59 protein-coding genes and 4 pseudogenes (1 of these 63 running past the window's edge) are annotated in these 53438 nt (G+C 41.2%); 39 read left to right on the top strand and 24 right to left on the bottom strand.

Going from position 1 to position 53438, the window contains the following annotated elements; all coding sequences use genetic code 11:
* Positions 1–627: 627 nt before the first annotated feature.
* From rpmH to noc, 8 genes are all read left to right on the top strand, one after another.
* Positions 628–762, top strand: coding sequence for a 50S ribosomal protein L34 (rpmH, locus tag NYE22_RS23100; RefSeq protein ID WP_003178075.1), 135 nt, complete (start codon positions 628–630; stop codon positions 760–762).
* A 151-nt stretch (positions 763–913) separates the two neighbouring features.
* A complete protein-coding gene (gene rnpA, locus NYE22_RS23095; RefSeq protein ID WP_003242628.1) occupies positions 914–1264 on the top strand; it encodes a ribonuclease P protein component in 351 nt (116 codons plus the stop codon).
* Positions 1265–1408: 144 nt separating this feature from the next.
* Complete coding sequence (gene spoIIIJ / locus NYE22_RS23090; protein ID WP_010886648.1) at positions 1409–2194, top strand: YidC family membrane integrase SpoIIIJ; 786 nt, start codon at positions 1409–1411, stop codon at positions 2192–2194.
* Positions 2191–2817 carry an RNA-binding cell elongation regulator Jag/EloR gene (gene jag, locus NYE22_RS23085; RefSeq protein ID WP_003243764.1) on the top strand — a complete coding sequence of 209 codons (627 nt, stop codon included), beginning with the start codon at positions 2191–2193 and terminating at the stop codon, positions 2815–2817. Before spoIIIJ ends, jag begins: the two co-directional genes overlap by 4 nt.
* Positions 2818–3126: 309 nt before the next feature.
* The gene (mnmE, locus tag NYE22_RS23080; protein ID WP_342412219.1) at positions 3127–4506 is read left to right on the top strand and encodes a tRNA uridine-5-carboxymethylaminomethyl(34) synthesis GTPase MnmE; all 1380 of its coding nucleotides are present in this window, start codon (positions 3127–3129) and stop codon (positions 4504–4506) included.
* Positions 4507–4526: 20 nt separating this feature from the next.
* Positions 4527–6413, top strand: coding sequence for a tRNA uridine-5-carboxymethylaminomethyl(34) synthesis enzyme MnmG (gene mnmG, locus NYE22_RS23075; protein WP_003226825.1), 1887 nt, complete (start codon positions 4527–4529; stop codon positions 6411–6413).
* A gap of 13 nt (positions 6414–6426) precedes the next feature.
* Positions 6427–7146 (top strand): 16S rRNA (guanine(527)-N(7))-methyltransferase RsmG, encoded by a 720-nt coding sequence (gene rsmG / locus NYE22_RS23070; protein ID WP_015250777.1) that lies wholly within the window; start codon positions 6427–6429, stop codon positions 7144–7146.
* 121 nt (positions 7147–7267) lie between these two features.
* Positions 7268–8119 (top strand): nucleoid occlusion protein, encoded by an 852-nt coding sequence (gene noc, locus NYE22_RS23065; protein WP_015250778.1) that lies wholly within the window; start codon positions 7268–7270, stop codon positions 8117–8119.
* Positions 8120–8169: 50 nt separating this feature from the next.
* On the opposite strand, the gene NYE22_RS23060 is transcribed toward noc, so the two are convergent.
* The gene (locus tag NYE22_RS23060) at positions 8170–8610 is read right to left on the bottom strand and encodes a PH domain-containing protein (protein WP_003244005.1); all 441 of its coding nucleotides are present in this window, start codon (positions 8608–8610) and stop codon (positions 8170–8172) included.
* A 247-nt stretch (positions 8611–8857) separates the two neighbouring features.
* Between NYE22_RS23060 and soj the strand changes: the two genes are divergently transcribed.
* A complete protein-coding gene (soj, locus tag NYE22_RS23055) occupies positions 8858–9619 on the top strand; it encodes a sporulation initiation inhibitor protein Soj (protein ID WP_003219244.1) in 762 nt (253 codons plus the stop codon).
* Positions 9612–10460: a stage 0 sporulation protein Spo0J gene (spo0J, locus tag NYE22_RS23050; protein WP_003226832.1), complete on the top strand. Its 849-nt coding sequence runs from the start codon at positions 9612–9614 to the stop codon at positions 10458–10460. Before soj ends, spo0J begins: the two co-directional genes overlap by 8 nt.
* Before the next feature lie 38 nt (positions 10461–10498).
* Here spo0J and yyaC read toward each other — a convergent pair whose 3' ends face one another.
* A complete protein-coding gene (gene yyaC, locus NYE22_RS23045; protein WP_342412218.1) occupies positions 10499–11116 on the bottom strand; it encodes a spore protease YyaC in 618 nt (205 codons plus the stop codon).
* Positions 11117–11577: 461 nt separating this feature from the next.
* Between yyaC and NYE22_RS23040 the strand changes: the two genes are divergently transcribed.
* The 11 genes from NYE22_RS23040 to NYE22_RS22990 all read left to right on the top strand — a co-directional run bounded on the left by NYE22_RS23040 (position 11578) and on the right by NYE22_RS22990 (position 20241).
* Positions 11578–12594, top strand: a complete 1017-nt coding sequence (locus tag NYE22_RS23040) for a hypothetical protein (RefSeq protein ID WP_282627218.1) — start codon at positions 11578–11580, stop codon at positions 12592–12594.
* 93 nt (positions 12595–12687) lie between these two features.
* The gene (locus NYE22_RS23035) at positions 12688–12894 is read left to right on the top strand and encodes a DUF951 family protein (RefSeq protein ID WP_003226838.1); all 207 of its coding nucleotides are present in this window, start codon (positions 12688–12690) and stop codon (positions 12892–12894) included.
* Between the two features lie 50 nt (positions 12895–12944).
* Positions 12945–14948, top strand: a complete 2004-nt coding sequence (locus NYE22_RS23030) for a molybdopterin-dependent oxidoreductase (protein ID WP_072173959.1) — start codon at positions 12945–12947, stop codon at positions 14946–14948.
* Between the two features lie 126 nt (positions 14949–15074).
* Positions 15075–16175, top strand: coding sequence for a redox-regulated ATPase YchF (gene ychF / locus NYE22_RS23025; protein ID WP_342412217.1), 1101 nt, complete (start codon positions 15075–15077; stop codon positions 16173–16175).
* A gap of 110 nt (positions 16176–16285) precedes the next feature.
* A complete protein-coding gene (gene rpsF, locus NYE22_RS23020; protein ID WP_003244064.1) occupies positions 16286–16573 on the top strand; it encodes a 30S ribosomal protein S6 in 288 nt (95 codons plus the stop codon).
* A 40-nt stretch (positions 16574–16613) separates the two neighbouring features.
* On the top strand, positions 16614–17132 hold the full coding sequence (ssbA, locus tag NYE22_RS23015) for a single-stranded DNA-binding protein SsbA (protein WP_003219228.1): 519 nt from the start codon (positions 16614–16616) through the stop codon (positions 17130–17132).
* A gap of 43 nt (positions 17133–17175) precedes the next feature.
* Positions 17176–17415 (top strand): 30S ribosomal protein S18, encoded by a 240-nt coding sequence (gene rpsR / locus NYE22_RS23010; protein WP_003219224.1) that lies wholly within the window; start codon positions 17176–17178, stop codon positions 17413–17415.
* Between the two features lie 64 nt (positions 17416–17479).
* Positions 17480–18238, top strand: coding sequence for an exodeoxyribonuclease III (xth, locus tag NYE22_RS23005; protein ID WP_003243194.1), 759 nt, complete (start codon positions 17480–17482; stop codon positions 18236–18238).
* A gap of 59 nt (positions 18239–18297) precedes the next feature.
* The gene (gene ccpB / locus NYE22_RS23000) at positions 18298–19233 is read left to right on the top strand and encodes a transcriptional regulator CcpB (RefSeq protein WP_141949355.1); all 936 of its coding nucleotides are present in this window, start codon (positions 18298–18300) and stop codon (positions 19231–19233) included.
* A 55-nt stretch (positions 19234–19288) separates the two neighbouring features.
* Positions 19289–19669, top strand: coding sequence for a VOC family protein (locus tag NYE22_RS22995; protein ID WP_003244460.1), 381 nt, complete (start codon positions 19289–19291; stop codon positions 19667–19669).
* Between the two features lie 17 nt (positions 19670–19686).
* Positions 19687–20241: a sugar O-acetyltransferase gene (locus NYE22_RS22990; protein ID WP_015250785.1), complete on the top strand. Its 555-nt coding sequence runs from the start codon at positions 19687–19689 to the stop codon at positions 20239–20241.
* Positions 20242–20274: 33 nt separating this feature from the next.
* On the opposite strand, the gene NYE22_RS22985 is transcribed toward NYE22_RS22990, so the two are convergent.
* Positions 20275–21630 (bottom strand): MFS transporter, encoded by a 1356-nt coding sequence (locus NYE22_RS22985; protein ID WP_038828056.1) that lies wholly within the window; start codon positions 21628–21630, stop codon positions 20275–20277.
* 226 nt (positions 21631–21856) lie between these two features.
* Here NYE22_RS22985 and NYE22_RS22980 point away from each other — a divergent pair, with 226 nt between their 5' ends.
* Positions 21857–22756 (top strand): type II CAAX endopeptidase family protein, encoded by a 900-nt coding sequence (locus NYE22_RS22980; RefSeq protein ID WP_021481102.1) that lies wholly within the window; start codon positions 21857–21859, stop codon positions 22754–22756.
* Here the strand turns inward: NYE22_RS22980 and NYE22_RS22975 are convergent.
* A complete protein-coding gene (locus NYE22_RS22975; protein ID WP_342412216.1) occupies positions 22753–24822 on the bottom strand; it encodes a thioredoxin domain-containing protein in 2070 nt (689 codons plus the stop codon). The genes NYE22_RS22980 and NYE22_RS22975 overlap by 4 nt on opposite strands.
* Positions 24823–25053: 231 nt before the next feature.
* Complete coding sequence (locus NYE22_RS22970) at positions 25054–25227, bottom strand: hypothetical protein (protein WP_162837276.1); 174 nt, start codon at positions 25225–25227, stop codon at positions 25054–25056.
* An 83-nt stretch (positions 25228–25310) separates the two neighbouring features.
* On the opposite strand from NYE22_RS22970, the gene NYE22_RS22965 reads away from it, so the two are divergent.
* Entirely contained in the window at positions 25311–25934 is a 624-nt protein-coding gene (locus NYE22_RS22965) for a hypothetical protein (RefSeq protein ID WP_032724965.1), read from the top strand.
* A gap of 205 nt (positions 25935–26139) precedes the next feature.
* Here the strand turns inward: NYE22_RS22965 and NYE22_RS22960 are convergent, their stop codons facing one another.
* The gene (locus tag NYE22_RS22960; RefSeq protein ID WP_302897145.1) at positions 26140–27639 is read right to left on the bottom strand and encodes a recombinase family protein; all 1500 of its coding nucleotides are present in this window, start codon (positions 27637–27639) and stop codon (positions 26140–26142) included.
* Positions 27640–27728: 89 nt separating this feature from the next.
* Here NYE22_RS22960 and NYE22_RS22955 point away from each other — a divergent pair, with 89 nt between their 5' ends.
* Positions 27729–29672 (top strand): NACHT domain-containing protein, encoded by a 1944-nt coding sequence (locus NYE22_RS22955; RefSeq protein WP_302897147.1) that lies wholly within the window; start codon positions 27729–27731, stop codon positions 29670–29672.
* 279 nt (positions 29673–29951) lie between these two features.
* On the opposite strand, the pseudogene NYE22_RS22950 reads toward NYE22_RS22955, so the two are convergent.
* The 4 genes and pseudogenes from NYE22_RS22950 to NYE22_RS22935 form a co-directional block, all read right to left on the bottom strand.
* Positions 29952–30122: pseudogene (locus tag NYE22_RS22950) on the bottom strand (DUF255 domain-containing protein); the annotation flags it as partial.
* A gap of 71 nt (positions 30123–30193) precedes the next feature.
* A complete protein-coding gene (locus NYE22_RS22945; RefSeq protein ID WP_302897148.1) occupies positions 30194–31111 on the bottom strand; it encodes an EamA family transporter in 918 nt (305 codons plus the stop codon).
* Entirely contained in the window at positions 31108–31524 is a 417-nt protein-coding gene (locus tag NYE22_RS22940; RefSeq protein WP_010886646.1) for a MerR family transcriptional regulator, read from the bottom strand. The genes NYE22_RS22945 and NYE22_RS22940 overlap by 4 nt, the downstream gene beginning before the upstream one ends.
* Before the next feature lie 150 nt (positions 31525–31674).
* Positions 31675–31751 (bottom strand): annotated as a pseudogene (locus NYE22_RS22935) (thioredoxin domain-containing protein); the annotation flags it as partial.
* Between the two features lie 112 nt (positions 31752–31863).
* Between NYE22_RS22935 and NYE22_RS22930 the strand changes: the two are divergent.
* Positions 31864–32064, top strand: coding sequence for a hypothetical protein (locus NYE22_RS22930; RefSeq protein ID WP_021481098.1), 201 nt, complete (start codon positions 31864–31866; stop codon positions 32062–32064).
* A gap of 122 nt (positions 32065–32186) precedes the next feature.
* Here NYE22_RS22930 and NYE22_RS22925 read toward each other — a convergent pair.
* The 3 genes and pseudogenes from NYE22_RS22925 to NYE22_RS22915 all read right to left on the bottom strand — a co-directional run.
* Positions 32187–32358 (bottom strand): annotated as a pseudogene (locus NYE22_RS22925) (DUF255 domain-containing protein); the annotation flags it as partial.
* 241 nt (positions 32359–32599) lie between these two features.
* Positions 32600–33166, bottom strand: a complete 567-nt coding sequence (locus NYE22_RS22920; protein WP_021481097.1) for a dihydrofolate reductase family protein — start codon at positions 33164–33166, stop codon at positions 32600–32602.
* A gap of 159 nt (positions 33167–33325) precedes the next feature.
* Positions 33326–33682 carry an MmcQ/YjbR family DNA-binding protein gene (locus NYE22_RS22915; protein ID WP_302897149.1) on the bottom strand — a complete coding sequence of 119 codons (357 nt, stop codon included), beginning with the start codon at positions 33680–33682 and terminating at the stop codon, positions 33326–33328.
* Between the two features lie 404 nt (positions 33683–34086).
* On the opposite strand from NYE22_RS22915, the gene satA reads away from it, so the two are divergent.
* A complete protein-coding gene (gene satA / locus NYE22_RS22910; RefSeq protein ID WP_077670822.1) occupies positions 34087–34608 on the top strand; it encodes a streptothricin N-acetyltransferase SatA in 522 nt (173 codons plus the stop codon).
* 67 nt (positions 34609–34675) lie between these two features.
* Here satA and NYE22_RS22905 read toward each other — a convergent pair whose 3' ends face one another.
* Positions 34676–35278 (bottom strand): YitT family protein, encoded by a 603-nt coding sequence (locus NYE22_RS22905; protein WP_072173947.1) that lies wholly within the window; start codon positions 35276–35278, stop codon positions 34676–34678.
* Positions 35275–35721, bottom strand: a complete 447-nt coding sequence (locus NYE22_RS22900) for a GNAT family N-acetyltransferase (RefSeq protein WP_342412215.1) — start codon at positions 35719–35721, stop codon at positions 35275–35277. The genes NYE22_RS22905 and NYE22_RS22900 overlap by 4 nt, the downstream gene beginning before the upstream one ends.
* Before the next feature lie 119 nt (positions 35722–35840).
* Here NYE22_RS22900 and NYE22_RS22895 point away from each other — a divergent pair, with 119 nt between their 5' ends.
* From NYE22_RS22895 to NYE22_RS22885, 3 genes and pseudogenes are all read left to right on the top strand, one after another.
* Positions 35841–36293, top strand: coding sequence for a MarR family transcriptional regulator (locus NYE22_RS22895; protein ID WP_003226875.1), 453 nt, complete (start codon positions 35841–35843; stop codon positions 36291–36293).
* A 169-nt stretch (positions 36294–36462) separates the two neighbouring features.
* On the top strand, positions 36463–37125 hold the full coding sequence (locus tag NYE22_RS22890) for an MBL fold metallo-hydrolase (protein WP_032724976.1): 663 nt from the start codon (positions 36463–36465) through the stop codon (positions 37123–37125).
* A 16-nt stretch (positions 37126–37141) separates the two neighbouring features.
* A pseudogene (locus tag NYE22_RS22885) lies at positions 37142–37275 on the top strand (LysR family transcriptional regulator); the annotation flags it as partial.
* A 24-nt stretch (positions 37276–37299) separates the two neighbouring features.
* On the opposite strand, the gene NYE22_RS22880 reads toward NYE22_RS22885, so the two are convergent.
* From NYE22_RS22880 to NYE22_RS22870, 3 genes are all read right to left on the bottom strand, one after another.
* Entirely contained in the window at positions 37300–37779 is a 480-nt protein-coding gene (locus NYE22_RS22880) for a DUF2798 domain-containing protein (RefSeq protein ID WP_032724977.1), read from the bottom strand.
* Positions 37780–37861: 82 nt separating this feature from the next.
* Positions 37862–38305 (bottom strand): GNAT family N-acetyltransferase, encoded by a 444-nt coding sequence (locus tag NYE22_RS22875; protein ID WP_217019871.1) that lies wholly within the window; start codon positions 38303–38305, stop codon positions 37862–37864.
* Positions 38306–38318: 13 nt separating this feature from the next.
* Positions 38319–39197, bottom strand: a complete 879-nt coding sequence (locus tag NYE22_RS22870; RefSeq protein ID WP_249852436.1) for a LysR family transcriptional regulator — start codon at positions 39195–39197, stop codon at positions 38319–38321.
* A gap of 187 nt (positions 39198–39384) precedes the next feature.
* On the opposite strand from NYE22_RS22870, the gene NYE22_RS22865 reads away from it, so the two are divergent.
* Positions 39385–40599, top strand: a complete 1215-nt coding sequence (locus NYE22_RS22865) for an MFS transporter (RefSeq protein ID WP_249852435.1) — start codon at positions 39385–39387, stop codon at positions 40597–40599.
* Between the two features lie 32 nt (positions 40600–40631).
* Here NYE22_RS22865 and NYE22_RS22860 read toward each other — a convergent pair whose 3' ends face one another.
* The gene (locus NYE22_RS22860) at positions 40632–41471 is read right to left on the bottom strand and encodes a pentapeptide repeat-containing protein (RefSeq protein WP_342412214.1); all 840 of its coding nucleotides are present in this window, start codon (positions 41469–41471) and stop codon (positions 40632–40634) included.
* 146 nt (positions 41472–41617) lie between these two features.
* Here NYE22_RS22860 and NYE22_RS22855 point away from each other — a divergent pair, with 146 nt between their 5' ends.
* Together NYE22_RS22855 and NYE22_RS22850 are read left to right on the top strand one after the other, a co-directional pair.
* Positions 41618–42007 (top strand): nuclear transport factor 2 family protein, encoded by a 390-nt coding sequence (locus NYE22_RS22855; RefSeq protein ID WP_161621088.1) that lies wholly within the window; start codon positions 41618–41620, stop codon positions 42005–42007.
* A gap of 67 nt (positions 42008–42074) precedes the next feature.
* The gene (locus tag NYE22_RS22850) at positions 42075–42863 is read left to right on the top strand and encodes a hypothetical protein (protein WP_101502638.1); all 789 of its coding nucleotides are present in this window, start codon (positions 42075–42077) and stop codon (positions 42861–42863) included.
* A gap of 37 nt (positions 42864–42900) precedes the next feature.
* Here NYE22_RS22850 and NYE22_RS22845 read toward each other — a convergent pair whose 3' ends face one another.
* Both NYE22_RS22845 and NYE22_RS22840 read right to left on the bottom strand, forming a co-directional pair.
* The gene (locus NYE22_RS22845) at positions 42901–43638 is read right to left on the bottom strand and encodes a MerR family transcriptional regulator (protein WP_101502637.1); all 738 of its coding nucleotides are present in this window, start codon (positions 43636–43638) and stop codon (positions 42901–42903) included.
* Between the two features lie 160 nt (positions 43639–43798).
* Positions 43799–45109, bottom strand: coding sequence for an MFS transporter (locus NYE22_RS22840; RefSeq protein ID WP_161986519.1), 1311 nt, complete (start codon positions 45107–45109; stop codon positions 43799–43801).
* 100 nt (positions 45110–45209) lie between these two features.
* Between NYE22_RS22840 and NYE22_RS22835 the strand changes: the two genes are divergently transcribed.
* The gene (locus NYE22_RS22835; RefSeq protein ID WP_003226899.1) at positions 45210–45530 is read left to right on the top strand and encodes a hypothetical protein; all 321 of its coding nucleotides are present in this window, start codon (positions 45210–45212) and stop codon (positions 45528–45530) included.
* Between the two features lie 11 nt (positions 45531–45541).
* A complete protein-coding gene (locus tag NYE22_RS22830; RefSeq protein WP_003226901.1) occupies positions 45542–45988 on the top strand; it encodes a DUF6376 family protein in 447 nt (148 codons plus the stop codon).
* Between the two features lie 32 nt (positions 45989–46020).
* On the opposite strand, the gene NYE22_RS22825 is transcribed toward NYE22_RS22830, so the two are convergent.
* The gene (locus NYE22_RS22825) at positions 46021–46950 is read right to left on the bottom strand and encodes a manganese-dependent inorganic pyrophosphatase (protein ID WP_342412213.1); all 930 of its coding nucleotides are present in this window, start codon (positions 46948–46950) and stop codon (positions 46021–46023) included.
* Positions 46951–47154: 204 nt separating this feature from the next.
* On the opposite strand from NYE22_RS22825, the gene hypR reads away from it, so the two are divergent.
* Positions 47155–47532 (top strand): transcriptional regulator HypR, encoded by a 378-nt coding sequence (hypR, locus tag NYE22_RS22820; protein ID WP_003242487.1) that lies wholly within the window; start codon positions 47155–47157, stop codon positions 47530–47532.
* 29 nt (positions 47533–47561) lie between these two features.
* On the opposite strand, the gene cotF is transcribed toward hypR, so the two are convergent.
* A complete protein-coding gene (gene cotF / locus NYE22_RS22815) occupies positions 47562–48044 on the bottom strand; it encodes a spore coat protein CotF (RefSeq protein ID WP_003243364.1) in 483 nt (160 codons plus the stop codon).
* Positions 48045–48189: 145 nt separating this feature from the next.
* Between cotF and NYE22_RS22810 the strand changes: the two genes are divergently transcribed.
* The 4 genes from NYE22_RS22810 (at position 48190) to rplI (ending at position 51957) form a co-directional block, all read left to right on the top strand.
* Positions 48190–48339 (top strand): hypothetical protein, encoded by a 150-nt coding sequence (locus NYE22_RS22810; protein WP_003226909.1) that lies wholly within the window; start codon positions 48190–48192, stop codon positions 48337–48339.
* Positions 48340–48565: 226 nt separating this feature from the next.
* Positions 48566–49495 (top strand): YybS family protein, encoded by a 930-nt coding sequence (locus NYE22_RS22805; RefSeq protein ID WP_003243969.1) that lies wholly within the window; start codon positions 48566–48568, stop codon positions 49493–49495.
* Between the two features lie 36 nt (positions 49496–49531).
* A complete protein-coding gene (gene gdpP / locus NYE22_RS22800; RefSeq protein ID WP_003242517.1) occupies positions 49532–51511 on the top strand; it encodes a cyclic-di-AMP phosphodiesterase GdpP in 1980 nt (659 codons plus the stop codon).
* Complete coding sequence (gene rplI, locus NYE22_RS22795; protein WP_003226915.1) at positions 51508–51957, top strand: 50S ribosomal protein L9; 450 nt, start codon at positions 51508–51510, stop codon at positions 51955–51957. Before gdpP ends, rplI begins: the two co-directional genes overlap by 4 nt.
* A 36-nt stretch (positions 51958–51993) precedes the next feature.
* Here rplI and NYE22_RS22790 read toward each other — a convergent pair whose 3' ends face one another.
* On the bottom strand, positions 51994–53438 hold the 3' portion of the coding sequence (locus NYE22_RS22790) for a glycosyltransferase family 39 protein (RefSeq protein WP_342412212.1). It continues 607 nt past the right edge of the window; 1445 of the gene's 2052 nt are visible here — the last part of the coding sequence; its start codon lies off the right edge, out of view — the gene reads right to left on this strand; its stop codon occupies positions 51994–51996.

Below are 53438 nucleotides of genomic sequence, written 5' to 3'. Positions count from 1 at the left end.
CTTCCGGCACGTCCCTCCTTTTCTTAGAAAATGGCGTCTTTCTCTGTTATAGAACACAAAAAAAAGAGCAAATGGCGCTTACCATTCGTACACATTAAATGTTGAAAACATATAATATAGTAGATAAATAGCTTTTCGACAAATTTCACAACTTGTGGACAACCTTCTACACAAGCTGTGTGAAATCAATCCACAACTTATCCACACTTTGTGGATAAAGAGGAAAGGTAGGATTAGTAATCAAGAGTTAAAACACAAATATAATACCAAAATAAACGAGAGCTTGCAATGGTTGTCACAATCTTATCCACAAAGCGGACAACCTGTTGAAAAAACCTTGTCCACAGGGGTTGGTAATGTGAAAATGTTGTCGATAACCTCTGTGGATACTAAAAAAAGCCGAAAAAGATATCCACATGCGTGATTTTAGGGGCAAATTGTTTGAATTTGTCTTTTTTCCGTAAAATTAAGGAATCTAAAAAATAAGGTTTCGAAAGTTGAAAAGGTATGGTATCCTATTATGGTTGCAAGAAATAAAAGCACTAGTGAAGTTGACAATGAATAGGTAACGCAAATATAATAAGTAAGACTGTCTTTAACAGCTATTCCTCGAGGGAGGTGTCATAAATGAAAAGAACATTCCAACCGAATAACCGTAAACGCAGCAAAGTTCATGGCTTCAGAAGCCGTATGAGTTCAAAAAACGGTCGTCTAGTTTTAGCACGCCGTCGCCGCAAAGGCAGAAAAGTATTATCAGCTTAGGCCACTGAATAATGTCAGTGGTCTTTTTTCACGTTATGGGAAAAGATAGATGTGATGCGTAATGAACCGGGGCATGCTTCCTGGTTCAGATGCATCTCATGTTCATAATAAATTTTAAAAGTTTCTGCCAGCCAGTATCGGAGTGAGTCATTTGAAGAAGCGAAATCGTTTAAAGAAAAATGAAGATTTTCAAAAAGTGTTTAAACATGGGACATCAGTTGCAAACCGCCAGTTTGTCTTATATACGCTTGATCAGCCTGAAAATGATGAACTGCGTGTCGGGCTTTCCGTCAGCAAAAAAATTGGCAATGCCGTGATGCGAAATCGGATCAAACGTTTGATTCGGCAGGCCTTTCTTGAAGAGAAAGAGAGACTGAAGGAAAAGGATTACATCATTATTGCCAGAAAACCGGCGAGCCAGCTGACATATGAGGAAACGAAAAAAAGTCTGCAGCATCTATTCAGAAAGTCTTCATTATATAAGAAATCTTCGTCAAAGTAGGCATCACCACTGATTTCTTACAACTTTTAAAAGCGCTTCCTTTCTGGTTGATCAGAAAAAGACACCATTTAAAACTGAAAGATGCTAAAATACATACAAGTATGCTTTGCAATAAAAGAGTGTAAAGATTAATTATAGGAGGAAATGTTGTTGAAAAGGAGAATAGGGTTGCTATTAAGTATGGTTGGCGTATTCATGCTTTTGGCTGGATGCTCGAGTGTGAAAGAGCCGATCACTGCAGATAGTCCGCATTTCTGGGACAAGTACGTAGTATATCCATTGTCTGAGCTCATTACGTATGTAGCGAAATTGACGGGAGATAACTACGGGCTTTCAATAATTCTAGTTACCATTTTAATTCGTTTATTAATTTTACCGCTGATGATTAAGCAGCTGAGAAGTTCGAAAGCGATGCAGGCTTTACAGCCGGAAATGCAAAAGCTTAAAGAAAAATACAGCTCAAAGGATCAAAAAACGCAGCAAAAGCTTCAGCAGGAAACAATGGCTTTATTCCAAAAGCATGGTGTCAATCCATTGGCGGGATGTTTCCCGATTTTGATCCAGATGCCGATTTTAATTGGATTCTATCATGCGATCATGAGAACCCAGGCGATTTCAGAGCACAGCTTCTTATGGTTTGACTTAGGAGAAAAAGATCCTTACTATATCCTTCCTATCGTTGCCGGTGTCGCTACATTTGTTCAGCAAAAACTGATGATGGCTGGCAATGCGCAGCAAAATCCGCAAATGGCGATGATGCTTTGGATTATGCCAATTATGATTATCGTATTTGCGATCAACTTCCCGGCGGCTCTTTCTCTTTATTGGGTAGTTGGTAACTTGTTTATGATTGCGCAAACTTTCCTCATTAAAGGACCTGATATAAAAAAAAATCCTGAGCCGCAAAAAGCCGGAGGAAAGAAAAAGTGAGGAATGTGACTGCTGCAGGGCGAAATGTCGATGAAGCAGTACAGTCCGGATTGCAAGAGTTGGGATTAACGAAGGATAAGGTAGAAATTACTGTTATTGAAGAGGGAAACAAAGGGTTTCTCGGTATTTTCGGTAAAAAGCCTGCGATCGTAAAGCTGGTTGAAAAGATTGATCCGATTCAGCAAGCGAAGTTATATCTTCAAACGATTGCCGAAGCCATTGCCGGGAAGTCTGATGTGACTGTTCAAGAAAGTAAAAAGACAGTGAGATATCATATAACAGGTGAAAAGGCAGCATTGTTGATTGGGAAAAGAGGACAAACCTTAAACGCCCTTGAAACTTTGACACAGCTTGCCCTTAACCGTTATCCAGGCCAATATAAAAATGTGACGGTGGATGCAGAAAACTATCGTTTGAAAAGAAAAGAAACACTGAGCCAGCTGGCCATCAAGCTTGCTGACCAGGTTTTGAAAACGAAAAAATCCATCCAGCTTGAGCCTATGCCGTCCAGCGAAAGAAAAATTATTCACGATACTCTTTCTGGATATGCAAACCATCAGATCAAAACATATTCAATGGGTGAAGGCGAAAATCGTCATCTCGTTATTTCCCATAAAAGATAGCATAAAACCGAAGTCCGATAAAAATTGGATTTCGGTTTTTTTGTATCTGAAAAATCTACTTTTCCTAGTAATATCAAGGTTTTGCCGTTTAAGTTTTTTCTTTTTAGGTGTATCCTGTTGATAAAAAGGAAGTTCAGGAAATAAAATTAATTGTTATTCACATGTGGATAAGTTAAAGTAATAAGGGACGAATTTCTATTTCTGTGGATAACAAATCTTCCACTTCGAACCAAACTATGTTATCTTTTAGTTTTGGCATAATAAAATTTTTTTATATAGATGAAGTATAAGTAAAGAGAGGTGAACAACATGGATACAATTGCGGCAATTTCCACACCGATGGGAGAAGGCGCGATTGCGATTGTACGGTTGAGCGGACCAGAAGCCATTCAAATCGCAGATAGAATTTATAAGGGACCAAAGGGGAAAACACTCAGCTCGGTCGAATCACATACGATTCATTATGGTCATATCGTAGACAGAACTTCGGATCGTGTCGTTGAGGAAGTAATGGTATCAGTGTTAAAAGCGCCGAGAACTTTTACACGGGAAGATGTTATCGAGATAAACTGTCACGGGGGAATTGTGACTGTGAACCAAGTGCTTCAGCTCGCATTGAGAGAGGGAGCGAGACTATCAGAGCCTGGTGAATTTACGAAACGTGCGTTTTTAAACGGCCGAATCGATCTTTCACAGGCGGAAGCGGTTATGGACTTAATCAGAGCGAAAACGGACCGGGCAATGAACGTTGCTATGAATCAAATGGAAGGGCGTCTTTCTGCTTTGGTGCGCCGTTTGCGCAGTGAGATTTTAGAAACACTGGCCCATGTTGAGGTGAATATCGATTATCCGGAGTATGATGATGTAGAGGAAATGACGCATCAGATTTTAGTCGAAAAGGCAACCGCCGTGAAAAAGGAAATTGAGGCGCTGCTGAGGACTTCTGAGCAAGGAAAAATCTTGCGTGAAGGTCTTTCTACCGTCATTATCGGCCGGCCAAACGTAGGAAAATCATCTCTTCTGAACAGCCTCGTTCATGAGGCAAAAGCCATTGTAACTGATATTCCCGGAACGACACGGGATGTGATTGAGGAATACGTGAATGTAAGGGGCGTCCCGCTTCGTCTGGTTGATACAGCAGGTATTCGTGAAACAGAGGATATTGTTGAGCGAATCGGTGTTGAACGTTCTCGCCAGGTTCTAAAGGAAGCGGACCTGATTTTACTTGTGCTTAATTATAGTGAAGAGCTTTCTGAAGAAGACGTGAAGCTTTTTGAAGCCGTTGAGGGCATGGATGTTATCGTGATTTTGAATAAGACTGACCTTGAGGCGAAGATTGACACTGAACGTGTCCGTGAGCTTGCCAATGGACGTCCAGTTGTTACGACTTCTCTTTTAAAAGAGGAAGGCATTAATGATCTGGAAGAAGCAATTCAATCGCTGTTCTACACGGGTGCTATTGAAAGCGGGGATCTGACTTATGTCAGCAACACGCGTCACATCTCTATTTTACAGCAAGCAAAACGCGCCATTGAAGATGCGCTTAGCGGCATCGAACAGGATGTCCCGATCGACATGGTGCAAATTGACCTTACAAGATGCTGGGAGCTTTTAGGGGAAATCATTGGAGATTCTGTCCACGAAAGCTTAATTGATCAGCTCTTTTCTCAATTCTGTTTAGGAAAATAATTAAAGGAGGAACTAGAATCATGGGGTATGAAGCAGGCCAATACGATGTGATTGTGATTGGCGCCGGGCATGCCGGTGTTGAGGCTGCCCTCGCATCTGCACGCCAAGGCGCCAAAACGCTTGTCTTGACCATCAACCTAGATATGGTTGCATTTATGCCATGTAATCCGTCTGTCGGCGGCCCCGCAAAAGGGATTGTCGTCCGCGAAATTGACGCGCTCGGCGGAGAAATGGGAAGAAACATCGATAAAACGCATATTCAAATGAGAATGCTGAATACAGGAAAAGGTCCTGCGGTTCGTGCTTTGCGTGCGCAAGCAGACAAATTCCAATATCAGCACGAAATGAAAAATACGCTTGAAAAGGAACCAAACTTAACATTGCTGCAAGGAATTGTGGAGCGGCTGATCGTTGAAGACGGCGAATGCCGAGGCGTTATTACACAAACAGGCGCACATTATCGTGCGAAAGCAGTTGTCATGACAACAGGGACATATTTAAGAGGACGTATCATTCTTGGCGATCTGTCTTACTCAAGCGGCCCGAATAACCAGCAGCCTTCTATTAAGCTTTCTGAGCATTTGGAGGAACTCGGTTTTGACCTTGTTCGTTTTAAAACAGGTACGCCGCCTCGCGTTAAAAGCGACACGATTGATTACAGCAAAACGGAAATTCAGCCTGGTGACGATGTGCCTCGCGCTTTCTCATATGAAACAGTGGAATATATCACAGATCAGCTCCCTTGCTGGCTGACATATACAAGCCCTGAGACACATGAGATTATTGACAGCAACCTGCACCGTTCACCGATGTATTCCGGTATGATCAAAGGTACGGGCCCAAGATACTGCCCATCCATTGAAGATAAAGTTGTACGATTTAATGATAAACCGCGTCACCAGATCTTCCTTGAGCCGGAAGGCAGAAATACACAGGAAGTCTATGTCCAAGGTTTATCTACAAGTCTTCCAGAAGACGTACAGCAAAGAATGCTTGCAACGATTCCTGGACTTGAAAACGTGCAAATGATGAGAGCCGGCTATGCGATCGAGTATGATGCAATCGTACCGACACAGCTCTGGCCGACACTTGAAACAAAAAAAATCACAAACCTTTACACTGCAGGCCAAATTAACGGAACTTCCGGTTATGAAGAAGCTGCGGGACAAGGGATTATGGCGGGAATCAATGCAGGACGAAAAGCGCTTGGAAAAGAAGAAGTGATTTTAAGCCGTTCTGACGCCTATATTGGTGTTCTGATTGATGACCTTGTGACAAAAGGTACCAATGAGCCATATCGTCTTTTGACATCACGTGCGGAATACAGATTGCTGCTTCGCCATGACAATGCTGATTTGCGTCTGACAGAAATCGGACACCGCATTGGATTGATTTCTGATGAGCGCTATGCGGCTTTTGAGAAGAAAAAAGCGGCGATCGAGGCGGAGAAAAAACGTCTTCATTCTGTAATTATCAAGCCGTCTCCGGAAAATCAAGAATATATCCGTTCTCTTGGCGGAAGCGAATTGAAAGATGGAGTTCGCGGCACAGACTTGATGAAGCGTCCTGAAATGAACTATGAAACAGTCACAAAACTGGCGCCGCCAGAAGTGCCGGTTCCTCAAGACGTGGCAGAACAAGTAGAAATCCAAGTGAAATATGAAGGATATATTGAAAAATCTCTTCAGCAAGTGGAAAAACTGAAGAAGATGGAAAATAAAAAAATTCCAGATCGAATTGATTATGACGCAATTAAGGGGATTGCGACCGAGGCGCGTCAAAAACTGAAAAATGTACGGCCTTTGTCTGTTGCCCAAGCTTCCCGCATTTCCGGTGTAAACCCGGCGGACATTTCAATTCTATTGGTGTATTTAGAGCAGGGACGCATTGCGAAGATAGCCGAATAGAAAGGATGACGGCATGAATATTGAAGAATTTACTTCTGGTTTGGCGGAAAAAGGGATCTCCCTTTCTCCCCGTCAGCTAGAGCAATTTGAGCTGTATTACGACATGCTGGTTGAATGGAACGAAAAAATCAATCTGACTTCAATAACAGAGAAAAAAGAAGTGTATTTAAAGCATTTTTATGATTCCATTACAGCTGCTTTTTATGTCGACTTCAATCAGGTGAACACGATTTGTGATGTCGGAGCGGGAGCGGGTTTTCCAAGTCTGCCGATAAAAATATGCTTTCCGCACCTCAATGTCACAATCGTAGATTCACTGAATAAACGGATCACGTTTTTAGAAAAGCTATCTGAGGCTTTGCAATTGGAGAATACAACATTCTGCCATGACAGAGCTGAAACGTTCGGGCAACGGAAAGACGTGCGTGAAAGCTATGATATTGTGACGGCACGAGCAGTTGCGAGATTATCTGTTTTGAGTGAGCTTTGCTTGCCTCTGGTGAAGAAAAACGGTTTATTTGTTGCTTTAAAAGCCGCATCAGCTGAAGAAGAACTGAATGCAGGCAAAAAAGCAATCACGACGCTTGGAGGAGAACTTGAGAATATCCATTCTTTTAAGCTGCCTATTGAAGAAAGCGATCGTAATATTATGGTGATACGCAAAATAAAAAATACGCCTAAGAAGTATCCAAGAAAACCGGGAACTCCTAATAAATCGCCAATTGAAGGGTAATTTAGACAGCCTGATATGACAATACCATCATATTTTCATCAAAATTGATGGATGTACAGCAGGAAAAACCATGAGAAAATAGAATTATAAAAATGGCAGTTTTTAAAGGTGGTGTAGGTACATGAAGCATTCATTCTCTCGTTTCTTCGGGCTTGGTGAGAAGGAACAGGAGCCGGAGATTGCTGAACATGATACAAACAAAGAAGAGATTCTGGAAATACCGGTAAATGCTATCGTTCCCAACCGTTTTCAGCCACGCACCATTTTCTCAGATGAAAAAATCAAAGAGTTAGCAATGACCATTCATACACACGGCATTATTCAGCCGATTGTTGTTAGGCATACAGAAGAAGAAGGCCAATACGAACTCATTGCAGGTGAAAGACGCTGGAGAGCGGTGCAATCGCTTGAGTGGGAAAAGATTCCGGCAATTATTAAGGATTTTTCCGACACGGAAACCGCTTCTGTGGCGTTAATCGAAAACTTGCAGCGGGAAGAACTGTCTTCTATTGAGGAAGCGCATGCTTATGCTAGGCTGCTTGAGCTGCATGATTTAACACAGGAGGCACTCGCACAGCGCTTAGGAAAAGGGCAGTCTACAATCGCGAATAAGCTTCGGTTATTAAAGCTGCCTCAGCCGGTCCAAGAGGCAATTATGGAGAAGAAAATCACCGAGCGCCATGCCAGAGCGCTAATTCCGCTGAAACAGCCTGAGCTCCAAGTCACACTGCTCACAGAGATTATTGAGAAAAGTTTAAATGTAAAGCAGACGGAAGACCGCGTGGTGAAAATGCTGGAGCAAGGCAAGAGAAAGCCAAAGCCGAGACGCAAAGCATTCAGCAGAGATACAAGAATTGCGATGAACACGATTCGCCAGTCACTATCAATGGTGGAAGACAGCGGTGTAAAATTGAATACGGAAGAAGAAGAATTTGAAGAATATATTCAATTAACGATTCGCATACCAAAATAGAAGCTCTCCTGAAAAGCAGGAGAGCTTTTTATATTTTAAATAAAAGGTAATCACTTACTTTTAGTGAATATTATTATATTAGAATTCTTTTCTTTGAGCTTGTGGATAAATTCTTCAGATTTTTGCGGTGATATCACTGCATGTCCCCATCCCCCCTGATAATATATTGTGATGGCATGGCGAGAGCCGATCAGACGAAAACCGGACCACAGTTTCTTTTTTTGAACGACTTTATCGATGTTTTCATAAGGAATTTGATGTTTGATCAATCCGGCTTTAATGATCAGATGGTGTTCCTTCAATACATATTTTAGGTCAATAAAGCTCCAAATGATGAGTCCATTTAAAAGAGTCAGCAGAATAAAAATGATCCAGCCGGAAACTCTCATATTTCCCAGCACAAAAGGAACAATGGCATCTGCTTGTATCAGTAATATGAGAAACACAATCATCAGCGTAACGGGTACATCTCTCTTCGTTTGATAAACCATTTTCTCACCATCCTGTTTCCACGTTCTGTACTGTGACTTCTTCTTTTTTTCTTTAAGAAATTCCTTTTTTAAGTCAAAAAAACATAGAAATTGCAGAATTTATAAGAGAAAGCATAAAGCGTGCTTGAATTTTCAATTATTTCCCTTCTGATTCGGAACAAAATGATGAAAAAAATGAAACGCTTTAATCTTTTTTTGATAGAATAGAAGCAAGATAGTACATGTTCATGTGAAAGTAGGTGACATCGTGGGAAAAATCATAGCAATTACGAACCAAAAAGGCGGGGTCGGCAAAACAACGACGTCTGTCAACCTTGGGGCATGTTTGGCTTACATAGGGAAAAGGGTTCTGCTGGTAGATATTGATCCGCAGGGAAATGCGACAAGCGGATTAGGGATTGAAAAAGCCGATGTAGAGCAGTGTGTGTACGATATTTTAGTAGATGATGCAGATGTAATAGATATTATTAAAGCAACGACAGTAGAGAACTTGGATGTGATTCCTGCGACGATTCAGCTTGCAGGGGCTGAGATCGAGCTGGTTCCTACAATATCAAGAGAAGTGAGATTGAAGAGAGCGCTTGAAGCAGTAAAGCAAAATTATGATTATATTATCATTGATTGTCCGCCGTCATTGGGCTTGCTGACGATTAACGCCCTTACAGCCTCGGATTCCGTTGTGATTCCTGTACAGTGCGAATATTATGCCTTGGAGGGTCTCAGCCAGTTATTAAATACAGTACGTCTTGTGCAAAAGCATTTGAATACTGATTTAATGATTGAAGGTGTATTGCTGACAATGCTTGATGCCCGGACAAACCTTGGCATTCAAGTGATTGAAGAGGTTAAAAAGTATTTTAGGGATAAAGTATATAAGACAGTTATTCCGCGTAATGTCCGTCTGAGTGAGGCACCGAGTCACGGAAAACCCATCATTTTATACGATCCGCGGTCAAGAGGTGCGGAAGTATATTTAGATTTAGCAAAGGAAGTGGCTGCGAATGGCTAAAGGCCTTGGAAAAGGGATTAATGCGTTATTTAATCAGGTAGATTTGTCTGAAGAGACAGTTGAAGAAATTAAAATTGCCGATTTACGCCCTAATCCTTATCAGCCAAGAAAACACTTTGATGACGAGGCATTAGCTGAACTAAAAGAATCTGTGTTGCAGCATGGCATTCTTCAGCCGCTTATCGTCAGAAAATCTTTAAAAGGCTATGATATTGTTGCGGGTGAACGGCGTTTTCGAGCGGCAAAGCTGGCAGGTTTAGATACAGTTCCGGCCATTGTCCGTGAATTATCAGAGGCGTTAATGAGGGAAATTGCTTTATTAGAAAACCTTCAGCGTGAAGATCTATCTCCGCTTGAAGAGGCTCAGGCATATGACTCCTTGCTGAAACACTTAGATCTCACGCAAGAGCAGCTTGCCAAACGTCTTGGAAAAAGCAGACCGCATATTGCGAATCATTTAAGACTGCTGACACTGCCAGAAAATATTCAGCAGCTTATTGCCGAAGGTACGCTTTCTATGGGACATGGACGCACGCTTCTTGGCTTAAAAAACAAAAATAAGCTTGAACCGCTGGTACAAAAAGTGATTGCGGAGCAGCTCAATGTTCGCCAGCTTGAGCAGCTGATTCAGCAGTTGAATCAGAATGTTCCACGTGAAACAAAGAAAAAAGAACCTGTGAAAGATGCGGTTCTAAAAGAACGGGAATCCTATCTCCAAAATTATTTTGGAACAACAGTTAATATTAAAAGACAGAAGAAAAAAGGCAAAATCGAAATTGAATTTTTCTCTAATGAAGACCTTGACCGGATTTTAGAGCTTTTGTCTGAACGAGAATCATAAATGAAAAAACCATCTTTCAAACGAAGATGGTTTTTGTTTTATATGCGCCCAGTGAGCCTTTGCAGCGGGTTAATGCGTTCTTGCCTCCACTCTGTCCGATCTGTTAAACTCAAACCTTCCGCTAGAACATTTGCCATATTCATGACCAAGTTGAGTCTAGTATTTTGCAATACAAAATATTCCATAAAACCGCTAACATTCACGATTCCGTTAATATGAAGATCTCCCACTTCAGAAAGGTCTTTTTGTACACCGGCTCCGGGCTTTAATGGCCCGTCCCCGATTTGAAATGAACCCACACTCTTAACGCGGCCTAAGCATGCATCCACTGCTATAACAAATGGGTTTTTATGTAATTTATGAATATCATTGATTTTATCCTTCATGTTCACAGCATGGACGGGGTCAGATAAGGTTCCGTAGACATGGAATCTGGTGAGCTGCATCTGTTTGAGTTTCATTCCTACGAGCGGGCCTAATGAGTCACCGGTTGAACGGTCTGTTCCGATACAAACCACGACAATTGGTTTGCCAGCAGCTTTACGTAAGGATGAAGAAAGGATGGTTTGGATTTGTTTTGCCGCTGCAGCATCTGTATGTGAAACATATTGCTTTACTCGTTCCTGAGAGGAAAAAAGCCCGCCTTTTCGATTCATGGGTTTCACTTCCTTGTTATAGTAGGTAACAGAATTGCTATGGGTGTGAGTAGTTATGTAAGGTTGTTTACAGTATATCCAGCAGTACGGTTTTTTATGCTTTGTGTATGACACCGGAGATTTTAAAAAAGTAGAGGGCATGATATGAATGGTTAGTGGGCGATTACAAGTATTGTCCCCCATTGCCTCGATCATGATCAAGCAATGGTCTGCTTATGAAACACTTGAATAGGTAGGAATGGTTAGAAAAAAGTGAAGAGTGAAGTTCACTTCTTCATTCCGCGGACAAACAAATAAATATCTCTTTTTAGACTGCCGTATTAGCAGTCTTTTTTTATGTGTATTTCGTATGATAATTTCAGCTTGTGTTCAAATGTCTATGAAAATATGGCATTTTTGCTTTCCTTTATTTATATAGTAACAATAACGGGAACAAGCTGAACTTTGTCTATGAGGTGATAGTGTTGTGGAGAGCCGGAATGAAGTGGATGCTGCTCATATTAGGGAGCCTGATCGGGGCCGGATATGCGAGCGGTCAGGAGATATGGCAGTTTTTTGGGGCGGAAAGCGGACTTGCTATTGTGCTGTTTACAATTATGTTCATTTTCTCGTCTTATATTGTGATGAAAATCAGTTTTAAGGTTCAATCCACTCATTTTCTGCCGGTTCTGGAGCATTTAATGGGGCCATGGCTGGCGAAAATTTATGATGTCCTCATCATTTTTTATTTGTTTTCGACGACTATGGTGATGATTGCCGGAGGCGGTGTGACCCTGCAAATGTACAAGCTTCCTTTCTGGTGGGGAATCACGCTGATTTGCATCGTGACAGTGTGCTTGTTTTTTTGGGATGTGAAAGGAATATTATCTATAAATAGTATTTTGATTCCTGTGTTAGTAGCGGGGCTTTTATATGCGCTGATCTCCTTTCAGAGCACACATCACCATACGTGGACGATTGATTTGTCCCAGCAGTATAACTGGCCTGCGAGCATTACGTTTACCTCTTTAAACATCCTTTCAGTTGTTGCGATTTTATCCTCTGTTGGGAAAGAGATGAAAGGGCTCGGAGAAGCAAAAATCGCAAGTGTGGCAAGCGGTCTTATTTTTGGCGTGATCTCATTTGTTTATAATGAAACGTTGGTGGAGCTGGCGGGCTCCCTTTCTCAGTTTGAAATACCGCTGTTTGCCGTTCTGGAGGGTGCGCCTTATTTCCTTTTTTTATGTATGACGGCGGTGCTGTGCCTGGCGATTTACACGACGACGGTAGCTGGTTTGCTGGGGCTGTCCAGCCGGCTGATGGCGTTTATTCATATGCCGAGATGGATGATTGTGTTGATTTTGTTAGTGTTAATGGTACCTTTTACTTCTTTCGGATTTTCTGATTTGATCGCGTTCTTGTATCCGATATATGGGATGCTCAATTTGTATTTGTTAGTTTGTCTGCTCTTATATCCTATTTTGAGTAAATGGAAATAAGAGGATGTATTTCTTTTCGGGTATCTTGATTGCTCTTATGATCAGTTTTTTTGTACAATAGATACAGCAGTTTAGGAAAAGAGGTGAAGGGTCTTGGCGGATAAAGACTTTGGCCTGAATGATATCGTAGAAATGAAAAAACCGCATCCATGCGGAGCGAACAGCTGGAAAATTATACGCATGGGAATGGATATTCGAATTAAGTGTGAGGGATGCTCTCACAGTGTTATGATTCCGAGAAGAGAATTTGAAAGAAAACTAAAAAAAGTACTAGTCAAGCATGAGGAGCCTACTTCATAAATAGGCCGACACTCATGCTTTTTCATATAGAAGGTAAGGAGAAGACGGCGATGAGCAAAGTGCATCAGTCGGCATGTCCGCTGAATTGTTGGGACAGCTGCGGCTTTTTGGTGACTGTTGATGATGGAAAGGTAACAAAAGTGGACGGAGATCCAAACCATCCGATTACGGAAGGTAAAATCTGCGGCCGCGGCAGAATGCTTGAGACAAAAACAAATTCGCCTGATCGGCTTCGCTATCCAATGAAAAAACAAAATGGCGAGTTTGTGCGGATTTCTTGGGAGCAGGCACTTGATGAAATTGCCGATAAACTTCGGGAAATCAAGGAAACGTCGGAGACGACTGCTGTTTTGCACAGCCATGATTATGCGAATAACGGTCTGTTAAAAGCGCTTGATCAGCGTTTTTTTAATGGATATGGCGGCGTGACCGAAATCGTCGGAAGCATATGCTGGGGCTCCGGTATCGAGGCGCAAAGCTGGGATTTTGGCCGTTCGTACGGTCACGGACCGCTTGATATTTACAACAGCAAGCATGTTGTTGTGTGGGGAAGAAATGTATCAAGAACAAATATGCACTTATATCATCACTTGCAGCAGGTGAAAAAGAAGGGCGCCACGATTACGGTGATTGATCCGATCTTCAACCCGACTGCTAAGCTTGCCGACCGCTATATCTCTGTAAAGCCTGGAATGGACGGCTGGCTTGCGGCAGCCGTTTTGAAGGTTCTGATTGAGATGGGAAGAACGGATGAAACGTTTATTTCTGAGCATTCTGTCGGTTTTGATGATGTGAAAGAGCTTTTGAAGACCGTTTCTCTGGAAGAGTTTATTGTGAAAACAGAAACTTCTATGGAGGAGCTGGAGTATTTGGCAGGTTTGTATGCTGATGGTCCGGTGTCTACTTTTATGGGGCTTGGCATGCAGCGATATAAAAACGGCGGCGGAACGATTCGTTGGATTGATGCACTCGTTGCGGCAAGCGGAAATGTCGGAATTAAGGGCGGCGGCGCGAATTTCGGAAATGTCCAGATTGGCGAGAGCTTTGCAAAAACAAAGCTGACGTTGCCGGAATTAAAAACAACATCACGTTCTTTTTCAATGATGACGCAGGCTGAAGAAGTGTTGACCGCTGCTGATCCTGCGATTGAGATGATTATTGTGACGTGCGGAAATCCGCTGACTCAGGTGCCGAATACAAATAAGGTGAGACAAGCTTTTGAAAAGGTTCCCATGACGGTTGCGATTGATTCCATTATGACAGATACCGCAAAGCTGTGTGATTATGTTTTGCCGACTGCCACTGTTTTTGAAGAAGAAGATATCTACTATTCCAGTATGTATCATCATTATGTTCAGTACGGGAAGAAGCTTGTGGAGCCGCAGGGTGAAGCGAAGTCGGACAGCTGGATCTGGTCAGAGCTTGCAAAACGCCTTGGATTTGGCGAGCTGTTTGAATACAGCACTCAAGAATTTTTAGAGATGGGGCTTTCTTCATTGGAAGCAGAGGGTGTGACACTCGAGCGTTTAAAAGAAAAAGGCCACCTCCCTCTTCCAGTAAAACAGGTGCCGTGGGATGATTATCAGTTTTTGACGCCGAGTGGAAAATTTGAATTTACTTCGTCGCTAGCTGAGCAAAAGGGATTTAGCGGCTCGCTTCAATTAAATGTGCCCGAAGAATCTGTTTTCCATAATGAGGAGTTAGCTGAAAAGTACCCTTATACGCTGTTATCCATTCATCCGCAGCGTTCCAACCATTCACAGCATGTGCCATTTATTGAAAAGCTTCAGCACGTTCAGGTCGATATTTCTCCAGATATAGCGGCTGAGCAGGATCTTCAGGATGGAGACGAGGTTGTCATCTTTAATGACCGCGGACGCTTGAAGGGCAAGGTGAAATTGATGAAACAGGCTCATGCGAAGACGATTAATATAGATGAAGGCATGTGGGCGGCTTTTGGAGGGTCAGTCAATGCACTGACAAATGATACAAATTCTGATAATGGAATGGGAAGTACGCTTTTTGACTGTTTAGTAGGCTTGAAAAAAGCATAATCAAAGGGATTGGCAGGCTGAAAATGCTTTTTTGTCAGCTTGTCTTTTCAAGTGAACCTCCTTATAATTGCTCTAGGTTCAAAATACGTTCATACAATGACGGTTTTATATAGAGGAGATGAAAGAATGGCTTTAACAGCTGGAATTGTTGGTTTGCCGAACGTCGGAAAATCAACACTATTTAACGCAATTACACAGGCCGGTGCCGAATCAGCCAACTACCCGTTCTGTACAATTGATCCGAACGTGGGAATTGTAGAGGTACCGGATGATCGTCTGCAAAAGCTGACTGAGCTGGTCAACCCGAAGAAGACTGTGCCGACTGCTTTTGAATTCACTGATATTGCAGGGATTGTAAAGGGCGCATCTAAAGGAGAAGGACTCGGCAACAAGTTCCTATCTCATATTCGCCAAGTTGACGCGATTTGCCACGTTGTCCGTGCTTTTTCCGATGACAACATTACACACGTTTCCGGAAAGGTTGATCCGATTGATGACATTGAAACGATCAACCTTGAGCTGATCCTCGCTGATATGGAAACGGTTGAAAAGCGGATTACACGCGTCAGCAAGCTTGCGAAGCAAAAAGATAAAGACGCTGTATTTGAGTTTGAGATTTTATCTAAACTGAAAGAAGCGTTTGAGAGTGAAAAGCCTGCTCGATCTGTAGAATTCACTGAAGAGCAGCAAAAGCTTGTGAAGCAGCTCCATTTACTGACTTCGAAGCCTATTTTGTACGTGGCCAACTTAAGTGAAGATGAAGTTGCTGATCCATCTGGCAATGAAAATGTAGCGAAGATTCGCGAGTACGCTGCCGGCGAAAATGCAGAAGTTATCGTTGTATGTGCAAAAATCGAATCTGAAATCGCTGAGCTTGAAGGCGAAGAAAAGCAAATGTTCTTGGAAGAGCTGGGCATTCAAGAATCAGGTCTTGATCAGCTGATCAAAGCGTCTTACTCTCTTCTCGGCCTCGCAACATATTTCACAGCCGGAGAACAGGAAGTCAGAGCTTGGACATTCAAAAAAGGCATGAAAGCCCCTGAGTGTGCAGGAATTATTCATAGTGACTTTGAGCGGGGCTTCATTCGTGCTGAGACAGTTGCTTATGAGGATCTTCTTGCGGGCGGCGGTATGGCAGGAGCTAAAGAGGCAGGAAAAGTCCGCCTTGAAGGGAAAGAATATGTGGTCCAAGACGGAGATGTTATTCATTTCCGATTTAATGTATAGGATGCAGTTGTAAAGGGACAAGAGCTTTGGTATAATATAAAATTGTGAGTAATAGAATTATTGCTCCTTGCCCATTATGGGCCGCTTAGTCCAAAAGGAGGTGCAAACAGATGAGAAAGTACGAAGTTATGTACATTATCCGCCCAAACATTGACGAAGAGTCTAAAAAAGCAGTTATCGAGCGTTTCAACAACGTTCTGACTTCTAACGGTGCGGAGATCACTGGAACAAAGGATTGGGGTAAACGTCGTCTTGCTTACGAAATCAACGATTTCCGCGACGGTTTCTACCAAATCGTAAACGTTCAATCTGACGCTGCGGCAGTTCAAGAATTTGACCGTCTAGCTAAGATCAGTGACGATATCATTCGCCACATTGTTGTTAAAGAAGAAGAATAAGCAATTTTGAAATATATAATGGTAAAAGGTGGTCTTTCTTATGCTTAACCGAGTTGTATTAGTCGGAAGACTGACAAAAGACCCAGAGCTTCGTTATACGCCAAACGGTGCGGCTGTTGCTACGTTTACTCTTGCTGTGAATCGTACATTTACGAACCAGTCCGGAGAACGTGAGGCCGATTTCATTAATTGTGTCACTTGGAGAAGACAAGCCGAAAACGTTGCAAACTTCTTGAAAAAAGGAAGCCTTGCAGGCGTAGATGGCCGTTTACAAACAAGAAATTATGAAAACCAGCAAGGACAGCGTGTCTTCGTGACAGAGGTCCAAGCTGAAAGTGTTCAATTTCTTGAGCCGAAAAACGGCGGCGGTTCTGGTTCAGGTGGATACAACGAAGGAAACAGCGGCGGAGGCCAGTACTTTGGCGGAGGCCAAAATGATAATCCATTTGGGGGAAATCAAAACAACCAGAGACGCAATCAGGGGAACAGCTTTAATGATGACCCATTTGCCAACGACGGCAAACCGATTGACATCTCGGATGATGATCTTCCATTCTAATGTGATTATCGCCTAAAATGAAAAAGAAAGGAGGGAAATGACAATGGCAGGAGGACGCAGAGGCGGTCGTGCGAAACGCCGTAAAGTGTGTTATTTCACTTCTAACGGTATCACGCACATCGACTACAAAGATGTAGATCTTCTTAAAAAGTTTGTTTCTGAGCGCGGTAAAATTTTACCACGTCGTGTAACTGGAACAAACGCTAAATACCAACGTAAATTGACTGCAGCGATCAAACGCGCACGTCAAATGGCTTTACTTCCATACGTAAGCGGTGAGTAAGCTGATATGTAAAGAGCAAGGACCTTCGGGTTCTTGCTCTTTTTTATAGGGGGGAGGATGAAACATGAAGTTGATTTCATGGAATGTAAACGGCCTGCGGGCTGTGATGAGAAAAATGGATTTCCTCTCTTATTTGAAAGAAGAGGATGCAGATATTATATGTCTTCAGGAAACGAAGATACAGGACGGCCAGGTTGATCTCCAGCCTGAAGACTATCATGTGTACTGGAATTATGCAGTGAAAAAAGGATATTCCGGCACAGCTGTTTTTTCTAAGCAAGAACCGCTGCAGGTCATCTACGGTATCGGAGTAGAAGAGCATGACCAAGAAGGCAGAGTGATTACGCTGGAATTTGAAAACGTGTTTGTGATGACTGTTTACACGCCCAATTCCAGAAGGGGATTAGAGCGGATTGATTACCGCATGCAATGGGAAGAGGCTTTATTGTCTTATATTCTTGAATTGGATCAGAAAAAACCAGTGATTTTATGCGGTGATTTGAATGTAGCCCATCAGGAGATTGATTTGAAAAATCCAAAGGCGAACCGGAATAATGCTGGATTTTCAGATCAAGAAAGAGAGGCATTCACTCGTTTCTTAGAAGCTGGCTTTGTTGATTCTTTCCGTCATGTTTATCCTGATCTTGAAGGCGCTTATTCCTGGTGGTCGTATCGTGCCGGCGCCCGGGACAGAAATATTGGATGGCGGATTGATTATTTTGTTGTTTCTGAAAGCCTTAAGGAACAGATTGAAGATGCCAGCATATCAGCGGATGTCATGGGTTCCGACCATTGTCCTGTTGAACTTATCATCAATATATGATGAGATAGCAGTAAGGATTTTACACTTACTGCTTTTTTTTATATGAAAAGGAGAAAGAGATGGCAAATATAAAAGAGATCGCAAGACTGGCAAATGTATCTGTTTCGACTGTCTCGCGTGTATTGAATCATCATCCGTATGTATCTGAAGAAAAGAGAAAGCTTGTTCATCAAGTCATGAAGGATTTGGATTATACACCAAATCGAACCGCAATCGATCTCATTCGCGGGAAAACCCATACGGTCGGTGTGATTCTGCCTTATAGCGATCATCCCTGCTTTGATAAAATCGTTAACGGAATCACCAAGGCGGCTTTTCAGCATGAGTATGCAACGACCCTTCTCCCCACCAATTATAACCCCGATATTGAAATCAAATATTTAGAGCTGTTAAGAACGAAGAAAATAGACGGTCTCATCATTACTTCCCGCGCCAATCATTGGGACAGCATTTTAGCTTATCAGGAATATGGGCCGGTCATCGCTTGTGAGGATACCGGAGACATTGATGTCCCTTGTGCTTTTAATGACAGAAAAACTGCTTATGCAGAGAGTTTTCGCTATTTAAAGAGCCGCGGGCATGAGAATATTGCTTTTACGTGTGTCAGAGAAGCTGATAGGAGCCCGAGCACGGCTGATAAAGCTGCGGCCTATAAAGCTGTCTGCGGAAGGTTGGAAGACCGCCATATGCTGTCCGGATGCAACGATATGAATGATGGTGAGCTGGCAGCTGAACATTTTTATATGAGCGGGCGGGTTCCGACTGCTATTTATGCAAATAGTGATGAAGTGGCAGCTGGAATTCATCTATTTGCCAAAAAGAATAATTGGGATGTTGAAATCATAGGCGAGGGAAATACTTCTATCAGCCGTGTTCTTGGTTTTCCGTCGCTTGATTTGAATCTTGAGCAGCTCGGCATCGCAGCATTTTCTCTATTTTTGCAGGATGAACCCGCTGATATCAAAATTCAGCATAAATTTAAGAAAAAAGCTTGAACTGAAATGCATTTCATACCTTATAACTTCATTGAAGGCGAAGGAGGAGGAAGAAATGCAGATTGAACATACAGCGGTCTGGGTCAATGATTTAGAGCGAATGAAGTCTTTTTATGAATCGTATTTTAATGGCGAAGCGAATGATTTGTATCATAATGAGAAAAAAGATTTTAAGTCTTATTTTATTACGTTTGATTCCGGAGCAAGGCTGGAAATTATGAAAAAAGGGAATGTGACCGATCCGCCCTCACAAACAATGACAGGCTGGGCACATATTGCCTTTTCCGTTGGGAGCCGGGAGAAAGTTGACGAACTGACTGATCGATTGAAGGCGGATGGTTTCGCAGTAGTAAACGGCCCGAGGACAACAGGAGACGGCTACTATGAAAGCGTGATTGAGGATGATGAAGGAAATTTGATCGAGATTACAATCTGACATCTGGAGTGACTTAAATGCTGAGGACAGAAAAAGAAAAAATGGCAGCCGGAGAATTATACAATTCGGAAGATCAACAACTATTACTAGAACGCAAGCATGCGAGACAGCTGATTAGACAATATAACGAAACACCGGAAGATGATATAGTGCGGACAGAGCTTTTGAAGGAGCTGCTCGGTTCGGTTGGGGATCAAGTCACGATTTTGCCGACATTCCGCTGTGATTATGGCTATCATATTCATATCGGAGATCATACATTTGTTAATTTTGACTGTGTCATTTTAGATGTGTGTGAGGTGCGTATCGGCCGTCATTGTTTGATTGCGCCAGGTGTACATATCTACACGGCCGGTCATCCTCTTGATCCGATCGAAAGGAAATCCGGGAAGGAGTTCGGTAAGCCTGTGACAATTGGAGATCAAGTTTGGATTGGAGGCCGGGCGGTGATTAACCCGGGAGTGACAATCGGTGATAACGCAGTGATTGCTTCTGGATCTGTTGTCACTAAGGATGTACCCGCTAATACTGTTGTAGGCGGAAACCCCGCAAGGATTTTGAAGCAATTGTAATGAGATCAGTGCGGCAGATCCGCACTGACTTTTTTAAATCTGTTTTGCATTCGTATTAGGACCGAAGAAGATTAACAGCAAGGAGCAAGCGAGCCAACAGCCCCCAATAAATAAGAAGACGCTGATATAGCCGAGCTGAACGGCAATAAATCCGACAAGCAATGAGCCAAAAATGTTTGAAAAACGGCCAAGACCATAGGCTAAACCGCTGCCAGACGAGCGGTATTCAGTCGGATAAGGTTCAGATGTATAGGCGTATAAGTTCGAGGTAAAGACCCGTTCTGTGATATTTACGATAAAACCAAATACAATGATCATGATGGGAATAAAAGTCATACCATATAAGAGCCCGGCGATGGCCGTCAGAAACGCACTCGCAGCTAAAATCCATTTTCTTTGAAATCTTTCGGAAATCATGGAGCCGAGCAGTGCGCCAAGCGGAGCGCCGACGGAATGCAATACGTTATACCATAATGTATTTTCCATGGTTACGCCATTACTTTTTAGCAGGCTTGGAACCCATGAAGCAAATCCGTAAAACCCAAACGTTTCAAAAATCCATACAGCAGATAATACGATGGTGATTTTGAGGTTTCTGCCTTTCAATAAGCCTGCGTAACCTGCATTCTGCTTAACAGTTTCGCTTACTTTAGGCTGGGATGCTGCCGGAAGCGGGCCTTTCTCCTTTTCAACCTGTTCTTCAATTCGGGTGAGGATCGCATCGGCTTTCGTATATTCCCCGCGATTTTCGTGCCAGCGAGGTGACTCTTCCAGACGGCGGATGAAGAAAAAATAAATAAGGCCGACGGCACCCCATACAAATACTAGCCTCCATCCCCATGAACCAAGAGGAATGACAAAGGCAGACACAATGTTGGTGATCGGAACCCCAATCAATCCAATCATGGCACAAAAAGAAATATATTTTCCACGTACACTTGAAGGGAAAAATTCCGCCAAATAGCTATTCGTAATGACCATGGCGGCTGCAACGCCAAATCCGGTGAGGAAACGGAATGTCATTAAAGATGGAATGTCCCATGCCGCAGCATTGCATAGCGATGCGATTGAGAAAACAAAGACAAATAGATTTAAGGCTTTTTTGCGGCCGATTCGATCGGACAGCCGTCCGCCCAGTGAAGCGCCTAAAAACATGCCTAAAAACGAAGCAGCCGTTACGTTAGCAATAGTTGAAAGCGGGATGCCCCAATGCTCGATCAGTGCCGGCGCTACATTGCTGAGGGTAAATAAATCTGCGAGATCAAAGAAATAAACAATGCCGAGAGCGGTTAACACTTGGAAATGAACGCGTGAAATCGGAAGGCGGTCTAAACGATTCGCTGCGTTTGAGAAAGGATGTGTATTCTTTTGTTTGAAGATCGTATTCATAAAAAACCCCCTTTTGAGTAGTAAGAAAAGACTGAAAATTCCCCTCTTGGGACTATTATAAGTATCTTGGTTCATTGGCAACAGAGTTCAAATCACTAGATGGAAGAACTAAATTCACACTTTATATTTTAATTTTGCTTAAAAGATTTCCAAAACAGTAGATTCATAGACCAATTTATGCAAATATATAGTAATATTCTCATTGAAAGGAAGAGACATAGAAGGAATGAATTCATTTATCCGTCCTATAGAAGGAAACAATACGTTGTGGAGATATTTTTTCGCTTTTTTGGTGATGGTAGGGTTATATGTATTCGGGAATATAGCTTACCTTTTCGCTATATTGTTCACGGTTATTGTGAATCCCAATATCACGTTTGATTTGGATGAAGCTGTGCTGAGTGATCCCCTCGTAGATCTTTATTTGTCCCATGTGATTTATTTATTCGCCATTCCGGGAGTTTGGCTGGCTGTGCGCTTTATTTTGAAGCGGCCTTTCCGAACTGTGATTACACCAAATTCAAAGATGAATTGGCGGAGAATTTCCTTTGGTTTTATTGCTTATTTCTTGCTGATGATCGCCGTACAATTGATTGATTTTGTGATTCATCCAGACAATTATTCAATGCAAGCCTTTGATGCATCACGATTTATCTGGCTGCTAGCGGCTGCCCTCATTTTGGTTCCGATTCAGACATCAGCTGAGGAACTGTTTTTCAGGGGATTTTTGCTTCAAGCTTTCGGGAGATTGACGAAAAATCCTCTATTTTTGACACTGATTGTCGGAGGATTGTTTGGCGTATTGCATTTTGCGAATCCAGAAATGAACAACGGCGCTGTCTGGGCAGGAATTGAGTATTTAACATTTGGTTTTGTGTGGACCTATTACACGATTAAAACTGGAAGCATCGAAATATCACTTGGCGCCCATGCCGCGAATAATATGTTTTTGTGTATGTTTATTACAGAAAAAAACAGTGTGTATGGAGGAATTCCTTCTCTGTTTACCGTTACGCGGGGGAACCCGATGTGGGAGGCTTTCTTTACGATAGCGGTCAACCTTGTGTTTGCGGGGATCGCTTTATGGTACCATAAGAAATCAAAAAGTAAGCAGCAAGGGTCTTAATCCCTGCTGCTTATTAATGTGTGGATCGCTTCTTCGATATTTGTTGTCGGCTGCTGGCAGGCGAAGTTTTCACAAATATACACGGTTGTTTTGCCGTCTATGATGCGGTAGTCTGCAGCGAATGGCGCAATGTCTTTGCATTGATCAGGATGCTCTGCTACCAGAATGGAGTCGTTAGGCTTAAAGGCTTTTTGGAGCTCTGTTATGATTTGTTTTCTGGCTGGATCGTCTGCGCTGCCAAAAATCACGATTTCTTTTTTAGGCATTAGATGCCTTAACACACTTTGCATAAAGAAAGCATGGCCGCTTGGATACGCGTCTATGTCTGGCTTGAACACGGAAAACATTGTTTCCGCTTTTTCGATCAGTGATAAGTCGCCTGTGACTTGCCCGAGACGCAGCAGCTGAACTGCTGCCACACTGTTTCCGGAAGGCACGGCGCCGTCGTACACTTCTTTTTCCCGTACGATTAAGGCTTCTGCATCGTGTCCGGTGAAGTAGAATCCGCCATGCTCCTCATCCCAAAATAAGCTGATCATATCGTCTGTCAGTTTCTTCGCTTTTTGTAAATAAGAAAGATCAAACGAAGCTTCATAGAGATCCAGATAAGCCCATAGGAGAAAAGCGTAATCGTCGATAAAGCCTTTGTTTTTCACTTCGCCATCACGATATCGGACCATCACACGGCCGTCGATGATTAATTTGTTTTCAATAAATGTGATGGCGTCTTTCGCTAGGCTGAGATATTTCGGCTCCTGGTATACCTTTGCCGCTTTCGCAAGACCCGCGATCATCAGCGCGTTCCATGAGGTCAGCACTTTATCATCGACATGCGGATAGGTTCTTTCCTCGCGTGTCTTCAAGAGCTGCTGTCTTGCGTCTTCGAGTTTGAGGCTGAGCTCTTTTTCGGTTAACCCGGCATCCTCTTTGATTTGTTCTCGCTTTGTGTGAATGAGGTTAGGAATATTTTTGCCTTCAAAGTTTCCTTCTTCAGTGATGTCATACACTTGGCAATACAGCGTTCCGAGATCGTCCCCGAGCGTTTTCAGAATCTCTTCCTTTGACCACACGTAGTACTTTCCTTCTTCTCCTTCTGTATCCGCGTCTAAAGCAGAGAAAAAGCTTCCGTCTTCATGGGCCATTTCCCGCTGAATGAACGTAATGATCTGCTCACAAATCTCTTTATAGCGGCTGTTTTGCGTGACCTGGTAGGCTTCGGTATAAGCGGTCAGCAGCAGCGCATTGTCGTACAGCATTTTTTCAAAGTGGGGAACGAGCCACTTGTCATCGGTCGAATAGCGGGCGAACCCATAGCCGATATGATCGTAAATGCCGCCATTCGCCATGCTGTCCAGCGTTTTCGTCACGTTGTATAAAGCGTTCTCCTGCCCCGTATTGTGATGATAACGAAGCAAATACATCAGCATATGGGGCATCGGAAATTTCGGTGCCTGCCCGAAACCGCCGTAGATCGTATCAAACCCGCTGGCAAGCTGCTGGAATGTCCGGTGAATCGCTGACTCGCTAAGGCCTTCGCCTGATTTGGCGGCTGTTTTGGTCTGTAAATGTTTAGCGGCGTTCTCCGCAATATCCTCGACATGCTCGCGGTCGTTCGCAAACGTCTCAGACAGATGCTCAAGCACATCAACAAAACCAGGACGATTGAATTTGCTCGTCTTTGGAAAATATGTACCCGCGTAAAACGGCTTTTGATCAGGCGTAATAAACACATTCAGCGGCCAGCCGCCCTGCCCGGTCATCAGCTGGCAGATTCTCATATAAACAGAATCCACATCAGGCCGCTCTTCCCGGTCGACTTTAATCGCCACAAACCGTTCATTGAGAAGACGCGCGATTTCTTCGTCTTCAAAGCTTTCGTGAGCCATCACGTGGCACCAATGACAAGTCGAATAACCGATGCTGACCAGAACCGGCTTGTTTTCGCGTGTTGCTTTTTCAAATGCTTCTTCCCCCCACGGGAACCAGTCCACAGGGTTGTGGGCGTGTTGGAGCAAGTATGGTGATTTCTCATTGATTAATCTATTGGATTTACTTTTGTTTGGCATGGGATCACCTTCTTTCGTAGTAAAAATTATTATTTAATCTATTATGTGTGATCTTCCTAATTTTATAACGTAATTCCAACGATAACTTTCCTGAGGGTAATCTATACTTAAATCTTTGCATATTGTGTCTAATAGCGAGAAAGTTTTTCTATAAGTAAATTTCCAATAAAATTTACTGAAAAAAAGCATTCTAAAATTGAGGATACTTTTTTCCTCTGGTCTTAAAAAGGATTACTTTTCAGAAGAGTTACCAAAACTAATTCTTAAACCAATGCCCATAATAATAATTGCAATTAGTCCAATAATATTAACTATTGTTGAAATAGATTCACTATCTACAAAAATATTAACAATAAACGAGCCTGCAACGATCAATAGTATCAAAAAATATAAACTTTTTTTCATAAACACACTCCTATTTTTTAAAAAATATGTTATTATTTTCATCGGAAAATAATTCTATAAAAATATTGTAAAGGAGTTTTATCGTGAAGAAAAGCATTAAACAATTGGTTATTGTAATCTGTTTCTCTCTAATTTTCACCACTATAACAATACCAATAGCTAACGCAAAAGAAAATTCTAATGAAGTTTCTTCTGAGCAAGTTAATGTAGAAGCTCAGAACATGAAAAGAACTCTTGAACCTCTATTAGAATTAATTGATCAAATGCCAGAGGATATTGCTGAACAAGGAATAAACTCCGGTGTTGAATGGTTAAACGTACATAAAGGTAACGAATTTGAAGGTTATGAATTTGTTGCCGATGGAGAAAACCTGACTGCTGTTAAAACCGTACAGGATAATATCGGACCATTTATAGTATTGAATGCATGGAGTTGCATTTCTAGTGCTGCTAAAGCTATAGCAGTAAATGCTATCCCATGGGCAAAGATCTTAAAGGTTAAAAAAGCCGCAAAATTAATGGGCGGACTAAATTCCATGACAAAAACAATTATCAGAGCTTATAAACATCAAAGAAACCTAGGACTTTCTAGAACAAATGCTATAAAAAAAGCCGTAAAAGTATCTACTAAAGCACTACCAGGTGAAACACAAAAAGCTGTACTAGAATTCTTTAGTTTAGGTGACGTTGTTAATAATTGTTTCTAATTGTTTTAAAAACAGAAATACAAACAGGTTTAAATTATCAAGACCTAAATTATAAAAAACCTTAAAATAAAGGAGAAAACATAGTAGACATATATGTTTTCTCCTTCTTAATTGATTACAGTCACAGTCAAGATATTGTTGAGTAGTCCATGTGTGTTTACTCCTCTTTTTTTGTGTATATAATTTTGGAGTAATCTTTGCAACGTTAATCTATCCATTCTATATTTAATGATGGTGGTTTATTGCTACCTTTGGGATAATGCCATATCACTTTACTTATAAATGATGTTAATCCTTCATTTAGTTTCGTATCATCGAGCTGTTTCCAATTGTTAAGAAAGTGATCTAGTCGCTCAACGAGGGATTCTTTTGCCCTTATCTCATCTTCTTGTGTTATGTTTTCTGTTTCTTGTAATTCTAATTGAAGCTTATCTAATTCTCGTCGTATTTTTTTTCTTTCTTTAAATTCTTCTAAACTAATTAAGTCTTCCTCTAATTGTATTTGAAGCATTTTCAGTGCTTTTTCAACTTTCTTCATTCGTTCTTCAATCAATTGTATTTTGATTGCCTTAGAATCGAAAGGCTGGGATTCCGCTTTTAAATTTTTGAGTTCAGCAATTATTTCTTCTCGCATAATTTTAATTCTGGTTATTATGAGATCCATCATAGAATTATAATTTAAGCCTCTGTTATAGCAACTGTTGCCTAAAGGGTCTTTCCTATTGCAAGGTTTAAGTTCCTTTTTCTGTTTTCGATCTTTTCTAATGGTCACTGAGTGAGTTCTTCTGCATAAGGCACATTTAATCATTTGATAAACCGTGTCTTCGTTGTCTTGCTCTTGGGGCAAGGCTTTAAGGGTCAATTTTTCATTGGCTAGGTCCCACGTTTCTTCATCAATAATGCAAGGTTTTATTGCATCTTTAACAATAATCCATTGTTCTTTAGGTCTTATTTTTCCTTGGTGAGTATTCCTTCCTTTTAGTCGGTTGGACACTATCCATCCTTTGTAAATTTCAGAACGGATCATTCTTTCAATGCTTTTTCTACTAAATAAATTCCCTCTTTTAGTTCGATAACCTAACTGGTTTAGATTTATAGCAATATTATCGACACCCATTCCATCTAAAACCAACTGAAAAGCCAACTTGACACCCTTTGCCCGTTCTTTATCAATATCCACTCTTTTTTGTAAAGGGTTATAAATATAACCAAATGGCGGTGTTCCGTTTGACCACCTGCCTAACTTTGCACTATCCTTTTTTCCCTTCCTTAGCTGCGCCTTTATATTTTCATACTCCCAGTTATTTACGAACCCAGTGAACTTTAATGCTTGCCAATCTTCTTGGATTTCTAAGTCATATATACGCTCACTATCTGTAACAAAGAGGACATCTTCTTGTCTTAATAAACTCATAAATTTAGGTGTTTCAGCATCGTCTCTAGTAACACGTGCAAGGTTAACAGATAAAACAGCATCAAAAAGGTTTTCTTTAATTTCGCAGATCATTTTTTGATACTCTGGTCGATTTTCATCCATTGAACTGCCAACTTCTTGAAACAATTTGAACTCCCAGTTGTTTTTTTCTGCAATATCTAACAAGCGTTTTCTGTGTTTTGCTAAGGTTTCTTCAGTCTCTTCACCTTCGTTATTGCGTGATTTTCTGAGGTATATGGCGACTCGTTTAATCCTTTCCTTAAGTTCCATACTATATCACCTTCAAATGTAATATAATTATATTATAGGTTAATATTTCTTTTTTATTAAGAAGTTGTAAAATGTAAAGGGGCAGAATTATGGAGCAAACACCAATAGATCCAAGTAAGATTATAGTAGATGTTGTTCAAAAAAACTTAGAGACTATCTGCAAAAGGGTTTTTGGCTTCAGTAAAGATAAAGTTGCCGATTATCAAATTAAAACACAAAATGCTTACCAAGGATACTTAAACAGAGCAGCTGACAAATATGGAAAGGTAAAGACACTTATTCACAAAAGTATTCCCATTAATTTATATGATTTTTATGTCCATACAGATTTAAAGTGTGAAGACAGTATTATTTCTACTGAAAATATAAATGGGATTTTACAAGTTAGTAATTCTAGTATGGTCTTAGGAACTGGTGGAACCGGAAAGTCAACACTTTTTAAACATTTATTTATAAGCGCTTTATATACTTCTGATAAAATACCCATTTTTCTACCTCTTAGGAATGTAAATGATTCAGAGAAATCTCTAATTGATTGTATGTACGAGACAATTAATAGTTTAGGCTTCACCTTAGAAAAAAAATATTTTTTGGAATCTCTTGATACAGGTATATATATATTCTTATTCGATGGATTTGATGAAGTAGAAGACAGCAAACAACAGAAACTAATTAAAGAGATTGAAGTATTAATGGATAAGTACCATCAAAATAGTTTTTTGGTGTCATCAAGAGAATCAGATAGTTTATCAGTGGGATGGGATGGTTTTATTGAGTTTAAAATGCTACCTCTTAGTAAAGAAAAGTCTATTAAATTAATTGAAAAGCTTCCCTACTATGATGAAGAGGTTAAGTCAAGGTTTTTAAAAACATTAGATAAATCGCTATACAAAAAGCAAAAAGATTTTTGCTCTAACCCTTTGTTATTAACCTTAATGTTACTGACATTTGAAGAGTTTGCAGAAATTCCTGATAGAATGCATGTTTTTTATGGTCAAGCATACGATGTTCTAGACCGAAGGCATGACGCCACTAAGCCTGGTTTTAAAAGAAAGAAAAAAACTGACGTTTTTAATTTAGGATCTGATGGTTTTTCTAAGATACTCGAGACAATTTCTGCTTTAAGCTATTTTGAAAATAAATTATCATTTTCAACTCAAGAACTAACTAGTTATATAAATAAAGCAAAAGTATTAGAAAGATTAGAATTTAATTCTCAATATTATATTGATGACTTGATTGAAGTTGTGTGTATATTAATAATTGATGGTTTGAAATATTCTTATCAGCATCGCTCATTTCAAGAATACTTTACTGCCACTTATATAAACAGACAACCTGGAGAGCAACAGAAAAAATTATTATATGGATTACTTAATTTGAAAAGTCGTTCCATAAACAGTGACCAAGTTCTAAAGATATTATTTGACTTAAACAGAACAATGGTCGAAAGACAATTATTTATTCCAGTACTTAATGAGATGCAGGAGCAAGTATTCGCCGTAGGAATGAGTGATTATATTATTGGAAGGCTTAAACATGTAATGCTAGACATTTCAAAAAAGTCTGATGGAACATTTTATTTATCACCTGGTTATCCCATGGGGGAATCTGTGTCATTTCCTTTGTTACAATTTTTAAAAAATAAATATTCTATATTTCCCGAATATTATCAAGTGATTAAAGAACTGTATAACCAATATAGAAATATGATGTGGATTAAAGAAGTTCAAAGTTTGGATGAACTTAATTCCTTTCTTCAAAAATTAAATTACGACGAACGAATCGACAAACAAATTAAAGGTATAATTGAATTTTTTGAACATAGTAAAGACCAAAATCAAAAAAATGCTCGACGATCAATTACACTAAATATAAACATATTAATGCAGAATGGCTGTTACGAAGCGAAACAAGAAGTTCTCAGTATTTTAAAATTTGTTGAACTTAGGATAAAAATAGGTCTGAGTGTATTAGAGAAATTAGAACATGAGCATCAAGAAATGAATCTGTTACTAGATGATTTTTTTTAGTATAAGTATCCCCTCTATTTTAGCGTAGGGGATATTTTTATAGATTAACAATAATCAAGATATTATAACCTTCAATTATTAATCAGTATATATAAGTCTAGTTTTTAATACGTCAGTTCAAAATCAGAAATGGGTCAAATTATTTTCTAGTTGTAAGTGCATAGCAGTGGAAATCTGAATGTATTTTTTGGCTACTTTAACTATTATGCCACTAGTGACGATTATGATAACCAATGCAAGTAAGCATACTATATTATGGCTATTCTAATAGACGTGGCACCAATGACAAGTCGAATAACCGATGCTGACCAGAACCGGCTTGTTTTCGCGTGTTGCTTTTTCAAATGCTTCTTCTCCCCAAGGGTACCAGTCCACAGGGTTGTGGGCGTGTTGGAGTAAGTATGGTGATTTCTCATTGATTAATCTATTGGGTTTACTTTTGTTTGGCATGGGATCACCTTCTTCCTATAATTAGTGTATATTTAACTTAACACATTTTCTCAAAAATACTCCCTATTTCTTTATATAGCTGACTGTTCTTTAGTATTGTACTTAGGAATATGTATTACCCCCGAAGCGGTTAAAACGCCTAATATAACTAACACAGCCCCAATAACTTGAAATACCTTTATTGGTGTTCCAAAGGCAAATGAAATAATCATCGTTACAACGGGAACAAGGTTGAAAAATAAAGATGTTTTACTAGCCCCCATCTCTTTAATCCCCTGATTCCACCATAGGTAACCCAAAACACTTGTAAAGAAAGCCATAAAAGCAATTGCCCCCCAAACTCCAATCGGGATGTTCGATAAAGAAACAGGTTTGGATGTAAATAAGGAAACTATTATTAAACTAACAGCACCGATAGCCATCGTATAAGTGGTTGTAGATAGCGGAGTTCCATCCTTTACAAACCGACGTCCAAGTACACCATAAAGTGCCCAACAAACGTTACCTGTAAAGATTATTAAGTCTCCTCCTGAAATTGATAAGGTTTTAATGGTTTCGATAGAACCTTGTGTAATGACTAGCAATACACCAATGAAAGCAAAGAGTATGCCGAGTACTTGTTTTTTTGTCATGTTGTCCTTTAAGATAATTCGAGCGAGAATTGCTGTTAATAAAGGATTCAGCCCCATTATTAATGCTCCGTTAACGGGAGATGTATATTTTAAACCAACAAAAAACAAGGCATTAAAGCCAAAGATTCCTATAATTCCAAGAACAATGTATGGAACGGCGTTTTTCCGTAATTGACTCTTCTTTATACCTTCAGTAAAAATCAAAATGATGAGCATCACCGCAGCAGCTAAACCGAAACGCCATGCCGCAGAAGACGATGGAGAAAAATATCCAACCGTATATTTTGCAAGATTAAAAGTAGCTCCTGTAAAAATAGAGAAGCCAAGTAACATCAGGTATATATTTAAATGTTTCATTTGTTTTCCACTTCCTCTTTCAAAATTGAATAATATGTATCCAGTTTTCCTTTTGTCGTAGAAATGACTTCTTCTAGCTCCCTTTTTTTAATTTCCATTTTCTCTAAGTGCTTGGTTAAAATCTCAATACGTTTATTTATAGATGGGGAGAGTTGTGCCGATTTAACATCCGAATTGATTTTTTCCAAAATGCATCCGTCTTTGACAAACTCATTAATATCCTCCAAAGACATACCTGTTTCCTTTAAACTTTTCAGGAATAACATGAACTGAATATCAGTCTCCGTATAAAAACGCCTTCCACTGTTTTTTCGTTTTGGTGGTGGAAGTAACCCAATCTTTTCGTAATATCTTAATGTATACGAACTAATACTAGTCTTCTCAGCAGCTTTACTAATGGAATACAACAACATCATCCCTCTCATTTAATTAAAGTTAGTTTACAATTTAGAGTTAACTCTAAGTCAAGCAAATAAAAAAACCTGCTACCGCATGGTTACGGATTGCAGTTTTTAGAAAATGAATGACATAAAAGGTAAACTGTATTGTTTGAACAAATAGTATTATCGTTTAAAATGGCTTTTGTTATCTTTTAATGGAGTTCCGCACGATTTGATTATCCGGGCCACCAAACGCAAGTCATGATTTACTTCCTTTTTTGAGGATTGCTTATTTCGAAACCTTTTGTCGGTCGATAATGTAGACTTTTAATAACATAAGGTTTTGTTATTGATTCTGGAAGGAGAGTTAAAATGGATTACATCTATAAGGAAAAGAAAAATGGCAATCGTATAATATCAATCAGAGATAAATGGGAGAATGCATTTATTGAGTTTGAGCAAAAAGGTAATCAAATTGATATAGTGATCAATTATCGTAACGAGAAAACAACTAAGTTTTCGCTACCAATCGAGACTTTTGAGAAAGTGTATCAGGATATTAAAAATAAGTAGGAGAGATAGATAATAAAAATTCGGTTTGAAAATAATACTTAGGAAAGATCAAATTGTTTATAAAACTATAGATAATATAGAGTCATAAAAGATCTATTATGGTTATTCTAATAGACATGGCACCAATGACATGTCGAACTACCGATGCTGACCAGAACCGGCTTGTTTTCGCGTTTCGCTTTTTCATATGCTTCTTCTCCCCAAGGGAACCAGTCCACAGGGTTATGAGCATGTTGAAGTAAAATAAGTAGATTTCTCAGCGATTAATCTATTGGGTTTATTGTTAGTAGGCATTGGATCACCTTCTTTCGTTTTTTTATAAATACAAAACTTAGCCGATTACTTAAAAGAGGGAGAAGAAAATATACTATAATGCTTAATGATGTTAATGGAGGAGACATCGTCCTTTTCAATCCTCTTTTATTACAGAAAATTTGATATTGATAATTCCATAGTATATTAAGGGGAACCCATTATTTATGGATTCCCCTTTAGTTCAATAAGAAGGATTACTGTCGAGTGTTACTTTACAATGTTAGCCATTCCAATGATAAACGATTTGCACAACGCCAGAGGAAAATGTTCTTGTATTCACCATTTTTAAATTTATCCTCTGTTTTACATCAATAAACAACGGTTTTCCTTCTCCCAAAACAACAGGGTGAATAGATAATCTAAATTCATCAACAAGCCCCAAATTTATAAAAGTTGTAATGAGACTCGCTCCACCATATAGCCAGATGTCTTTACCAGGATTTTTCTTCAATTTATTTACTTCTTCAAGAATATTATCATTTATAAATATGGCTTGATTATCAATCTCATTTTGTGTTCTGGAAAAAACATATTTCTTTTTACTATGAACCAATTTCCAAAGTTCCTTTTCTGTATCAGGGTCTTCATTTTTTGGAATGTATTGTCCCCATAAATCGTAGCTTTTTCTACCATATAAAATAGTATCAATTTGATTTAAAAAATCAGTAAACCCCATATCAGGGTCCATAATACACCAATCAACTTCTCCATTTTTCCCTTCAATAAAACCATCTAAAGTAACTGCTAAATCTAAAATGATTCTTCTCTGTTTTAAGTTATTTGTCATAACTATTCATCCTTTTCCATAAGAAGTTGGTTGAAATTCTTCTCCCGCTCTCGCACCAGATGAACTAAGTTGCGTTTGTGGACAGAGTGAAGAACAGTATCCTAAAATGAAAGTGCCCACTACTCTTCGCAGCTTGATTAGCCGGAACACTCTTTATCTTCACTTGGTTAAATGAAAGCTCTGCTCGATTAAGATATAGATTTCGCCTCCTGGATCTGTCCGTTCTAAAACAATTGAAATCCAATGTTCCTTATCCATATGATATCCGGGTAAGATATTTTCCCCGTTTCTTAAGCTATCACTTATTTCAGGGGGACATTTTAGATTTAGAATATCTATTTCGCCATAACCATCCAAGCCTAATTTTTCTGGGAGAACATTCATGATAAGACCGTACCATTTTTTGTTTGATGTATGTCTCAAAGAAGCATAGTTTGGGTATTTCTCCCACGGGTAATCAGGCGATGTACCGTATTTTTCTTTGACGTGTTTAAAGATATCTTCTCTTGTTAACATACTCAATCACTCCTTTATTCACTCTACTTTCTTCTTGGAAAAGTCAAAGAGCGATCCTTGGTTGTCCTTTGGATGCTTCAATAGAGATGTCCCCAATGGCAGAAGCTGTGTCAAAGCTTCCTCTCTCCATGGGTACTAGTCAACAGGGTTGTGGGCGAGTTGAAGGAAGTATGATATTTCTCATTGAGTTTATTGTTAGTGGGCATAGGGTCATCTTCTTTTCTCTTGTTTCTATTCCTATTTACTGTACCACACGCCTTTGTTGAAATACCTCATTAAGATAGAGAAATATATAAGGTAATGGATGCTAATGCTGTTCTCTTATAGAGTACACTTTTGGAAACTGTTGTTGAATCGTATCGAAACGAGTTTACTAAATATTATCTCGATTGGCGGGGATTGATATGATCATTAAAATGACTAAATTGAATATGAAAGATTTCAATAAACCAAATGAACCTCTCGTTGTTTTTGGGAGAATGATACCTGCTTTTGAAAACGGTGTTTGGACATATACTGAGGAACGATTTTCTAAACCTTATTTTAAACAATATGAAGATGATGAAATGGCTGTTAGTTATGTTGAAGAAGAGGGAAAAGCGGTTTTTTTATATTATGTTGAAAACAACTGCATCGGCCGGATTAAGATTCGTTCTAACTGGAATGGGTATGCACTAATAGAGGACATTGCCGTTGCAAAAGACTATAGACAAAAAGGCGTTGGAACAGCATTATTACATAAAGCAATTGAGTGGGCAAAGGAGAATCGCTTTTGTGGTCTTATGCTTGAAACACAAGATATTAATGTTTCAGCTTGTCATTTTTATGCCAAACATCAATTTATAATAGGTGCAGTTGATACGATGCTTTATTCCAATCTTCCAACAGCAAATGAAATTGCGATTTTTTGGTACTATAAATTTTAATTTATCATAAAATTATTGAACGAAACGTAGCTTGTTTTGCGTTTCGTTTTTTCAAAGAAGAGGTTTTTTAACCCCTTCTATTCTTTGATAAGAATTGTTTTTCCACAATAGGCATAAAAACGTGAAGGAGCATTCCTCCCAAACAGACGGTTAATAGGGTTCCGATGCCGATAGGGCCTTTAAAGACGATGGCTAATACTAAGAAAAGAGCGTATACCAATGTTCTTGAAAACAAGATTGTTCTTTTGGAGAGATCTCGGATAATGAGTGTTAAATGATCGATTGGTGTTGATGCGAATTTCGTCTGAAGATAGATGGCTGTTCCAAGACCGATGAGCACCAAACCAATTCCGAAACAAATCAGTTTGCTTAACAACGCGTTTAGATAGAGGGTGTTTTTTACAACAAACAACCATAGGTCAATGCCTATTCCAGTAATGAATGCTGTAATCAAGCCCAGCAAAATAGGTTTTTTTCTCGTTAATATAGCGTTGCAGATTAAGAGGATCACAGAAATAAGGACCTCCCAGCTTCCTACGGTAAGTCCGACTTCTTTTGACAGACCAACCAAAAGGGCATCGAAGGGGGATGTGCCCAGCCCTGATTGTATGGTTAAGGAAATGCCCAAACTTAATATGAGTATGCCTAATCCGTAAAAAATATATTTCATGTTATATTCCGCGATATTTCTTTTGTCATCAGGACGTGAGGGATGCCGTCTTCCATAAATTTCTGTGAAGAAATCTGGTAGCCCAGTTTTTGATAAAAGCCTGCTGCTTGTGTTTGACCATGCAACTTACATGCAGTCAGTCCTTTTTCTTTTATGATTTCTTCTAACCCGCTTACGATGACTTTCCCCAATCCATACTTACGGTAAGGTTTTAGGATGCAGATTCTTTCCAGCTTTGCTGTATGGTCAACGATACGCACACGGCCCGTGCCGACAGGCTGACTCTCATGATATACCAAGACATGCTGGCATTGTTCCTGGAGCGTATCAAATTCATCAAACTCTTCGGATTCAGATACATGTTGCTCCTCAATGAAAACCGTCTTTCTAATATTCAAAGCTGCATGTAAATCAGCTTCAGTTGTTATTCTTTTTATATTCATTATGAATCAATCCTTTTCTGATATTAGTCTGGACTGTACAGCATGCATGTGGTCTTATAATAGTAAGGTTAAAACATTTTTGTTGTAAATACAACAAAAATACGTGAGGAGTTTTAGGAATGAATGATATTTTGCGTGAGATCGGCATGATAGCAAGAGCGTTGGATTCCATAAGCAACATCGAATTTAAAGATTTAGACTTAACAAGAGGGCAGTATCTCTATCTCGTACGTATATACGAAAATCCGGGAATTATTCAAGAAAAATTGGCGGAAATGATAAAAGTGGATCGGACAACGGCCGCGCGGGCCATTAAGAAGCTGGAAATGCAGGGATTTATTCAAAAACTGCCGGATGAGCAAAATAAAAAAATAAAAAAACTGTTCCCGACTGAGAAAGGGAAAAAGGTATATCCATTGTTAAGAAGAGAAGGAGAACATTCCACGGAAGTGGCCTTGTCCGGTTTTACTTCAGAGGAAAAGGAAACCATTTCTGCACTCCTTCATAGAGTGAGGAAGAATATAGAACGTGATTGGGAATATGTGAAGAAGGGGAACAAAAGGGATTATTAATGGACAACGTTAACAAGTCGAGCTGATGCTGGCGAAAATCGGCGTCTCCTTCTCAAGAATCCAGTCCGCTGGAGTGTGGGACCATTTTCAAGATAATCTGTCTTGAAAATAGTCCGTTCACTTCTGTTTTCTTTTGAACTATCAAAAATCTCCAAAGGGAGTGGTTTGCGTGAACTTGAGACAACTATCAGAACATGTCTATCAATGTGAATTTGAGCTTGATGTGCCTCTTCGTATTCCGGTTCATACCTGGTTTATCAAAGATGGTGATGATGTTTATATTGTTGATACGGGAATAGAACGTTTTGCTGATGCTCAAATTAGGGCAGCGTTAGCGATCGGCAATCCAAAAGCCATTTTGCTTACCCATGGCCACAGTGATCATATCGGAGGTGCATCAAAATGGTTAGAGAGATTTGATATTCCGATTTTTGCGCACCAGAAAGAACTAAAGTACATCAATGGGGAAGAGCCATATCCGAACAAAAATGAAGTGGAGAACACAGGGGTAGCCCATATTGTCCAGCCGCTGACGGAGCAAACGCTTGCTCACCTGCCTCTGAAATACTATTTAACACCTGGCCATTCGCCGGGGCATGTCGTGTATTATCATAAAATCGATCGTACGCTATTAACGGGCGACCTTTTTATCACAAGTAAGGAGGATTTACACCCACCTATAAGAAGATTCAGTGTTGATATAAATGAGAACATCGATAGCGGCTCAATCATAGATCAAATCAAACCAACGCTCATTTGCTCTTCACATGGCGAAGAAATTCTTTATAACGAAGAATTGTATAAAAACTATGTGGTAAGGTATAGGGATTAATGGAAGTGAAAAACATAAGCTGAAAAATCTCCAGCATGTTGAAGCCCTCGATCCGATTTACTCACACCCAAAAAGAAAAAATGGCAGCTGCCTGCTGCAGAGGCTTTTGCGGAGCTTGTTATACATTCGATTCATGAGCAAAAGGAGTGAGTGTCAGGCTCACTCCTATTCTATTTAAATTGCGGCTGTGAGCTTTGGTTTTACAAATTTCATGAAAATCCCTCTGACTAATGGGCCCATAATCAGTAATTGCAATGGATAGGCCAGGATGAAATTTTTCAACACAATCATAAGATAAGCACTGAAGAGGCTGTCCCCGTTCAGCCCATTTGCTAGAACCGCTGTCACTAAACCGAACACAGACATACAAAGTACCATGCCAATCACCATACAAGTTGACATGGCAAGGATGACATAAATTTTTTTAGTCTTGTCGAACGGCATGCGGAATGCAATCTTCTTGGCGAGGGGGCCCACTAACAGTAAATCTAACAGGAGGGCGACCATAAAACCGATGACCATTTCAAAAACGGTCATCAGTGAAAAATCGTGGATGGCTCCGTTGATGATGGCATTGTAAATCGACATGACGCAAACCATTCCAAAGCACATCATCACGCCAAATATAAGGCCTTCTTTTTTATTTGCTGGCATACAATCATTCCTTCTCTCCATAATCGGTGATTAGTATACCAATGAACCGTTCATGCTCATAAGTGACAAATTTGTGAACAATCTATAAAGCAGAATCGTCTTGTTTTGTCATCAGCACATGCGGAATGCCGTCCAGCATAAATTCTTCTGATGCAGTCTGATAGCCGAGCTTTTCATAAAAGCCTGCCGCCTGTGTCTGGCCGTGCAGTTTGAAGGCAGAAATGCTTTGTTCTTTCACAATACGTTCTAATGCATCGACGATCACTTTTCCCAAACCGAATTTGCGGTAAGGCTTCAGAATGCAGATTCGTTCCAGTTTCCCCGTGTGGCCAACGATACGGACACGTGCAGTGCCCACAGGTACATTCTGATGATAAGCCAGGATGTGCTGGCAGTCACCGTGGAGTGTATCGAACTCATCGAATTCATCCGAAATGGGACAGCCTTGTTCCTCTACAAATACTGCCTTTCTGATTTCAAACGCTGTATGTAAATCCTGTTCTGACGTGATTTTTTTGACATTCATGCTTGAATCCTCCCTACTCAGAAAAATGGCTGATCACATATTGTTTAAAGGTCTCAGCAACCGGTGATAAAAACCTGCCTTTTATCCAGGCAATTCCTATGACACGCTGACATTCCGGCCAGCTGACGCGGATTTTGGTGATTTTGCTTTGGTCTAAGCCTTTCAGGTCTGGGAGAATAGATATGCCCAGACCGGCTGCCACAAAACCTGCGGCAGTAGCTGCTTCTTCTCCTTCAAACATAATGTTCGGCTGTATATTGGCCTTCTCAAACAGCTCATCGACCGTCATCCGAAGCGCATAGCCTTTTTTCAATAAAATAAAACGCTCCCCGGAAATCTCATTCAGGGTAATGCTTTCGCGACTGGCTAATGGGTGATCATTTGGCACAAATACAAAGAGTTCTTCACTCCACAGCTTGATCCATTGGATCGGATCTTCAGGCAAAATCGAAGCGAGGAGACAGAGGTCCAGATCCCCGGATTTTAATCGTTCAAGCAGCCAATAAGAGTGGTTTTGCTTCAGCTGGAAGGCAATGTTGGGGTATTCCTGCTGAAAGGAGCCGATGAGATCGGGCACGAGCGTGGTGCCTAATGTATGTAAAAAACCGAGAGAGACTACGCCTTGGTCTGGCTTTAATAAGGCTTGGATTTCTTCTTTTCCTTCAGTGTACTCCTTCATCATCGCCTGAACCCGCCGCAAAAAAATGTGTCCGTATTGATTTAAGCTAATGGATCGTCCTTGCCTGTCAAATAGCGGGACGCCCAAATGATTTTCTAGCCTGGCGATAGAGCGTGAAAGCGCAGGCTGTGTGATGGAGAGGCTTTTTGCGGCTTTCGTGACGTGCTGCATCCGGGCCAGTGTTTGAAAATATTCAAGTTGTTCCCATTCCAATTATCATCCCTCCTTTATTACATGTAAGCATGAAAACGATATTTTATATGCATTATACAACATATATCAACGGTGCTAAGATAATAATATAAACAGACTCGAGGATGTTTGAATTCGGAAGAAATAAAGGATGATTGTTTATGAATGGCAGTGCTCCACAACATGATGAGGGACCGATAAAGTCCCGATGACATACATTCGAAAAGGCACACCGGTTTTTCGAAAAATTACGTTTGCTTTCTTCGCTGCGGGTTTCAATACATTTGCGATTCTATATTGCGTACAGCCGCTCATGGAGGAATTCACGCGGGAATTTCATGTAACGCCTACTGCGGCGAGTCTTTCTTTATCTGTTACCACAATGCTGTTAGCTGTGTGCATGCTTGTCTTTGGTTCATTATCCGAGGTGTGGGGGCGCAAGCCGATTATGGGTATTTCCATGCTGGCCGCATCGGTTCTCTGTCTGGCATCGGCCTTCAGTCCGAACTTTCATACACTGCTCGTATTGAGAACCGTTCAAGGCGTTGCGCTCGCAGGCCTTCCGTCGATTGCGATGGCTTATCTTGGGGAAGAAATTGAACCCGGAAGTCTTGGATCAGCGATGGGGCTATATATCAGTGGAAATGCAATCGGCGCCGTTTTCGGAAGGATCGTTTCCGGGCTCCTGAGCGAGTACTTGAATTGGCATATAGCGATGGGATCAATTGGTGTCATTAGTTTGATTGCTAGTATTATATTTTTTATGAATTTGCCGCCATCCAGGCATTTTACGCCAAGAAAATTGAAGCTCGGGAAATTGGGAATGTCTCTGATCGGCCACTTGAGGGACCGTAAATTATTCAGCTTGTTTCTCATTGGTTTTTTGCTGCTCGGAAGCAATGTTGCATTGTTTAATTACATTGTGTATGTGCTGTTGGGCCCGCCGTATTCGCTTAATAAAGCATTTGCCAGCTGGATATTTATTGTGATGATTGTAGGCATTTTCAGCTCGTCTTTCATTGGAAGAATGGTTGATCAATATGGCTATCCAAAAATATTGGTGATGAATATTTTCATCGTCATTGCAGGTGCGTTATTTACGATAAACAATATGCTGGCAGTGAAAATTCTGGGGATTGCCCTCTTTACATTCGGTTTTTTCGGAGGGCATTCAGTTGCCAGCAGCTGGGTGGGCAGGAGAGCCCTTCTCAACAAAGCACAGGCTTCATCGCTGTATTTGTTCTTTTATTACGCCGGTTCAAGTGTTTTCGGAACAATCGGAGGGCTATTCTGGTCTGCTTTTCACTGGCTGGGCGTTGTCGGTATGATCACCTTCATGCTGCTGGTTGCGTTATGGCTGTCGGGATACTTGGCAAGAAGTGTGAAAATGCCGGATAAAAGGAACGAAAAAGGATTGAATTGATCAGTAAAAAAGGACCGTTAGCAGGTCCTTTTTTAATTCCAATGGGCAGGGATTCGTAAAGACGGCGGCAGCTTTGTGTTCGAATCGCCGTTGGCGGCGTTCACCTGTGCCTGTGTCAGAAAGATGCTCCCGGTCAGGTCGGCGCCGCTGAGATCAGCGTCTCTCATATCTGCACCGATAAAGTCTGTCATTCTCAAATCGGCATTTCTCAGATCGGCGGCTATGAGCAGCGCCCCTCTTAGGTTTGCTCCTCGCAGATCAAGCCCTTTCAGTTTCGCGCCGATCAGGACACTTCCTCGGCTGACCTTTTTCGGGAGTTTTGGATGGCGGGCTTGGGCACGCACCAGCTCACTTGTTTTTAACAGCCATTCATTGACCTCAGCTCGATGCTCGTCCACCTGCAGTGTCAGCAGGCGTTCTTTGCTGAGTCTGGTGAGCTTTTCTATTTTTTCGAAACTGGTTCTCAGTTCGGGATGAATCGGCTTGGCTATATCTATAGAAAGAGCTTCATGTAAATACCAGAGTATTTCGTGCAGCTGCTGCATGATAGGAAAAACGTCAAACATCTGGTTGGCCGTTTCGGGGCTGCTTCGCCAATCCTTTCCCTCATAAGTGATTTGGGATACTTTTTGGCCGGCGCCAAAGCATTCATATGCAGAGCAGCCTCGAAATCCTTTTTCTCTGAGATCTTTATGTATAGAACATTGATAGTTTGATTGTAAGTTGCGGCAAGGCGTGTCCCCGTCTTTATCAAAAGCAAAATCTGCCGACTTCGCATAAGGCAAGGCGACACAGCACAGGCCAAAACAGTGCTGGCAATCCGCACTTAAATCATGATGTATATTGTCATGTAACGTTACTTCCGCAGACAATAATGTTCACCCCCTTCACTTGGGTACTTTGTTAAATATATCTATTTGATTATATAGGAAAAAAGGATACTTTTCATTTTGTTTTCACGGTTTCAGTGGTCTAGCAATGTATAATATATCCAATCATGATGATTGGGGGAATTCATTTGGAACAGCAATTGAAAGACATCATCTCTGCGTGTGATTTGGCAATCCAAAATGAAGATTTTGATACACTGATGAATTATTATTCGGAAGATGCCGTTTTAGTTGTGAAGCCGGGCATAATCGCGCGAGGCAAAGAAGAAATCAAAAAAGCGTTTATCACGATTGCGAACTATTTCAATCATCATATTGTCCCGACACAAGGGGAAATGATCATGCTGGAAGCAGGTGACACGGTACTCGTCCTTTCTCAGACACTGCTTGATTCGGATAAAAAGGACTCCGAGTATGCGATGGAAAGAAGGGCGACCTATGTATTTAAGAAGAATGCGCAAGGCGAGTGGCTTTGTGTAATCGATAACTCATATGGTACGGATTTAATTGGTGTGTAAGATATGTCTTTGATGTGCCATTCCTGCATATAATGATTCATTCAGCTGATTAGGGAAGGTGACACAATTGAATGTGTATGACATCAGAATGGCTCCTTATTGGTTTTATGAAAGCAGAGGACTTGTTCAACATCCATACGTATTTCGGCAGCCTGTCTCCTCACGTGCAATCATTGCATCTACTCGCGGCGATGTAACGGGAGACGGTGTTATTGACGAGGTCTTTCTAACTGGAAATCAAATGCCCGGCAGCCCGTTATGGAGAAATATCACATTGGTGATCCGTGATGGCAGAACCCATCAGGAGCAGCAGATTCAGCTTCAAAACAATATGGGATACAATCCGTCACTTTTTCTGGGGGATATGACAGGCGACAAGATTGAGGATGTGGCAGTGGTAATAGATACAGGGGGAAGCGGCGGTGCTATTTATGCATACGTGTTTGCCTATCTAAACAGGCAGTTTCGGCGAATTTTCAATTCAGATGTATTGAATGATGAATTAAAGTACAGTGTGAGGTATCAAAATCAATATAAAGCGAGCGTCATCAGTCATCAGCAAAACGAAATGTATATCCTCGACCTTACTTACAAAGGCAGGGAATATTTGAATGAGATTTATAACAGCCAAGGTGTGTTAAAAATGCCGATAGAAGGATGGGTGAATCCTTTATCGGGCTTGTATCCGGTTGATTTTGACAGAGACGGCGTATACGAATTTTTGGCGTACCAGCGGATAGCGGGAAGGTATAACGCCGACTCATTGGGATATGTTCAAACCGTATTAAAATGGAACGGACGGCGTTTTGTCGTTGACCGGCAGAATGTTTCGATTGTTGGCGGTGCTGTCTTGTAATCCTGATGGCTGTCACCCTATAAAGGGTGACAAAACACTACAGGTGTTCTGCAACGACAACCAAATAATAAGATAAACCGGCTTGCTGCTCTTCTAACATTCCTCTATGGAAATCATCTTGCATAAAAAAACGTGTTTGTTTTACGTAATCTTCTTTACTTGTCGGATGCCCGTTCTGATTTAGGAACTTAAGATGATTCATGACATGCTCTTGCACGGAAGGGTCATGATACGTTACACCATTTCTTAAAAAATCAGCCATCCTATCAAGAAAATGTTTAGCCTCTATTGCCATTTTGTTCATTTCATCGACATTGATTGTATGTGTATCCAATTCAAAATCGTAACGCTCTTTTAAATACCCATTTTGTTCTGCTAAAGATTGTTTCCATTCTTCAGCGCTTTCAAATCCTTTAAACATTACCTTATGATCCATGTTTTCGCCTTTTCTCGTGTATTCTAAAGATGTGTTGACTGTTTGAATGAGACGCTGATACTTTTCAATTTTCTTTTCAAACAGCTTTTTTTGTTTTTCTAATGTACTTGTTCTTTCAGCATCCTCTTTTAGTAATGTTTTGATTTCTGACAAAGGAATATCTAATTCTTTGTAAAAAAGGATTTCCTGCAGTCTTTTTAGTTCTTCAACACCATAGTACCGATATCCGGCTTCGCTTATTTCCTTTGGGGCTAGCAAGCCGATTTTGTGGTAATGATAAAGCGTTTTGATTGTGACATTCGCAATATTGGATAGTTCTTTTACTGTTAATTTCACCATCTGACTCCTCCTTTCTTCTTTCACTATGAGGCCTTACCTTTGGTTGGAGTCAAGGATAAAATGGTGGTGTTTTCGTCTGAGAACAGCCTAGTGAATGTTGGGAGAAAGAAAATAACACCTGGCGGATTCAAAGAAAAGAGTGCTTTTCAGTAAGCACTCTTCATTCCAGTTTAATTCGTTTTACATCCCCTAATACAAACACATAAAAAACCAATCCCAGCAACAGCACAAAACCAGCTACCAGAAAGCTGAGGGTAAAGGAGCCTGTCACATCAAACAAATACCCTGTCAGTGACGCAGCAATAATGCCTCCGAACAGGTTGTTTGCGAGATTCACCATGGAGCTCAGCATGGATACGGAACCGATCGGCGCGAGTTCTGCGGAGATGGACCAGCCGACCGGAGCGGTTGCGGAAATTCCAGCGAGTCCGATGGAAATGCAAATAATGGCTACGGTAATATTGTTCGTCAGAATGGATCCTAAAAAGAAAAAGCCAAAGCTCATTCCGACTATGATGACGGTTCGGTACACCTTGGTGTTAGGATAGCCTTTCTTAATAAAATAATCGACGAGCCAGCCGCCGACGGCAATTCCGGAAATGGTTGAGATCAGCCACGGCACTGCTGTAAATAAACCGGACGACATGAGATCCATACCGTATGTATGTTTAAAGAAAGTCGGAAGCCAGGTGAGCAGCAGGTTGAATGTATACCCGTACCCTGTAAATCCGATCATTAAGCCCCATACTTTTCGATTGGTGAAAAGCTTTTTTAAAAGCGGGCCCGTTTTGTAAGGGATTTGCTCTGTTGTAATGGCATTGTGTTTTTGAATATAGTTTAGTTCACTTTTAGAAATGCGTTTGTGCCGTTCAGGCTGTTCATAATACTGCCAGAAAAAGATCGTAAACAGCACATTGATGCATCCAATCGTCAAAAAAGCGACACGCCAGTCAAATGTTGTGACAAGAAAGGCGACCAATGGCGCGCCGATTACATTTGAAAACTTGGCGGCCGAATCGAACAGTGAGTTTGCCAATCCCCGCTCACTTGGAGGAAACCAGAGAGCGGTTGCCTTAGAGGCAGCAGGGAACGCAGAGGCGCTCGTCAGCCCAATGAGAAACCGGAACAGATACAACAGCAATTTTCCTTGCAAAAAAGCAAGAAGGATCGTTAAAAAGCTCCATATTGTCATTCCAACCCTCGTGACCCATGCGACCCCAAAACGGTCCAGCAAACTTCCGACAGGCAGCTGCATCAGTGTATAGGAATAGGTGTAAATGGAAAACACGATGCCGAGTTCAGTTGCAGTAAGGTGAAACGAATCTTGTATCGCAGGGGCCGCTACCGAGATGGCCACTCGGTCAAAATAATTAAGAATAATAATGCCGCTAAGTAACGAAGATATGTACCATCTGGTATGCCCAGGCCGTTTCAAGCGCTCTTGACTCATGATGAAAACCTCCTCTGTCATAGCATGATCTCCTGATAGAAAAACCATTCAAATTTTAAATACCACAGCGCGCTTTTATATAAACGGCAGGAATTTGACTGGAACAGATCGGTGCTTTAGAATGAAAGTAATAAAAATGAACACTCCAAAGGGGAGTAGCTTTCACAGTAAAGTCGTCATTACGGGACAAGGTGTCCTCGGCTTTGCTGGCAATCTCATTGTTAGCGAGACCTTTGCCAAATCTGATTTGGTGAAGGTCTTTTTGTTTCAGGAACTTCACCAAATTGGTGGAGTTTTTTCATTTTTATCAAAAAGGGAGAGGAGCATCAGAATGTCTAAGCTGAAAAAGTGGCTGAAGCGTGAATTGGTGAGGAAAGGGCTGCCGTTAGCGAAAGAGAAATTGATTCCGATCTTAAAAGAAAAAATGAAAAAGAAACGATGAGGGGGCTGAAGATGAAGATCATTTTGACAGTACTTGCCGGAGTGGGACTTTTGAGTGCAGGCGGATGCGGCATGCTTGATCAGGTGAACGACGGATTGAACTATACGAGTGAAGCAGCTGGTTATGTGGAGAAGGTGAAGACATTTGCAGAGGAAGCGCCTGAATTGGCTGAGAAAGCTGTAAATGACACCGAGGCGAAAGAAAAACTTGAAGCGCAGCTTGAGTCGATTCAGAAGGCTGCCGCTGATTTTAATGAATTAACGCCGCCTGATGCCGCAGCGGAGATTCATCAAACCATTCAGGAACATAACAAAACCTTGCAGAAAAGCGCTGAAGATGTGTTGAAACAAGCCGAGGAAGGCAAGGTATCGCTTAAAGAATTGGAGCAGTCAGACCTGGTCCAAAACGCAAAGCAAATTACTGATGTGATGGGACAAATTGAGAAGCTGGGTGAATAAGAAAAAGCATCCCGACGCGGGATGCTTTTTGCTTATTCAGCCATTGCGTCTGTTAAGACAGGAACGACTTGTTTTTTACGGGAAACAACGCCTTTTAAGAGGGCTGTGTTGTTTTCTAATGTAACGTTGAACGCTTTTTCCACTTTCGCTGCTTCGTTACCGATTGCAAGAGCAAGTGAATCATTTTCTAAGATATCTGTGATAACGAGAAGGAACAGATCAAGATTCTTCTCAGCCACAACTTTTGAGATCACAGCTTCTAATTCAGCTTGGCGTTTTTTTACATCTTCAATGTTCACTGTGTTTACTTGTGCGATTTCGACTTTCTTGCTGCCGAGTGTAAATTCTTTCGCATCAAGAGAAATGAGCTCTTCCACTGTTTTTTTGCTTAGATCAGCGCCTGCTTTCAACATGTTCAAGCCGTATTCTTCAGCATTTACTCCAGCGATCTCCGCAAGCTCTTTTGCTGCTGCTACGTCTTGGTCCGTGCAAGTTGGAGATTTAAATAACAGGGAATCAGAAATGATCGCAGACAGCATAAGGCCGGCAATTTCTTTCTCGATTTTCACGTTATTCTCTTTGTACATTTTGTTTAAGATGGTAGCCGTACAGCCTACAGGCTCAGCACGATAGTAAAGCGGCTCAGCTGTTTCAAAGTTAGCGATGCGGTGATGGTCGATAACCTCTAAAACCTGAACCTCTTCAATGTCTTTGATGCTTTGCTGGCGTTCGTTATGGTCAACCAGGATAACGCCGTTTACTTCGTTTGCAGCTGTTTCAACAAGACGCGGGCTTTCTTGTTTGAAATAGTCAAGCGCGTATTGTGTTTCGCCGTTGACTTGTCCGAGGCGGACAGGCTCAGCATTGAAGCCGAGTTTGTTTTTCAAATCAGCATAAGCAATCGCAGAACAAATCGTATCTGTATCTGGGTTTTGGTGTCCGAAAATAAGTATCTTTTCCATGATAGCTCCTATCCTTTTTTAAGTAGTGTAATCTTTATATAGTTTAACACGTCTTGCTGCAGGTGTAATCATGCAAACCCTTAAAAATTGATGTGAATAAGAAGCATTTTCTTTGAGCTGAGAAGAAAAGCTGTGTAAAATACTGGGTAGCTTAGTTGCAAAATGTAATGTAGTATCAAAAAAGGTACTATTGGAGGGTCAAGAATGAGTGAAAAAAAGAATATATACCCGAACAAAGAAGGCTGTCCAGTTGAATTCACTCTAGATGTCATTGGCGGAAAGTGGAAAGGAATTCTTTTTTATCACATGATAGATGGCAAGAAACGATTTAATGAGTTTCGGCGAATCTGCCCGAGTATTACTCAAAGAATGCTTACTCTCCAGCTGAGGGAGCTGGAAGCGGACGGCATCGTGCACCGTGAGGTTTATCACCAGGTGCCGCCCAAGGTAGAGTACTCTCTGACGGAATTTGGGCGCACGCTTGAACCGATTGTTTTGCAAATGAAAGAATGGGGAGAATCCAACAGAGACGTGCTGGAATCTTATCGTTCGAACGGCTTAGTGAAGGATCAGCAGAAATAGCAGCAAAGGGAACTCCTTTGCTGCTTGTTTTATTTCATTGAAATGGCTCTGTTGGCGTTTCTGACATCGTTTTTCAACAGTTCAGAAAGGTTGTAAGACGGATAATATCCATGCTGATACATGTATCGATAAACTTGGGCGTGCAGCTGGATGGCAGCATTCAGCTGTTTGACCAGTACGTTTCTTAATTGAGGTGTTGCTGTTTCTGTAATTGCGATGGCATAGCTGCGGACAGATGTTTTGGCAAAACCGAGCAGGTCACCGCTGTAAAATGGGTTATCTGCGCGTTCTTCTTCCTCATCCTCTCTGTGCGGAGCCTGTGGAAAGAACGGAAGAAGCTCTCTCAAATTTTGCTCAACACCCTGAATAGACACGTTATAAAGCTGTCTGAGCTGAGGGTCTTTTACTTCTCTTATCATTTTCTTCAGTTTAATGAGTCCGTTTGATTGAAAAGCAACCAGCTCGTGCATTTCTAATGTTTCATGCCAAGCCAATGTTCTGCGTTCATCCATGTGAAAATTCTCCTTTATCGATCAGATTCCATATCAGCATATGCCCAACGCTCAATGTTGTTCATGATGTTTTGAAGTTTTTAAAAAGGGAAATTCACCTTATATAGGATACGGGTTGAGAACATGAACAAAGAGGTGAAACACAATGTGGGACATGATAAAGAACTTTTTCTTGTTTAGCAGCGGCGTTCTGCAAGCAACAACCCTTTTACTGGTGATCTTAATTTTTATGTATGTCAGAAAAACGAAAAAGAAAAACAAGGAATCTTCTGGCTTTATGGATGATAAACATTAATTGTGATGGGCATTCTTTTCAAAGAATGTCTTTTCCTTTTTCATGTTTCACATGAAACATTAGCGTCATTTTACTTGCGATTTGGACTTATGTTAAAATATAAAAGTAAAATTTAGAGTTGATATAAAAACATTCGGTGCAAAGCATGTTGCAGCGATGAAAAAAAGAGCAGTCGTTTATGCTGCTCTTTTCTATTCGTATGTTCAGGATGATACGAGGTGACTAAGTGAAACAAACGAGAGCTTTAATGGAAGGTGCTATTTTAATCAGTCTGTTTGCGATCATTACGCTTCTGGTCGTTTATGTTCCTGTGATTGGAACAATTCTGTTATTTGCACTGCCGCTGCCAATGATCTTGTATACGATCAGACATGGATTGAAGCTAGGGATATGGATGGGCGCTGTCAGTCTTCCGGTTGTTTTTATTGTCGGGTCCTTTAACGGGCTTATTGTAGCTTTTATGTCAGCTTGCGCCGGCATTGCCATGGGACATTTTTTCAAAAGGAAAGAGCCCGGGCACGCCATTATTTCGGGCGCTCTTATTTATATGCTTAGTATTGTCTTCTATTTTGTGATAAGCATTCAGTTTTTGGGTATCAATATCATTGATGAGGCAATGACACAATACCGGCAATCTCTTGATATTGTAGAAACTGTAGCGAAGCAGTCGGGCAATGCTGGGCAGTTTGAGAAGCAATTAAAACTGATGGAAGAACAATTGGGTATCGTTCAATATCTTTTTCCAACAGCTATTGTGATGGTAGGAGTTATTTTTTCTTTCCTCAGTTACCTTATCGCTAAGCCGCTCTTAAGGCGATTCTCCCCCGATATTCCTAATCTAAAGCCTTTTAGAGAGTTGAAGTTTCCGCAAAGTGTTGTAGTACTGTATTTGATTATTGTCATGCTTTCATTTTTGCCTTTAGAAAAAGGCCAAATGCTGTACTCTATCGCTTTAAATGGGGAGTTTATACTCGGGTTTCTGATTTTCATCCAAGGGTTATCATTTATCTTTTTCTATTGCCATAAGAAACAATATCCAAAGGCTGCGGCTGTGATTGCTGTCATACTTGGATTTGTGCATCCGGTCTTCATGGCAGCCATTCGCATTTTAGGCGTTTTAGATATGGGCTTTCATATAAGGAATAAGGTGAAGTGAACATGAGTTTTACTCACATGGTGGGGAGTGATAGAAATGCCAAGCTTTTATGAAAAACCGCTGTTTCGGTATCCCATCTATGCATTGATTGCTCTGTCAATTATTACAATCCTCATCAGCTTTTATTTTAACTGGATATTAGGAACCGTCGAAGTGCTGCTGCTGGCAGTTATTTTGTTTTTTATTAAGCGTGCTGATTCTCTTATTCGACAAGAGATTGATGCTTATATTTCTACGTTGTCCTACAGGTTGAAAAAAGTCGGTGAAGAGGCATTGATGGAAATGCCGATTGGAATCATGCTTTTTAATGACCAATATTATATAGAATGGGCAAATCCGTTTCTTTCCTCTTGTTTTAATGAAAGCACTTTAGTGGGGAGATCACTTTACGATACTTGTGAATCGGTAGTGCCGCTTATCAAACAAGAGGTGGAATCGGAAACGGTTACATTGAATGACCGCAAGTTTAGGGTTGTCATCAAACGGGATGAGCGTCTGTTATATTTCTTTGATGTAACAGAACAAATTCAGATTGAAAAGCTATATGAAAACGAAAGAACCGTCTTGGCATATATTTTCCTTGATAACTATGATGATGTGACACAAGGATTGGATGACCAGACGAGAAGCACGATGAACAGCCAGGTGACATCTTTGCTGAACGCTTGGGCGCAGGAGTACGGGATCTTCTTGAAAAGGACGTCTTCAGAACGCTTTATCGCTGTACTTAATGAACACATCTTAACTGAACTCGAAAATTCGAAGTTTTCGATTCTTGATGAAGTGCGGGAAAAAACCTCATTTGACGGTGTAGCGCTGACGTTAAGCGTCGGTGTCGGGGCTTCAGTCTCTTCCCTGAAAGAACTTGGCGATTTGGCGCAATCCAGCTTGGACTTAGCACTGGGACGCGGCGGAGACCAGGTAGCCATTAAGCTGCCAAACGGCAAGGTGAAGTTTTACGGCGGTAAAACAAACCCAATGGAGAAACGAACAAGGGTGCGGGCCCGCGTGATTTCTCACGCCTTAAAGGAAATCGTCACCGAAAGCAGCAATGTGATTATCATGGGGCATAAATTCCCCGACATGGATTCTATCGGCGCAGCGATCGGGATTTTAAAGGTGGCTCAGGCAAATAACAAAGATGGTTTTATCGTGATTGACCCAAACCAAATCGGATCAAGTGTGCAGCGTTTGATTGGGGAAATCAAAAAATATGAAGAACTGTGGTCAAGATTTATTACGCCTGAAGAAGCAATGGAAATTTCCAATGATGACACACTGCTTGTGATCGTTGATACACATAAGCCGTCACTCGTCATGGAGGAACGGCTGGTCAATAAAATTGAACATATCGTGGTCATCGACCATCACCGCAGAGGTGAGGAGTTTATCAGAGATCCGCTGCTCGTTTATATGGAACCATACGCTTCTTCCACAGCGGAATTGGTGACAGAGCTGCTTGAATATCAGCCGAAGCGCTTAAAAATCAATATGATTGAAGCAACAGCCCTATTAGCTGGTATAATAGTGGATACAAAGAGCTTTTCTCTCCGCACGGGCTCGCGGACTTTTGATGCGGCTTCTTATTTAAGGGCAAAAGGCGCCGACACGGTGCTGGTGCAGAAGTTCCTGAAAGAAACCGTTGATTCCTATATTAAACGGGCGAAGCTGATCCAGCATACGGTCCTCTATAAAGATAACATTGCGATTGCTTCTCTTCCTGAAAATGAAGAGGAATACTTCGATCAAGTGCTGATTGCGCAGGCTGCCGATTCGCTGCTGTCGATGAGTGAGGTTGAGGCTTCATTTGCGGTGGCGAGACGGGATGAACAAACGGTTTGTATCAGTGCGCGGTCGCTTGGCGAGGTAAATGTTCAGATCATCATGGAGGCCCTGGAAGGCGGAGGGCATTTAACAAATGCGGCGACTCAGTTGTCCGGCATTTCAGTTTCTGAAGCGCTGGAACGGCTGAAGCACGCCATAGATGAGTATTTTGAGGGAGGCGTACAGAGATGAAGGTTATTTTCTTACAAGATGTAAAAGGAAAAGGAAAAAAAGGCGAAGTCAAAAACGTAGCAGACGGTTATGCGCATAACTTTCTAATTAAAAAAGGCCTCGCGGTTGAAGCGAACGCGTCAAACATCAGCGCGCTAAACGGACAAAAGCAGAAAGAGAAAAAAGAAGCCATTGCTGAGCTTGAGCAGGCTAAGAGCTTGAAAGAGACATTAGAAAAACTGACTGTTGAGCTTAGCGCAAAATCAGGTGAGGGCGGCCGTTTATTTGGTTCAGTGACAAGCAAGCAAATCACTGAACAGCTCCAAAAAGACCATAACATTAAAGTAGATAAGCGGAAGCTTGAACTGCCGGACGGCATTCGTGCATTAGGATATACAAACGTGCCTGTGAAGCTGCATCCTGAAGTGCAGGCTGTGTTAAAGGTACATGTAAAAGAAGAAGCTTAATAGAAAAGAGGCTTGGATTCATCCAAGCCTCTTTTTTTATTCCACGAGATAAAGAGTTTGCTGGCTTTCTCCGCCAGGTCCTCTTCGCATTCCCTGCACGCTGTTTGTGCTGCTGGAGGAACCGCTGTACTCGTCAGATGTTATTTCTTTTCCGTTTTTCTTAATCCAGGAAACAAGTTCGCTGTTGCCTGAGTTGTTTTCTGACAGAAGGAAGTATTTCACTTTGCCTTCTTTGATCAGTTTTTTCAGTTCCGACACAGTCAGAATGGGATCCGTGCCGTTAAACCCGCCCATTGCCATAACAGATTCATTTTCGTAAATGATGTATGGCGCAGCTGTTACGGTTGTCAAAGTAGCAAATAAATATTCTTCGCCGGTATTGTGTTTTCTCAGATAGGACAGGAGCCCGCTGTCGACCTCTGAAGAGAACATGTTCCCGCCGTTTGCTGAGCCTTTGAGCTGCGGGCCGGATTCAGGAAGGACGCTGTTGCCACCGTATAGAAGCGGCGTTGCTGACCAGTAAACTGGTGTGAGAAGCAGAACGCACAAGCTGATGATGGTCAGCAGCTTACTGAACGGATGGCTGCGTTTAAGCATCAGAAGTGCAAGGGTGATGCCCAGTCCTAAGAGCCCCAGGACATACATCCATACACTGCCGATTTGGCTTGTATAAGCGCTCAGAATATATATCTGAAACACGGCTGTGATCAAGACGGCTGCCGGCAGAAGATAGCTGGACCAGTCTTTATTATTTTTGTATAAGCGGTGCATCGTATACCATCCGATACCAGAAAGGGCGGCAATCGGCGGTGCCAGCATAATCAAATAATACTGGTGGAAGAATCCTGCGATGCTGAAGAAACCAGCCACGGGAACAAGCCAAGCCGCCCAGAATAGCGTTTCTTTCATTTTAGCAGCATGTCCGCGGCGATCACGGTACCAGCTGACGATTGCGCCCAGTAATCCGATCAATGAGAATGGAAGCATCCAGCTGATTTGGCCGGAAAGTGCTGATTGGAAAAGACGAAGCGGGCCAGGATCACCGGTGCCGAACATATTCATGCTTTTTCCGCCGCCAGGCCCTCCATTTCCAGGCCCGTTGCCACCTGTGGGAGGTGTGCCTCCGCCTCCATTGAGAGCGCCGGTTTGTCCGTTAGGCGGCTGAGGCGCCTGTGAATGGTTTCCGAATGATTGATTTCCGTTCTGAGAAAAAGATGAACCGTTGCCATTTGGCGCTTGCATGTTGTCTTGATTCTGCATGTTCCCTCCGCCAGCAGCATTCATATCACCCTTTGCAAGGCCCGTAGTTTGCCCAAGCAGACGCTCTGTGCCGTTGTAGCCAAAGGCCAGTTCTAGCACTGAGTTAGTCTGGCTGCTTCCTACATAAGGCCGGCTTGAGGAAGAGGCTGAATCCACTGCAATCGCCCATGAGAGTGAAAGGCCTGTCAGAAGGACAAGAGACAGAAGCAGGGACCCGATTT

The organism is Bacillus sp. FSL K6-1560 (assembly GCF_038592935.1).
Taxonomy (GTDB): domain Bacteria; phylum Bacillota; class Bacilli; order Bacillales; family Bacillaceae; genus Bacillus; species Bacillus subtilis.
Note: the sequence above shows the minus strand (reverse complement) of the source record. Positions and strands in the feature narration are given on the sequence as shown.

What these genes read in the sequence shown, in the direction of transcription:
- rpmH (WP_003178075.1), top strand. Translation starts at nt 628, where the DNA reads ATGAAAAGAACATTCCAACCGAATAACCGTAAACGCAGCAAAGTTCAT.
- spoIIIJ (WP_010886648.1), top strand. Translation starts at nt 1,409, where the DNA reads ATGTTGTTGAAAAGGAGAATAGGGTTGCTATTAAGTATGGTTGGCGTA.
- mnmE (WP_342412219.1), top strand. Translation starts at nt 3,127, where the DNA reads ATGGATACAATTGCGGCAATTTCCACACCGATGGGAGAAGGCGCGATT.
- mnmG (WP_003226825.1), top strand. Translation starts at nt 4,527, where the DNA reads ATGGGGTATGAAGCAGGCCAATACGATGTGATTGTGATTGGCGCCGGG.
- rsmG (WP_015250777.1), top strand. Translation starts at nt 6,427, where the DNA reads ATGAATATTGAAGAATTTACTTCTGGTTTGGCGGAAAAAGGGATCTCC.
- noc (WP_015250778.1), top strand. Translation starts at nt 7,268, where the DNA reads ATGAAGCATTCATTCTCTCGTTTCTTCGGGCTTGGTGAGAAGGAACAG.
- NYE22_RS23060 (WP_003244005.1), bottom strand. Translation starts at nt 8,610, where the DNA reads ATGGTTTATCAAACGAAGAGAGATGTACCCGTTACGCTGATGATTGTG.
- spo0J (WP_003226832.1), top strand. Translation starts at nt 9,612, where the DNA reads ATGGCTAAAGGCCTTGGAAAAGGGATTAATGCGTTATTTAATCAGGTA.
- yyaC (WP_342412218.1), bottom strand. Translation starts at nt 11,116, where the DNA reads ATGAATCGAAAAGGCGGGCTTTTTTCCTCTCAGGAACGAGTAAAGCAA.
- NYE22_RS23030 (WP_072173959.1), top strand. Translation starts at nt 12,945, where the DNA reads ATGAGCAAAGTGCATCAGTCGGCATGTCCGCTGAATTGTTGGGACAGC.
- ychF (WP_342412217.1), top strand. Translation starts at nt 15,075, where the DNA reads ATGGCTTTAACAGCTGGAATTGTTGGTTTGCCGAACGTCGGAAAATCA.
- rpsF (WP_003244064.1), top strand. Translation starts at nt 16,286, where the DNA reads ATGAGAAAGTACGAAGTTATGTACATTATCCGCCCAAACATTGACGAA.
- ssbA (WP_003219228.1), top strand. Translation starts at nt 16,614, where the DNA reads ATGCTTAACCGAGTTGTATTAGTCGGAAGACTGACAAAAGACCCAGAG.
- rpsR (WP_003219224.1), top strand. Translation starts at nt 17,176, where the DNA reads ATGGCAGGAGGACGCAGAGGCGGTCGTGCGAAACGCCGTAAAGTGTGT.
- xth (WP_003243194.1), top strand. Translation starts at nt 17,480, where the DNA reads ATGAAGTTGATTTCATGGAATGTAAACGGCCTGCGGGCTGTGATGAGA.
- ccpB (WP_141949355.1), top strand. Translation starts at nt 18,298, where the DNA reads ATGGCAAATATAAAAGAGATCGCAAGACTGGCAAATGTATCTGTTTCG.
- NYE22_RS22995 (WP_003244460.1), top strand. Translation starts at nt 19,289, where the DNA reads ATGCAGATTGAACATACAGCGGTCTGGGTCAATGATTTAGAGCGAATG.
- NYE22_RS22990 (WP_015250785.1), top strand. Translation starts at nt 19,687, where the DNA reads ATGCTGAGGACAGAAAAAGAAAAAATGGCAGCCGGAGAATTATACAAT.
- NYE22_RS22985 (WP_038828056.1), bottom strand. Translation starts at nt 21,630, where the DNA reads ATGAATACGATCTTCAAACAAAAGAATACACATCCTTTCTCAAACGCA.
- NYE22_RS22980 (WP_021481102.1), top strand. Translation starts at nt 21,857, where the DNA reads ATGAATTCATTTATCCGTCCTATAGAAGGAAACAATACGTTGTGGAGA.
- NYE22_RS22975 (WP_342412216.1), bottom strand. Translation starts at nt 24,822, where the DNA reads ATGCCAAACAAAAGTAAATCCAATAGATTAATCAATGAGAAATCACCA.
- NYE22_RS22970 (WP_162837276.1), bottom strand. Translation starts at nt 25,227, where the DNA reads ATGAAAAAAAGTTTATATTTTTTGATACTATTGATCGTTGCAGGCTCG.
- NYE22_RS22960 (WP_302897145.1), bottom strand. Translation starts at nt 27,639, where the DNA reads ATGGAACTTAAGGAAAGGATTAAACGAGTCGCCATATACCTCAGAAAA.
- NYE22_RS22955 (WP_302897147.1), top strand. Translation starts at nt 27,729, where the DNA reads ATGGAGCAAACACCAATAGATCCAAGTAAGATTATAGTAGATGTTGTT.
- NYE22_RS22945 (WP_302897148.1), bottom strand. Translation starts at nt 31,111, where the DNA reads ATGAAACATTTAAATATATACCTGATGTTACTTGGCTTCTCTATTTTT.
- NYE22_RS22940 (WP_010886646.1), bottom strand. Translation starts at nt 31,524, where the DNA reads ATGTTGTTGTATTCCATTAGTAAAGCTGCTGAGAAGACTAGTATTAGT.
- NYE22_RS22930 (WP_021481098.1), top strand. Translation starts at nt 31,864, where the DNA reads ATGGATTACATCTATAAGGAAAAGAAAAATGGCAATCGTATAATATCA.
- NYE22_RS22920 (WP_021481097.1), bottom strand. Translation starts at nt 33,166, where the DNA reads ATGACAAATAACTTAAAACAGAGAAGAATCATTTTAGATTTAGCAGTT.
- NYE22_RS22915 (WP_302897149.1), bottom strand. Translation starts at nt 33,682, where the DNA reads ATGTTAACAAGAGAAGATATCTTTAAACACGTCAAAGAAAAATACGGT.
- satA (WP_077670822.1), top strand. Translation starts at nt 34,087, where the DNA reads ATGATCATTAAAATGACTAAATTGAATATGAAAGATTTCAATAAACCA.
- NYE22_RS22905 (WP_072173947.1), bottom strand. Translation starts at nt 35,278, where the DNA reads ATGAAATATATTTTTTACGGATTAGGCATACTCATATTAAGTTTGGGC.
- NYE22_RS22900 (WP_342412215.1), bottom strand. Translation starts at nt 35,721, where the DNA reads ATGAATATAAAAAGAATAACAACTGAAGCTGATTTACATGCAGCTTTG.
- NYE22_RS22895 (WP_003226875.1), top strand. Translation starts at nt 35,841, where the DNA reads ATGAATGATATTTTGCGTGAGATCGGCATGATAGCAAGAGCGTTGGAT.
- NYE22_RS22880 (WP_032724977.1), bottom strand. Translation starts at nt 37,779, where the DNA reads ATGCCAGCAAATAAAAAAGAAGGCCTTATATTTGGCGTGATGATGTGC.
- NYE22_RS22875 (WP_217019871.1), bottom strand. Translation starts at nt 38,305, where the DNA reads ATGAATGTCAAAAAAATCACGTCAGAACAGGATTTACATACAGCGTTT.
- NYE22_RS22865 (WP_249852435.1), top strand. Translation starts at nt 39,385, where the DNA reads ATGACATACATTCGAAAAGGCACACCGGTTTTTCGAAAAATTACGTTT.
- NYE22_RS22845 (WP_101502637.1), bottom strand. Translation starts at nt 43,638, where the DNA reads ATGGTGAAATTAACAGTAAAAGAACTATCCAATATTGCGAATGTCACA.
- NYE22_RS22840 (WP_161986519.1), bottom strand. Translation starts at nt 45,109, where the DNA reads ATGACAGAGGAGGTTTTCATCATGAGTCAAGAGCGCTTGAAACGGCCT.
- NYE22_RS22835 (WP_003226899.1), top strand. Translation starts at nt 45,210, where the DNA reads ATGAAAGTAATAAAAATGAACACTCCAAAGGGGAGTAGCTTTCACAGT.
- NYE22_RS22830 (WP_003226901.1), top strand. Translation starts at nt 45,542, where the DNA reads ATGAAGATCATTTTGACAGTACTTGCCGGAGTGGGACTTTTGAGTGCA.
- NYE22_RS22825 (WP_342412213.1), bottom strand. Translation starts at nt 46,950, where the DNA reads ATGGAAAAGATACTTATTTTCGGACACCAAAACCCAGATACAGATACG.
- hypR (WP_003242487.1), top strand. Translation starts at nt 47,155, where the DNA reads ATGAGTGAAAAAAAGAATATATACCCGAACAAAGAAGGCTGTCCAGTT.
- cotF (WP_003243364.1), bottom strand. Translation starts at nt 48,044, where the DNA reads ATGGATGAACGCAGAACATTGGCTTGGCATGAAACATTAGAAATGCAC.
- NYE22_RS22810 (WP_003226909.1), top strand. Translation starts at nt 48,190, where the DNA reads ATGTGGGACATGATAAAGAACTTTTTCTTGTTTAGCAGCGGCGTTCTG.
- gdpP (WP_003242517.1), top strand. Translation starts at nt 49,532, where the DNA reads ATGCCAAGCTTTTATGAAAAACCGCTGTTTCGGTATCCCATCTATGCA.
- rplI (WP_003226915.1), top strand. Translation starts at nt 51,508, where the DNA reads ATGAAGGTTATTTTCTTACAAGATGTAAAAGGAAAAGGAAAAAAAGGC.